General features: G+C 71.7%; 50 protein-coding genes, 2 tRNA genes and 1 pseudogene. 24 read left to right on the forward strand and 29 right to left on the reverse strand.

The window, feature by feature from the left end; all coding sequences use genetic code 11:
• Window positions 1–102: 102 nt before the first annotated feature.
• From L2C96_RS36940 to tig, 5 genes are all read right to left on the reverse strand, one after another.
• The gene (locus L2C96_RS36940; protein WP_237339494.1) at window positions 103–507 is read right to left on the reverse strand and encodes a hypothetical protein; all 405 of its coding nucleotides are present in this window, start codon (window positions 505–507) and stop codon (window positions 103–105) included.
• 42 nt (window positions 508–549) lie between these two features.
• On the reverse strand, window positions 550–1,845 hold the full coding sequence (gene clpX, locus L2C96_RS36945) for an ATP-dependent Clp protease ATP-binding subunit ClpX (protein WP_020420755.1): 1,296 nt from the start codon (window positions 1,843–1,845) through the stop codon (window positions 550–552).
• Window positions 1,846–2,071: 226 nt separating this feature from the next.
• Window positions 2,072–2,701 (reverse strand): ATP-dependent Clp protease proteolytic subunit, encoded by a 630-nt coding sequence (locus L2C96_RS36950; protein ID WP_020420754.1) that lies wholly within the window; start codon window positions 2,699–2,701, stop codon window positions 2,072–2,074.
• 26 nt (window positions 2,702–2,727) lie between these two features.
• Window positions 2,728–3,342 carry a ClpP family protease gene (locus tag L2C96_RS36955; protein WP_020420753.1) on the reverse strand — a complete coding sequence of 205 codons (615 nt, stop codon included), beginning with the start codon at window positions 3,340–3,342 and terminating at the stop codon, window positions 2,728–2,730.
• A gap of 140 nt (window positions 3,343–3,482) precedes the next feature.
• On the reverse strand, window positions 3,483–4,874 hold the full coding sequence (tig, locus tag L2C96_RS36960) for a trigger factor (RefSeq protein ID WP_020420752.1): 1,392 nt from the start codon (window positions 4,872–4,874) through the stop codon (window positions 3,483–3,485).
• 219 nt (window positions 4,875–5,093) lie between these two features.
• Here tig and L2C96_RS36965 point away from each other — a divergent pair, with 219 nt between their 5' ends.
• Window positions 5,094–6,638: an FAD-binding oxidoreductase gene (locus L2C96_RS36965; RefSeq protein WP_237339495.1), complete on the forward strand. Its 1,545-nt coding sequence runs from the start codon at window positions 5,094–5,096 to the stop codon at window positions 6,636–6,638.
• Window positions 6,639–6,642: 4 nt separating this feature from the next.
• Here the strand turns inward: L2C96_RS36965 and L2C96_RS36970 are convergent, their stop codons facing one another.
• Window positions 6,643–6,972 carry an SRPBCC family protein gene (locus L2C96_RS36970; RefSeq protein ID WP_020420750.1) on the reverse strand — a complete coding sequence of 110 codons (330 nt, stop codon included), beginning with the start codon at window positions 6,970–6,972 and terminating at the stop codon, window positions 6,643–6,645.
• A gap of 51 nt (window positions 6,973–7,023) precedes the next feature.
• Between L2C96_RS36970 and L2C96_RS36975 the strand changes: the two genes are divergently transcribed.
• Window positions 7,024–7,431: a MarR family winged helix-turn-helix transcriptional regulator gene (locus L2C96_RS36975; protein ID WP_237339496.1), complete on the forward strand. Its 408-nt coding sequence runs from the start codon at window positions 7,024–7,026 to the stop codon at window positions 7,429–7,431.
• Here L2C96_RS36975 and L2C96_RS36980 read toward each other — a convergent pair.
• A complete protein-coding gene (locus tag L2C96_RS36980) occupies window positions 7,428–8,582 on the reverse strand; it encodes an MFS transporter (protein ID WP_237339497.1) in 1,155 nt (384 codons plus the stop codon). The two genes, L2C96_RS36975 and L2C96_RS36980, sit on opposite strands and share 4 nt — an antisense overlap.
• Before the next feature lie 90 nt (window positions 8,583–8,672).
• On the opposite strand from L2C96_RS36980, the gene L2C96_RS36985 reads away from it, so the two are divergent.
• Window positions 8,673–9,254: a helix-turn-helix domain-containing protein gene (locus L2C96_RS36985; RefSeq protein ID WP_237339498.1), complete on the forward strand. Its 582-nt coding sequence runs from the start codon at window positions 8,673–8,675 to the stop codon at window positions 9,252–9,254.
• Between the two features lie 728 nt (window positions 9,255–9,982).
• Here the strand turns inward: L2C96_RS36985 and L2C96_RS36990 are convergent.
• A complete protein-coding gene (locus L2C96_RS36990) occupies window positions 9,983–10,555 on the reverse strand; it encodes a hypothetical protein (RefSeq protein WP_237339499.1) in 573 nt (190 codons plus the stop codon).
• A 156-nt stretch (window positions 10,556–10,711) separates the two neighbouring features.
• Between L2C96_RS36990 and L2C96_RS36995 the strand changes: the two genes are divergently transcribed.
• The 6 genes and pseudogenes from L2C96_RS36995 to L2C96_RS37020 all read left to right on the forward strand — a co-directional run bounded on the left by L2C96_RS36995 (window position 10,712) and on the right by L2C96_RS37020 (window position 18,565).
• A complete protein-coding gene (locus tag L2C96_RS36995) occupies window positions 10,712–12,226 on the forward strand; it encodes a sensor histidine kinase (RefSeq protein ID WP_237339500.1) in 1,515 nt (504 codons plus the stop codon).
• Window positions 12,223–14,109 carry an ArnT family glycosyltransferase gene (locus L2C96_RS37000; RefSeq protein ID WP_237339501.1) on the forward strand — a complete coding sequence of 629 codons (1,887 nt, stop codon included), beginning with the start codon at window positions 12,223–12,225 and terminating at the stop codon, window positions 14,107–14,109. The genes L2C96_RS36995 and L2C96_RS37000 overlap by 4 nt, the downstream gene beginning before the upstream one ends.
• Window positions 14,110–14,164: 55 nt before the next feature.
• Window positions 14,165–15,402: pseudogene (locus tag L2C96_RS37005) on the forward strand (bifunctional glycosyltransferase family 2/GtrA family protein).
• A 121-nt stretch (window positions 15,403–15,523) separates the two neighbouring features.
• Window positions 15,524–17,314, forward strand: coding sequence for an ArnT family glycosyltransferase (locus tag L2C96_RS37010; protein WP_237339502.1), 1,791 nt, complete (start codon window positions 15,524–15,526; stop codon window positions 17,312–17,314).
• Window positions 17,315–17,392: 78 nt separating this feature from the next.
• Window positions 17,393–18,112: a PP2C family protein-serine/threonine phosphatase gene (locus L2C96_RS37015; protein WP_237339503.1), complete on the forward strand. Its 720-nt coding sequence runs from the start codon at window positions 17,393–17,395 to the stop codon at window positions 18,110–18,112.
• Window positions 18,113–18,124: 12 nt separating this feature from the next.
• Window positions 18,125–18,565, forward strand: a complete 441-nt coding sequence (locus L2C96_RS37020; RefSeq protein WP_020423305.1) for a type III secretion system chaperone family protein — start codon at window positions 18,125–18,127, stop codon at window positions 18,563–18,565.
• 6 nt (window positions 18,566–18,571) lie between these two features.
• Here the strand turns inward: L2C96_RS37020 and L2C96_RS37025 are convergent, their stop codons facing one another.
• Genes L2C96_RS37025 through L2C96_RS37040 form a run of 4 tightly spaced genes read right to left on the reverse strand, consistent with a single transcriptional unit; the run spans window position 18,572 to window position 23,115 of the window.
• Entirely contained in the window at window positions 18,572–19,984 is a 1,413-nt protein-coding gene (locus L2C96_RS37025) for a GH1 family beta-glucosidase (protein ID WP_237339504.1), read from the reverse strand.
• A gap of 2 nt (window positions 19,985–19,986) precedes the next feature.
• Complete coding sequence (locus L2C96_RS37030; RefSeq protein ID WP_237339505.1) at window positions 19,987–20,829, reverse strand: carbohydrate ABC transporter permease; 843 nt, start codon at window positions 20,827–20,829, stop codon at window positions 19,987–19,989.
• Complete coding sequence (locus L2C96_RS37035) at window positions 20,826–21,806, reverse strand: carbohydrate ABC transporter permease (protein ID WP_020423302.1); 981 nt, start codon at window positions 21,804–21,806, stop codon at window positions 20,826–20,828. Before L2C96_RS37035 ends, L2C96_RS37030 begins: the two co-directional genes overlap by 4 nt.
• A gap of 19 nt (window positions 21,807–21,825) precedes the next feature.
• Window positions 21,826–23,115, reverse strand: a complete 1,290-nt coding sequence (locus L2C96_RS37040; protein ID WP_237339506.1) for an ABC transporter substrate-binding protein — start codon at window positions 23,113–23,115, stop codon at window positions 21,826–21,828.
• A gap of 124 nt (window positions 23,116–23,239) precedes the next feature.
• Between L2C96_RS37040 and L2C96_RS37045 the strand changes: the two genes are divergently transcribed.
• Window positions 23,240–24,289 (forward strand): LacI family DNA-binding transcriptional regulator, encoded by a 1,050-nt coding sequence (locus tag L2C96_RS37045; RefSeq protein ID WP_237339507.1) that lies wholly within the window; start codon window positions 23,240–23,242, stop codon window positions 24,287–24,289.
• A 12-nt stretch (window positions 24,290–24,301) separates the two neighbouring features.
• On the opposite strand, the gene L2C96_RS37050 is transcribed toward L2C96_RS37045, so the two are convergent.
• A complete protein-coding gene (locus L2C96_RS37050; RefSeq protein ID WP_237339508.1) occupies window positions 24,302–24,847 on the reverse strand; it encodes a CGNR zinc finger domain-containing protein in 546 nt (181 codons plus the stop codon).
• 101 nt (window positions 24,848–24,948) lie between these two features.
• On the opposite strand from L2C96_RS37050, the gene L2C96_RS37055 reads away from it, so the two are divergent.
• Genes L2C96_RS37055 through L2C96_RS37070 form a run of 4 tightly spaced genes read left to right on the forward strand, consistent with a single transcriptional unit; the run spans window position 24,949 to window position 27,773 of the window.
• Complete coding sequence (locus L2C96_RS37055) at window positions 24,949–25,410, forward strand: VOC family protein (protein ID WP_237339509.1); 462 nt, start codon at window positions 24,949–24,951, stop codon at window positions 25,408–25,410.
• A 35-nt stretch (window positions 25,411–25,445) separates the two neighbouring features.
• Window positions 25,446–26,357: a pyridoxamine 5'-phosphate oxidase family protein gene (locus tag L2C96_RS45265; protein WP_237339510.1), complete on the forward strand. Its 912-nt coding sequence runs from the start codon at window positions 25,446–25,448 to the stop codon at window positions 26,355–26,357.
• Window positions 26,358–26,367: 10 nt separating this feature from the next.
• On the forward strand, window positions 26,368–26,580 hold the full coding sequence (locus tag L2C96_RS37065) for a ferredoxin (RefSeq protein ID WP_020423296.1): 213 nt from the start codon (window positions 26,368–26,370) through the stop codon (window positions 26,578–26,580).
• Window positions 26,577–27,773 (forward strand): NAD(P)/FAD-dependent oxidoreductase, encoded by a 1,197-nt coding sequence (locus L2C96_RS37070; protein WP_237339511.1) that lies wholly within the window; start codon window positions 26,577–26,579, stop codon window positions 27,771–27,773. Before L2C96_RS37065 ends, L2C96_RS37070 begins: the two co-directional genes overlap by 4 nt.
• A 122-nt stretch (window positions 27,774–27,895) precedes the next feature.
• Here L2C96_RS37070 and L2C96_RS37075 read toward each other — a convergent pair whose 3' ends face one another.
• Window positions 27,896–28,564, reverse strand: coding sequence for a QsdR family transcriptional regulator (locus L2C96_RS37075; protein WP_308191220.1), 669 nt, complete (start codon window positions 28,562–28,564; stop codon window positions 27,896–27,898).
• 124 nt (window positions 28,565–28,688) lie between these two features.
• On the opposite strand from L2C96_RS37075, the gene L2C96_RS37080 reads away from it, so the two are divergent.
• Window positions 28,689–29,705 (forward strand): esterase/lipase family protein, encoded by a 1,017-nt coding sequence (locus tag L2C96_RS37080; protein ID WP_237339512.1) that lies wholly within the window; start codon window positions 28,689–28,691, stop codon window positions 29,703–29,705.
• Between the two features lie 45 nt (window positions 29,706–29,750).
• Here the strand turns inward: L2C96_RS37080 and L2C96_RS37085 are convergent, their stop codons facing one another.
• Both L2C96_RS37085 and L2C96_RS37090 read right to left on the reverse strand, forming a co-directional pair.
• A complete protein-coding gene (locus L2C96_RS37085; protein WP_237339513.1) occupies window positions 29,751–31,139 on the reverse strand; it encodes an aldehyde dehydrogenase family protein in 1,389 nt (462 codons plus the stop codon).
• Between the two features lie 58 nt (window positions 31,140–31,197).
• Entirely contained in the window at window positions 31,198–31,731 is a 534-nt protein-coding gene (locus tag L2C96_RS37090; RefSeq protein ID WP_237339514.1) for a DUF1360 domain-containing protein, read from the reverse strand.
• An 85-nt stretch (window positions 31,732–31,816) separates the two neighbouring features.
• Between L2C96_RS37090 and L2C96_RS37095 the strand changes: the two genes are divergently transcribed.
• Complete coding sequence (locus tag L2C96_RS37095; RefSeq protein WP_237339515.1) at window positions 31,817–32,272, forward strand: GNAT family N-acetyltransferase; 456 nt, start codon at window positions 31,817–31,819, stop codon at window positions 32,270–32,272.
• A 4-nt stretch (window positions 32,273–32,276) separates the two neighbouring features.
• Here L2C96_RS37095 and L2C96_RS37100 read toward each other — a convergent pair whose 3' ends face one another.
• Entirely contained in the window at window positions 32,277–33,371 is a 1,095-nt protein-coding gene (locus L2C96_RS37100) for a serine/threonine-protein kinase (protein ID WP_237339531.1), read from the reverse strand.
• An 87-nt stretch (window positions 33,372–33,458) separates the two neighbouring features.
• Between L2C96_RS37100 and L2C96_RS37105 the strand changes: the two genes are divergently transcribed.
• Window positions 33,459–34,418: a DNA polymerase domain-containing protein gene (locus tag L2C96_RS37105; RefSeq protein ID WP_020423288.1), complete on the forward strand. Its 960-nt coding sequence runs from the start codon at window positions 33,459–33,461 to the stop codon at window positions 34,416–34,418.
• Between the two features lie 481 nt (window positions 34,419–34,899).
• Here L2C96_RS37105 and L2C96_RS37115 read toward each other — a convergent pair whose 3' ends face one another.
• The 7 genes from L2C96_RS37115 to L2C96_RS37145 form a co-directional block, all read right to left on the reverse strand.
• Complete coding sequence (locus L2C96_RS37115; RefSeq protein WP_237339516.1) at window positions 34,900–35,517, reverse strand: flavin reductase family protein; 618 nt, start codon at window positions 35,515–35,517, stop codon at window positions 34,900–34,902.
• A gap of 41 nt (window positions 35,518–35,558) precedes the next feature.
• Window positions 35,559–36,146, reverse strand: coding sequence for a GTP-binding protein (locus L2C96_RS37120; protein ID WP_237339517.1), 588 nt, complete (start codon window positions 36,144–36,146; stop codon window positions 35,559–35,561).
• Complete coding sequence (locus L2C96_RS37125; protein WP_237339518.1) at window positions 36,127–36,489, reverse strand: DUF742 domain-containing protein; 363 nt, start codon at window positions 36,487–36,489, stop codon at window positions 36,127–36,129. Before L2C96_RS37125 ends, L2C96_RS37120 begins: the two co-directional genes overlap by 20 nt.
• Window positions 36,486–36,896 carry a roadblock/LC7 domain-containing protein gene (locus L2C96_RS37130; RefSeq protein ID WP_237339519.1) on the reverse strand — a complete coding sequence of 137 codons (411 nt, stop codon included), beginning with the start codon at window positions 36,894–36,896 and terminating at the stop codon, window positions 36,486–36,488. The genes L2C96_RS37125 and L2C96_RS37130 overlap by 4 nt, the downstream gene beginning before the upstream one ends.
• 17 nt (window positions 36,897–36,913) lie before the next feature.
• Window positions 36,914–39,160, reverse strand: coding sequence for a sensor histidine kinase (locus tag L2C96_RS37135; RefSeq protein ID WP_237339520.1), 2,247 nt, complete (start codon window positions 39,158–39,160; stop codon window positions 36,914–36,916).
• A 34-nt stretch (window positions 39,161–39,194) separates the two neighbouring features.
• Window positions 39,195–39,923 (reverse strand): MHYT domain-containing protein, encoded by a 729-nt coding sequence (locus tag L2C96_RS37140; RefSeq protein WP_202961422.1) that lies wholly within the window; start codon window positions 39,921–39,923, stop codon window positions 39,195–39,197.
• A 281-nt stretch (window positions 39,924–40,204) separates the two neighbouring features.
• Window positions 40,205–40,281: transfer RNA gene (locus tag L2C96_RS37145), tRNA-Pro, on the reverse strand.
• Window positions 40,282–40,363: 82 nt separating this feature from the next.
• Between L2C96_RS37145 and L2C96_RS37150 the strand changes: the two genes are divergently transcribed.
• Window positions 40,364–40,434 (forward strand) — tRNA-Gly (locus tag L2C96_RS37150).
• 24 nt (window positions 40,435–40,458) lie between these two features.
• Window positions 40,459–41,145, forward strand: a complete 687-nt coding sequence (locus L2C96_RS37155) for a YdcF family protein (protein ID WP_237339521.1) — start codon at window positions 40,459–40,461, stop codon at window positions 41,143–41,145.
• Window positions 41,146–41,460: 315 nt separating this feature from the next.
• Here L2C96_RS37155 and L2C96_RS37160 read toward each other — a convergent pair whose 3' ends face one another.
• Both L2C96_RS37160 and L2C96_RS37165 read right to left on the reverse strand, forming a co-directional pair.
• Window positions 41,461–41,907 carry a nuclear transport factor 2 family protein gene (locus L2C96_RS37160; RefSeq protein WP_237339522.1) on the reverse strand — a complete coding sequence of 149 codons (447 nt, stop codon included), beginning with the start codon at window positions 41,905–41,907 and terminating at the stop codon, window positions 41,461–41,463.
• 11 nt (window positions 41,908–41,918) lie between these two features.
• Window positions 41,919–42,788, reverse strand: coding sequence for an LLM class F420-dependent oxidoreductase (locus L2C96_RS37165; RefSeq protein ID WP_237339523.1), 870 nt, complete (start codon window positions 42,786–42,788; stop codon window positions 41,919–41,921).
• Window positions 42,789–42,873: 85 nt separating this feature from the next.
• Here L2C96_RS37165 and L2C96_RS37170 point away from each other — a divergent pair, with 85 nt between their 5' ends.
• Together L2C96_RS37170 and L2C96_RS37175 are read left to right on the forward strand one after the other, a co-directional pair.
• Window positions 42,874–43,659, forward strand: a complete 786-nt coding sequence (locus L2C96_RS37170; RefSeq protein ID WP_237339524.1) for a class I SAM-dependent methyltransferase — start codon at window positions 42,874–42,876, stop codon at window positions 43,657–43,659.
• 45 nt (window positions 43,660–43,704) lie between these two features.
• Window positions 43,705–44,478 (forward strand): hypothetical protein, encoded by a 774-nt coding sequence (locus tag L2C96_RS37175; protein WP_237339525.1) that lies wholly within the window; start codon window positions 43,705–43,707, stop codon window positions 44,476–44,478.
• Between the two features lie 45 nt (window positions 44,479–44,523).
• Here the strand turns inward: L2C96_RS37175 and L2C96_RS37180 are convergent, their stop codons facing one another.
• Window positions 44,524–45,333 (reverse strand): Fpg/Nei family DNA glycosylase, encoded by an 810-nt coding sequence (locus tag L2C96_RS37180; RefSeq protein ID WP_237339526.1) that lies wholly within the window; start codon window positions 45,331–45,333, stop codon window positions 44,524–44,526.
• A complete protein-coding gene (locus L2C96_RS37185) occupies window positions 45,333–45,803 on the reverse strand; it encodes a ribose-5-phosphate isomerase (RefSeq protein ID WP_017987650.1) in 471 nt (156 codons plus the stop codon). The genes L2C96_RS37180 and L2C96_RS37185 overlap by 1 nt, the downstream gene beginning before the upstream one ends.
• Window positions 45,804–45,847: 44 nt before the next feature.
• Here L2C96_RS37185 and L2C96_RS37190 point away from each other — a divergent pair, with 44 nt between their 5' ends.
• Both L2C96_RS37190 and L2C96_RS37195 read left to right on the forward strand, forming a co-directional pair.
• The gene (locus L2C96_RS37190) at window positions 45,848–46,294 is read left to right on the forward strand and encodes a hypothetical protein (protein WP_372491308.1); all 447 of its coding nucleotides are present in this window, start codon (window positions 45,848–45,850) and stop codon (window positions 46,292–46,294) included.
• Complete coding sequence (locus L2C96_RS37195) at window positions 46,291–46,968, forward strand: MBL fold metallo-hydrolase (protein ID WP_237339527.1); 678 nt, start codon at window positions 46,291–46,293, stop codon at window positions 46,966–46,968. Before L2C96_RS37190 ends, L2C96_RS37195 begins: the two co-directional genes overlap by 4 nt.
• Here L2C96_RS37195 and L2C96_RS37200 read toward each other — a convergent pair.
• A complete protein-coding gene (locus L2C96_RS37200; protein WP_237339528.1) occupies window positions 46,955–47,566 on the reverse strand; it encodes a mycothiol-dependent nitroreductase Rv2466c family protein in 612 nt (203 codons plus the stop codon). The genes L2C96_RS37195 and L2C96_RS37200 overlap by 14 nt on opposite strands.
• 131 nt (window positions 47,567–47,697) lie before the next feature.
• Here L2C96_RS37200 and pepN point away from each other — a divergent pair, with 131 nt between their 5' ends.
• The gene (gene pepN / locus L2C96_RS37205; RefSeq protein ID WP_237339529.1) at window positions 47,698–50,259 is read left to right on the forward strand and encodes an aminopeptidase N; all 2,562 of its coding nucleotides are present in this window, start codon (window positions 47,698–47,700) and stop codon (window positions 50,257–50,259) included.
• Window positions 50,260–50,371 lie beyond the last annotated feature (112 nt).

Below are 50,371 nucleotides of genomic sequence, written 5' to 3' on the forward strand. Positions count from 1 at the left end.
GCGACTAAAGATCGGCTGTGGATCGGGGGCGGGGGAGGTCTGGTTGGGGTAGTCGCTTGCCTTTCGTTGCCGGCTTGCGTTGCGTTTCCCGGTGGTGCTGGGTCAGCTGACCCAGCGGCCCACTACCGACAGCAGCCACAGGCCGATGAGCGTCGCCGAGAAGAGGAGGCTTGACCAGCGCAACAGGGGGCGGTAGTCGCCGTCCGCGGTGCGTACCCGGCGTAGCGCGTAGAACCCGATGCCGAGCACCGGGAGCGGGATCAGGGGCAGCGCCGACAGCCGCACGGGCGCGGCTACCACACACGCCAGCGTCATCAGCCCGAGCAGCACCAGCATGACCTTGTACAGGATCGGATTGCTCAGGTACGGCGCGACCACCCGGAAGGTCAGGTCGCTGATGCCGCGCACATCGTCCCGCCCCTCCGGGACGACGGTGTCCCCGGCCGCCTCGGCCGGAGCGGTGCCCTCGCCGGCACCCGAACGGGGACCAGCCCCCTCCACGCTCATCCGGCTAGCTTAGCGAGCGTGGAGGAGCCGCCTTCACGCAGATCAGGCCGTTTTCTCGCCACGTTCGCTGCTGCGCCGCCGGGACGGCTGACGCGACACGATCGTGGGATTGACGTTCTCGCGGACCGTCTGCTCCGTGATGACGACCTTGGCGACGTCGGTGCGGCTCGGGATGTCGTACATCACCGGCTGCAGCACCTCCTCCATGATCGCGCGCAGGCCACGGGCGCCGGTGCCGCGCAGCACCGCCTGGTCGGCGATGGCTTCGAGCGCCGTCTTGGTGAACTCCAGCTCGACGTTGTCCATCTCGAAGAGCTTCTTGTACTGCTTCACCAGGGCGTTGCGCGGCTCGGTGAGGATCCGGACCAGCGAGTGCTTGTCCAGGTGCGTCACGTTCGCCACGACCGGGAGACGTCCGATGAACTCCGGGATCAGCCCGAACTTGATCAGGTCCTCGGGCATCGTGTCGGAGAAGACGTCGCTCTCCTCGATCTCGGCCTTCGTGCGGATCTCGGCGCCGAAGCCGAGGCCGCGCTTGCCGACCCGCTCGTTGATGATCTTCTCGAGGCCCGCGAACGCGCCCGCCACGATGAACAACACGTTCGTGGTGTCGATCTGGATGAACTCCTGGTGCGGGTGCTTGCGCCCACCCTGGGGCGGCACCGACGCCGTCGTGCCCTCCAGGATCTTCAGCAGCGCCTGCTGCACACCCTCACCGGACACGTCCCGCGTGATCGACGGGTTCTCCGACTTGCGGGCGATCTTGTCGACCTCGTCGATGTAGATGATGCCCGTCTCGGCGCGCTTGACGTCGTAGTCCGCGGCCTGGATCAGCTTCAGCAGGATGTTCTCGACGTCCTCGCCGACGTACCCGGCCTCGGTGAGCGCCGTGGCGTCCGCGATCGCGAACGGCACGTTCAGCATCTTGGCCAGGGTCTGCGCGAGGTAGGTCTTGCCGCAGCCGGTGGGCCCGAGCAGCAGGATGTTCGACTTCGCCAGCTCGACCGGCTCGTCCTTGGCGTCCTTCGGACCGGTCTTGTCCTCGGACTGGATGCGCTTGTAGTGGTTGTACACCGCCACGGCGAGCGTCCGCTTCGCGTCGCTCTGGCCGATGATGTACTGGTCGAGGAACTCGTGGATGTCGAGCGGCTTGGGCAGCTCGTCGAGCTTGACGTCGCCGGCCTCGGCCAGCTCCTCCTCGATGATCTCGTTGCACAGGTCGATGCACTCATCGCAGATGTAGACGCCAGGTCCGGCGATGAGCTTCTTCACCTGTTTCTGGCTCTTCCCGCAGAAAGAACACTTCAGCAGGTCCCCGCCGTCGCCGATCCGTGCCATGACCGTTGACCTGTTCCCCTCCGGTGCGCCTGCCGGCACACCTGATCGTGTTCCTGCCCTCGCCGCCGAGCCAGCGGGAAAAATGGCCGCTGCCCCTAGACGGTACCCGCCCGGAGCGCCGCGCGGGAGGACCAGCGGGCGCCGGGCGCCCCGAGACCCTAAACCGGGGGCCGGGGCGCGCCGGGTAGGACACGCACCGGCCGGGTCAGAGTCCCGGGGCCGGGCCTCAGCCGATCTGCGTCGCCTTGCGGTACGGCAGCACCTCGTCGATGATGCCGTACTCCTTGGCCTGCTCGGCGGTCAGGATCTTGTCGCGCTCGATGTCCGCGCGGACCTCGTCGGCGGTCTTGTTCGTGTGCTTGGACAGCGTGGTCTCCATCAGGCGGCGCACCCGCTGGATCTCGTTGGCCTGGATCTCCAGGTCCGAGACCTGCCCGTAGGTGCCCTCGGTGGCCGGCTGGTGGATCAGCACGCGGGCGTTCGGCAGCGCGAGCCGCTTGCCCTTGGTGCCCGCCGCCAGCAGGACCGCGGCCGCGGAGGCGGCCTGGCCGAGCGCGACGGTCTGGATGTCCGGGCGCACGAACTGCATGGTGTCGTAGATCGCCATCAGCGAGGTGAACGAGCCACCCGGCGAGTTGATGTAGATCGTGATGTCGCGGTCCGGGTCCTCGTGCTCGAGGTGCAGCAGCTGGGCCATCACGTCGTTGGCCGACGCGTCGTCCACCTGCACACCCAGGAAGATGACCCGCTCCTCGTACAGCTTGTTGTACGGGTTCGACTCCTTCATGCCGTAGCTCGTGCGCTCGACGTACGACGGCAGGATGTACCGGGACTGCGGAAGCTGGAAGTTGTTCATGAGAGCTTTCTCCTCATCAGGCCCGGTCAGCGGCTGCCGTTGCTGGACGGGAGCTGGTTCTCCCGGGTGAGGACGTGGTCGACGAAGCCGTACTCCCGCGCCTCCTCGGCGGTGAACCAGCGGTCCCGGTCGCCGTCGGCGATGATCTGCTCGACCGACTGACCGGTCTGCTCGGCGGTGATCCGGGCCAGCTCCTGCTTCCACTTGCCGAAGACCTCGGCCTGGATCGCGATGTCGGACGCGGTGCCACCGACACCGGCCGACGGCTGGTGCATCAGGATGCGCGCGTGCGGGAGCGAGTAGCGCTTCCCGGGGGCGCCCGAGGACAGCAGGAACTGCCCCATCGAGGCGGCCAGGCCCATCGCGTAGGTCGCCACGTCCGGCTCGATGAGCTGCATCGTGTCGTAGATGGCGAACCCGGCGGTCACCGAGCCGCCCGGCGAGTTGATGTAGAAGCGGATGTCCGACTCGGAGTCCTCCGCGGACAGCAGCAGGAGCTGCGCGGTGATCCGGTTCGCCACCTCGTCGTTGACCTCGGAGCCGAGGACGACGATGCGCTCCTGGAGCAGCCGCTCGTACACCGAGTCGGTCAGATTGAGGCCCGCGGTCGAGCTGCGAGCCTCTGCCTTGTGCTGCGTCACGTCTGCCTGCCTTTTCACCGCTGTGGCCCTCCCGGAGGGAGATCCACTGTGCACTGTCGAAGATGCTGAGATCTTGTAACCGACCCTAACGAACTCGGGCGGCCCGGCATGCCCGGTACCGCCCAAGTTCGCTGACAGCTTTATTTCTCGGAAGCGGCCGCGGGTTCCTCGGTGACCTCGGTCTCAGTGGCGGCCGCGGGGGCCTCGTCCTCGTCGCCGCCGAAGAGGTCGCTCAGGTCGATCTCGGCGCCGGAGGCGTCGGTGACCGTCGCCTTGCGCACGATCGACGCCAGCGCCTTGCCGCGGCGCACGTCGGCGAAGATCGCGGACAGCTGGCCCGACTGCTGGGCCCGCTGCACGTACTCGTCCGGGCTGATGCCGAAGCGCTGGGCCTGGTAGATGATCCGCTCGGTCAGCTCGGCGTCACCCACCTGGACCTCCTCCGCGTCGGCGACGCTGTCCAGCAGCAGCTGGGTGCGCACCGCCTTCTCGGCCTCGGTCTGCAGCTCGGCGTGGAACTCCTCCAGGGTCTTGCCCTGGGTCTCCAGCACCTTCGCGAGGTTCTCCTCGCTGTGGTCCAGGTCGTGGATCGCGTCGTGCTTGCGGTTCTCGACCTCGGCCTCGACGACCTTCTCCGGCAGCGGGACGTCGACGGACTCCAGCAGCTCGTCCAGGATCTTGTCGCGCGCCTGCACGCCCTGCTGGACCTTCTTCATCTTGGCCAGGCGCTCGCGCAGGTCGGCCTTGAGCTCGTCGATGGTGTCGAACTCGCTCGCCAGCTGGGCGAACTCGTCGTCGGCCTCGGGGAGCTCGCGCTCCTTGACGCTCTGCACGGTCACCGACACCTCGGCGTCGCGGCCGGCGTACTCACCCGCCACCAGCTTCGTGGTGAAGGTCTTGGTCTCGCCCTCGTTCGCGCCGATGATGGCCTCGTCGATGCCGTCGACCAGCTGGCCGGAGCCGATCTCGTAGGACAGCCCGCTGGTGGCCGCCTCCTCGACCTCCTGGCCGTCGACCGTCGCCGACAGGTCGATCGACACGAAGTCGCCGTCCTGGGCGGGGCGCTCGACGCCCTTCAGGGTGCCGAAGCGGGCGCGGAGGTTGTCCAGCTCGGCGTCGACCTCCTCGTCGGTGACCTCGACGTCGTCGACGCTGACCGACAGGCCGCTGAAGTCGGGGAGGGTGATCTCCGGGCGGATGTCCACCTCGGCGGTGAACTCCAGCACCTCACGGTCCTCGAGCTTGGTGACCTCGAAGTCCGGCTGGCCGAGGGTGCGCACCTCGCCGGCCCGCACCGCCTCCAGGTACTTCGCCGGGATGGCCTCGTTGACGACCTCATCGAGCACCGGCGCGCGGCCGATCCGGCTCTCCAGGACGCGAGCGGGCACCTTGCCGGGGCGGAAGCCCGGGATGCGGACCTGCTGGGCGATCTTGGAGTAGGCGCGGTCGAAGTTCGGTTTGAGTTCGTCGAACGGCACCTCGACATTGATCTTGACTCGCGTCGGGCTGAGCTGCTCGACGGTGCTCTTCAACGTGTTCTCCTCGAGCCGTGAAAACCTGGTTTTCGGGTGGTAGCCGACAAGCGGGCACGGCTGTGCCCAAAGGCCGAGTCTAGGCCAGTGACCCGACAGCACCGGCCCGGCCCTGCCTGCCAGGCGGTGCGGTACGGGCGCGTGCGCTCCGTTTACATTTACGCACGCTTTGTCTACCGTCTTGGTCCTGCCGTCCCGCCGTCCCCAGGAGCCCGGTCCGTGACAGCCGATGCCCAGGTCCAGGGCGTTCCGCAGGTCGTGGCGGAACCCCCGACGCGCCTGCCGATGGTGGTGGCGCCGACCGTCGCGCTGGCCGCCTGCGGGCTGGGCCTGTGGAGCTGGGCGACCCTGCTCGCCCTGGTCTGGCACTCACCGGCCTGGGTGACCGTGCCGCTGCACACGCTCGCCGTGGTCGCCCTGTTCACCGTGCTGCACGAGGCCGCGCACCACGCCGCGGGCAGCCTCACGTGGGTGAACGGGGCGCTCGGCCGCCTGACGGTGCCGTTCGTGTCGCCGTTCGGCGGTTTCCCCGCGGCCAGGTACGTGCACCTCACCCAGCACCGGTCCGGTTCGCCGGAGCACCTCACGCCGTGGAACACGCGCGGACCGGCGTGGACGCTGCCGCTGCGATGGGCCACCGTCGACCTCTGGTACGCGTGGCGCTACCTGTCCACGCCGGGGCGGCCGACCGCCGAGAGCGCTGAGATGCTCGGGATGCTCGTGTTCCTGCCGTGCGCGCTCGCGGCCGTGGTCGGCACCGGGCACGGATGGGAGCTGGCGGTGGTCTACGTGGTGCCGCAGCGGCTCGCGCTCGCGCTGGTGTCGTGGTGCCACGACTGGCACCCGCGGCGGCGGCCGACCGGCTACCACCGGATGCACGCCGAGCGGCCCGGCCGTCCGTTCTACCGCTACACCGCGATCCCCCGGCCGCGGTCGCCGGAGCCGGTGGCGCCCGCCGCCGAGGCGCCGTCGGAGTTCCACCCGCTGACCGTCACCGGCGTGCGCTCGCTGACCGGCGAGGCCGTCGTGGTCACCCTCGCCGTGCCGGACGATCTGCGCGAGGTCTTCCGGTTCACGCCGGGACAGCACCTCGTGCTGCGGGCCGAGATCGACGGCGAGCCGGTGGAGCGCAGCTACGCGATCTGCGCGTGCCCGGACGAACCGGAGCTGCGGGTGGCGATCAAGCGGGTGCCCGGCGGGCGGTTCTCCGGGTACGCCATGGGGTTGCGGCTCGGCGACCGGGTCCTGGCGCGGCCGCCGTCCGGGACGTTCACACTGCGCTCGGAACCGCGGCACGTGGTGGCCGTCGCGGCGGGGTCGGGGATCGCGCCGGTGCTGCCGGTCGTGGTGCACCTGCTCGAGAAGTCACCGCGCAGCCGGGTGACGCTGCTGTACGTGAACCGGTCCGGGGACGACACGCTGTTCGCCGACGAGCTGTCGGAGTACACGCGCCGCTTCGAAGGGCGGCTGCGGGTGACGCACTACCGGACCGACGAGCGCGACCCGAGCCTGCGGTACGCGCGGGGGACGCGGCCGTTCGACAGCATCGGCCAGGCGCTGGCGATCTCGTACGAGCGGTACCTGCCGGGCGGGCTGGACCCCGGCCGCATCCGGGGGCTGCTGGAGGCGCGCCTGCACCCGTCGAAGGTGGACGAGTGGCTGCTGTGCGCGCCGGCCGAGGTCGCCGGGCCGGTGCGGTCGGCGCTGGCCGAGCACGCCGTGCCGGACGAGGCCGTGCACGTGGAGCACTTCCACCGGCCCTGACCGGTCATTCGCAGAGCGTGCGGACGGACTCCAGTTCACCGCGCACGACCGACGCCTGCTCCGCGACGACCGTCTCCGGTGTGCCGTCCGGGAAGAACATCGTGAACTGGTACTCGGCGCCCTCGCCGTTGGGGAGCACGCGGGTGTAGACGCCGGCGGCCGGGTTGTCGGCGGCGAAGAAGTCGACGGTGCCGTGTTCCCGTGACGCGCGGACGCGCACGCGTGTGCCGTCCACGCCGGGCGCCCACTTCGGCAGCTGGCTGGGGTCGGACACGAGGTCGAAGACGGTCTGGGGCGTGGCGGCGATCGAGACGGACTCGGTAATCGTAGGCATGAGCAGATCGTACGCTCTTGCTTATCGTCTTGTCACTCTACGATTCGGTGCGTGGCAGAACTCGGCGCCTCGCTGGCGCGCATCGTGCGGCGGTTGATGAAGGCGGAGGAGCCCGTGCTGCGCGCGCACGGGCTGTCGATGTGGGCGTACGCGGCGTTGTCGAGCCTCGCCGCGCAGCCGGCGACCTCGCAGCTGGCGCTGGCGAAGGCCATCGGCTACGACAAGACCCGGCTGATCGGCCTGCTCGACGAACTCGCCCAGGAGGGCCTGGTGGTGCGCGAGCGCGACCCGGCGGACCGCCGCTCGCACACGGTGCGGCTCACCCCGGACGGCGAGGCCCGCCACGCCGCGGCGCGGGCCGCCATCCGCGTCGTGGAGGACGAGCTGCTGGGCCCGCTGAGCGCCGCCGAGCAGCGTTCGTTCCGCGCGATGCTGGCCCGCGTCGCGGAGGGGTCCTAACGCCGGTCCAGCAGGATCAGCGGCACGGCGGCCGCGGCGAGCGCGGCGCCGATCAGGCAGACCGAGGTGAGCGGGGCGCCTCGCGTGAGCGCGGCCGCGGCCAGCGCCGGGGTGATGCTGATCCCCAGCTGGAACGCCGAGACGGTGGTGGCGCCGGCGAGGGTCGGCGCGCCGGCCGCGACGGTGAAGACGCGTCCGTAGATGGCCGGGTTCAGCACGAACGCCGCCACGCCGAGCAGGAAGACCAGCGGCACCACCGCCCAGCCGTGCCCGACCGCGGCGGCCATCGCCACCGAGAGCACCACGATCGCGCCGGCGCCGGTCAGCAGAGCCAGGTGCGGGCGGCGGTCGGACACCCGACCGCCGATCGACAGCCCGGCGAACGCCCCGATGCCGAACAGCGCGAGGATCGCCGGGACCCACACCTCGGGCACGGTGAGCATGGCCGCCAGGTAGTTGAACGTGATCATGTAGGCGGCCGTGGTCAGGATCGTGATCGCGAACAGGCCCCACAGCGCCGGTTTCCGCATGGTGGCGAGTTCACCCGGGACGCTGGGCCTGCTCGCGTGGTTCGGCGTGGCGGGGATGCCGAGCAGGCACCCGGCGATCCCGGCCACCGTCAGGGCCACCACCGCCCAGAACCCGCCGCGCCAGTCGGTGAAGTGGCTGAGCAGCGTGCCCGCGGGCCCGCCGGCGACCATCGCCACGCTGAGCCCGCTCACCACGACGCCGGAGGCCCTGGCTTTCCGGTCGGGGGTCACGAGGCTGATCGCGGTCACCGACGCGACCGCGAAGAAGCCGGCGTAGGCGATGCCGGCGACCACGCGCGTGACCACCAGGACGGGGTAGTCGCCGAGCAGCCCGGCGGCGATGCTCGCGGCGAAGACACCCTGCGCCACCACCAGCGTCGTGCGGCGCGGCCAGCGCAGGCTGAGCACCGCGAACGGCGGCCCGCCGAGCACCACACCGAGCGCGAACGCGGTGATCAGGAACCCGGCCGAGGACAACGTGACGTCCAGGTCCGCGGCGACCGCCGGCAGCACCCCGGCCAGCAGGAACTCCGCCGTGCCCATCGCGAACAGGCTGAAGCCGAGCAGGTACACCCCTGCGGGCAGGCGGTTCCGGGTCCGCCTGCCGACCAACATCTCCATTCGGATCACCTCCACCGCGAGGATCCGGAGATCCGCCCGGCTCCGACAACAGACGTTGCCGAAACCGGGACGCACTGGTTCACTGCGCCCGTGGAGTCGCAACCGACCGTCGGCGCCGTCATCGAGCAGATCGCTCCCCGGCTGCGGCGCGCCCGTGAGCGGAAGAACGTCAGCCTGACCGCGCTGGCGCGCGCCACCGGCATCTCGACGAGCACGTTGTCGCGGCTGGAGTCGGGTCAGCGCAAACCGAGCCTGGAGTTGCTCCTGCCGGTCACCGCCGCGCTGGGGGTGCCGCTCGACGAGATCGTCGCCGCGCCCCGGATCGTCGACCCGCGGGTGCCCCAAGAGCCGACGCGGAAGGACGGCAGGGTGCTGATCCCGCTGTCCCGGCAGCAGACCGAACCGCGGGCGTACAAGATGATCATCCCGGCGCACGACGAGGAGCCGCACCTGCGCACCCACGCGGGCCACGAGTGGCTGTACGTGCTGCGTGGACGGCTCCGCGTGCAACTGGGCGGCCAGGACTTCGTGATGGACGCCGGGGAGGCCGCCGAGTTCGACTGCCAGATCCCGCACTGGTTCGGCGCGGCCGGCCGGGGTGCCGTGGAGGTGCTGAGCCTGTTCGGCAAGCAGGGTGAGCGCATCCACCTGCGCACGCGGGCGCGCGGCTGACGGTTAGCGGCGGGGTGTCCCGGTCGACCCACACCGTGACGGTGCGCGGAGGGCGCGATGGCGCGCCAGGCGCGCCGCTGGCGGTCAGGCCGGCGTGTCCCGCTCGAGCCAGACCGTCACCGTGGGCGGACGGCGCGGCGTGCGGGTCCTGGCGAGCGATGCGTCCGGCGACCGGCGGTGCGCCGGTCACCCCGTCGGTCAGCACCACGCCGGTTTCATCGGCCAGCGCGCGAGCCTGCGGGACCGACAGCCCCACGAACTCCGGGACCGGCCACTCGGGCTGGTAGTTCAGGTTCCGCGACGCCCCGCCCATCCGGCGATGCTAACGGCGCAGCCGCAAAGCCAGCGTCGGGCAGAGGCGGGCCGCTCGTTCGGCGTGTGGGACCAGTCCGGGCGGCACCTCGGGCTCCCGGGTGGGCGGCACCGGGTAGCCCCACGGGTCCCGGTCCAGCGCGCCAGCGCCGTGCGCGAGGTCCGCGTCCCGGTCGGCCAGCGCGGGAAACCCCGTTGCGGCGCGCGCTCGCCCCGCCAGGTAGGCCCTATCCGCGCCGCCGTCCGTGGGACGACAAGTCCCCGCCGCGGAGCGCGGGCACCGTAGCGCTGTCCGAAGTGGACTCCGCCGTCGCCGACGCCTCGTGCACCGTGCCCGCGACCGCGGTCACCCGGCGGCGGCAAGGCCGAGCGTCAGCCAGCCGGCCCGCCGCGCGCCGCTCTCCCTCGCGCCCACGTCAGTTCGAGCCCGACGTGCTGTCGTCGCGGCGCGGCAGCACGCCCTGCTGACCGCCCGGGCCGCCCGGGCCTGCCATAGCAGTGCCCTCGGTCAGCGTGTCGGCGGTCGCGGCGTCGCCGGACACCGATGCGACGACCGTGACCGTGTCGCCGGTGGCGATGCTGCTCAGGTCGGCGTTGTCGCCGACCGCGGTGTCGCTGTCGATCGTGTAGGTCTTGGTGTAGCCGTCGTCGCTTCTGGCGGTCAGCGACGTCGCGCTGACCTCGGTCACGGTGCCGATCTGCATCAGCTCGGTGGTGTACCCGCCGTTGCCGTCGGAGACGACGTACTCGCCGTGCAGCGCGTTCACCATCGCGCTCGGCGAAGCGCCGCCGGGCACCCCCATGCCGCCCTGGCCCATCGCCGACGAATCGGTCGAACCGCTCGCCGCGTAGATCGCCACGCCACCCGCGCCCGCGACGCCGACCGCGATGGCGACCGCGGCCACGGTCTTGCGCGCGGACCACTTCCGCGGCGGCTGCTGCGCGCCCCATTCCTGGGACTGCGGGGCGGTCTGCTGTTCCGTGGTCATCGTGGGTTCCTCTCGCCGGTGCGTCGAGGACCAGCTTCGGCGGCTCCGCTGTGGACCGACTGTGGGACGGGTGAAGGATTCCTGTGCCCGGACGGACACAGCCGCCTCACAGGGACGGCACAAGCACCACACACGAACCCGACGGATCGTCGTGGCATGCACCTGCCCCACCGGCGGGCCGGGACGCGACCGCGGCGCGTCCGCCCGCTGCGGACCAAGCTGATCGCGGCGCTCGTCGCGCTGCTCGCCGTGGTGTGCCTGGTGGTGGGCGTGATCAGCGAGTTCGCGCTGAGCAGGTTCCTCACCCAGCAGGTCGACACGCAGGTGCGGGACGCGGTCGAGCGGACCCGGCACTTCGACGGGCCCGCCGGGAACGATCCGCTGCACATCCCGGGCACCGCGGAAGGCACGCTGTACGCGCAGCTCTCCGGCGGCCGGGTGCTCGAAGCGGCCACGCTCGCCCCCATCCCGGGCTCGCCGGAGAACGAGGCGCAGGCGCTGCCCGCCGCCGACGCCGCGGCCCTGCCGGCGATCCCGGTCGACGGCCACGCCCACACGATCTCGCTGTCCAGCGGCGACTACCGGGTCATCGCGACCATCGACGACGGGGTCGTGCTGGTCCTCGGCCTGCCGATGAACCAGGCGGAGGACACGCTGCTCACCGTCGGGATCATCCTCGCCGCGGTCGCCGCGATCGCCGTGCTGGGCGCGGGGTTCGTCGGGGCGTTCGTCGTGCGCCGGACCCTGCGCCCGCTGGACCGCGTGGCCGCGGCGGCGTCCAAGGTGACCGAGCTGCCGCTGGACCGCCGCGACGTCGCGTTGTCGGTGCGCGTCCCGGTCACCGACACCGACCCCTCCACCGAGGTCGGTCAGGTCGGCTACGCGCTGAACCGGATGCTCGTGCACATCGACAACGCCCTCGACGCCCGCGCGAACAGCGAGATGCGGGTGCGCCAGTTCGTCGCGGACGCCAGCCACGAGCTGCGCACGCCGCTCGCCGCGATCCGCGGGTACGCCGAGCTGGCCCGGCGCAGCGGCGGCCGCGTGCCGCCGGAAATCGCGCACGCGATGAGCCGCGTCGAATCCGAGGCCGACCGCATGACGACGCTGGTCGACGACCTGCTGCTGCTCGCCCGGTTGGACGCGGGACGCCCGCTCGACGCCGGCGAGGTCGACCTGACCCGCCTGGTCGCCGACGCCGTCGGCGACGCGCACATCACCGGGCCGGGGCACCGGTGGCGGCTCGAACTGCCGCCCGACCCGGTCGTGGTGACCGGCGACGCGCAGCGCCTGCACCAGGTGCTCGGCAACCTGCTCGCCAACGGCCGCACGCACACCCCGCCCGGCACGACGGTGACCACGCGGCTGACCGTGTCGGCGGACGGCAGCGCGGTCCTGACCGTCACCGACGACGGCCCCGGCATCGCGCCGGACCTGCTGCCACACGTGTTCGAACGCTTCGCACGCGGCGACTCGTCACGCTCCCGCGCGGCAGGCAGCACCGGTCTCGGCATGGCCATCGTCGCCGCGGTGGTGCACGCGCACCACGGCACGGTCGGCGTGCACAGCAGACCCGGCCGCACCGAGTTCGAGGTGCGGCTGCCGCGCACAGGTTCCGCACAGGAACGCCACAAGACCGGCCAAGCTCGCGCGGTCACAGTGAACTCATGACGGCCCTCGCCGAGCGCGGCTCCGCGCCCTCGACCCCCGAACCCGCCGATCCGCACCCGTCCCGTCCGGGGTGGGTGCGCCCGGCGTTGGGCGGGCTGCTGATCGCCACCGCCGTGCTCTACCTGTGGGGGCTGAGCGCGTCCGGCTGGGCCAACGCGTTCTACTCGGCCGCCGCGCAGGCCGGCGGGGAGAGCTGGAAGGCGTGGTTCTTCGGCTCCAGCGACGCCGCGAACGCGATCACCGTCGACAAGACACCCGCCGCTCTGTGGGTGATGGGCCTGTCGGTGCGGCTGTTCGGGCTCAGTTCGTGGAGCATCCTCGTGCCGCAGGCGCTGATGGGCGTCGGCTCGGCATGGGCGCTGTTCGCGACCGTGCGCCGCGTCTCCGGGCCGACGGCGGGCCTGCTGGCCGGCGCGGTGCTCGCGCTGACCCCGGTGGCGGCGCTGATGTTCCGCTTCAACAACCCGGACGCGTTGCTGGTCCTGCTGCTCGTGCTCGGCGCGTACTGCGTGACGCGGGCGCTGGAGAAGGCGTCCCCGAAGTGGCTCGCGCTGGCCGGGGTCGCGGTCGGGTTCGGTTTCCTGGCGAAGATGCTGCAGGCGTTCCTGGTGCTCCCGGCGTTCGCGATCGCCTACCTCGTCGCCGCGCCCGCCCCGCTGGGCAAGCGGCTGCTGCACCTGCTCGGCGCGCTGGGCGCGGTGGTCGTCTCGGCGGGCTGGTACCTCGCGGTCGTCGAGCTGTGGCCGGCGGACTCGCGGCCGTTCATCGGCGGGTCGCAGAGCAACAGCATCCTCGAACTGACCCTCGGCTACAACGGCGTCGGCCGGATCACCGGCGACGAGGTCGGCAGCCTCGGCGGCGCGCAGAGCAGCGGCAGCTGGGCGCGGCTGTTCGGCAGCGAGATGGCGGGCGGGATCGCCTGGCTGCTGCCCGCCGCCGCGATCGCCGTCGGCGCGCTCGCGTGGCTGACCTGGCGCGCGCCGCGCACCGACCGGACCCGCGCCGCGACGATCCTGTGGGGCGGCTGGCTGGTCGTCACCGGCGGCGTGTTCAGCTTCATGAGCGGGATCATCCACCCCTACTACACGGTCGCGCTGGCCCCGGCGGTCGCCGCGCTCGTCGGCACCGGCGCCGTGCGGCTGTGGCGGGCGCGGACGCACCCGATCGCGTCCGGGTTGCTGTCCAGCGGGGTCGTGCTCACCGCGCTGACCGCGTACCTGTTGCTGACGCGGGAATCCACCTGGCTGCCCTGGCTGAAGTACGTGGTGCTGCTGCTCGGGCTGGCCGCCGCGGTGCTGGTGCTGGTGTCCGACCGGCTGCCGCGCGCCGGTGCCCGCGGGGTCGCGGTGCTGGCCCTGATCGCCTCGCTCCTCGGGTCCGGCGCGTACACGGTGGCGACCGCCGCCACGCCGCACTCCGGCGCGATCCCCTCGGCCGGGCCGAGCAGCGGCGGGTTCGGCGGCTTCGGCGGCCAGGGCGGCCCGCCCGGTGGTGGTCTGCGCGGCGGGATGCGCGGCGGCGTCGGCAGCCTGCTCACCACCACGGCACCGAGCGCGGAGATGACCGCGCTGCTGCAGGCCGACGCGGAGAACTACACGTGGGTCGCGGCCACCGTCGGCTCCAACCCGGCCGCGAGCTACCAGCTGGCGTCCGGCTTCCCGGTGATGGCGCTGGGCGGGTTCAACGGCACCGACCCGTCCCCGACGCTGGCGCAGTTCCAGCAGTACGTGGCGGACGGGCGGATCCACTACTTCATCGGCGAGCCGACCGAGATCAACAGCACCGGCGGCAGCGACTCGGCCGAGGAGATCGCCGAGTGGGTCGCCGCGAACCACAGCGCGACCACTGTGGACGGTGTAACCGTGTACGACCTGACTTCCTAGGCGCCACAAGAACTTTTCACAGACGGGGCACAGCGGGCCGGCCGATCGTGGAGTCATGACAGTCACGACTCCCGCGGCCGGCCCCGGCACCACCCGCATCGACACCCGGACAGCCAACCCGGTTCTCGATGTCGTCATCCCGGTCTACAACGAGGAAACCGACCTGGAGCCGTGCATCCGCCGGCTGCACGCCCACTTGACCGCCACCCTTCCCTACCGCTTCCGCATCACCGTCGCCGACAACGCGAGCACCGACACCACACTGCAGGTGGCCGAGCGCCTCGCCCGCGAGTTCGCCGAGGTCGAGGTGCACCACCTGGACCTCAAGGGCCGCGGGCGGGCACTGAACGCCGTCTGGTCCACTTCGGACGCTCCGGTCGTCGCCTACATGGACGTCGACCTGTCGACCGACCTGGCCGCGCTGGCGCCGCTGGTCGCCCCGCTGATCTCCGGGCACTCGGACGTCGCGATCGGCTCGCGGCTGGCCCGCGGCGCCCGCGTCGTGCGCGGCCCCAAGCGCGAGTTCATCTCCCGCTGCTACAACCTCGTCCTGCGCGGCGCGCTCGCCGCCAAGTTCTCCGACGCGCAGTGCGGTTTCAAGGCGATCCGCTCCGACGTGGCCAGGCAGCTGCTGCCGCTGGTCGAGGACACCGGCTGGTTCTTCGACACCGAACTGCTGGTGCTCGCCGAGCGCGCCGGGCTGCGCATTCACGAGGTGCCGGTGGACTGGGTGGACGATCCGAACTCCTCGGTCGACATCATCGCGACAGCGACCGCCGACCTCAAGGGCGTGGCCCGGATGCTGCGCGCGTTCACCAAGGGCACGCTGCCGATCAGCGACCTGCGCGCGCAGCTGGGCCGCCACCCGATCGGCGTGTCGGCGCCCGGGGTGCCGCCGCGGCTGGCCACGCAGCTGGTCCGCTTCGCCGCGATCGGTGTCGGCAGCACGCTCGCCTACCTGGTGCTGTTCCTGCTGCTGCGCCTCGGCATGGGCGCCCAGCTCGCCAACTTCCTGGCGCTGGGCCTCACCGCCGTCGCCAACACCGCCGCCAACCGCCGGTTCACCTTCGGCGTGCGCGGCGCGAAGGGCGCGGGGCGGCACCAGTTCGAAGGCCTGATCGTGTTCGGCCTCGGGCTCGTCCTGACCAGCGGCTCGCTCGCCTGCTGACCGGGCTCACCGCGCCCGGGCTCGCACTCGAACTGACCGTCCTGGTGCTGGCGAACCTCGCCGCCACCGTCCTCCGATTCGTCCTGCTGCGCGGCTGGGTGTTCCACCCGAGCCGCCAGAGCTGACTCCACCGAGAGAAAAGAGAGCCGAGATGACCAGCGTCCTGACCGAGCCGGCCCGCACCGGGCCGCGGCACCGGGCCGGGATCCCGACGGGTCCCCGCCCGGCGGCCGGATACGCCGGCTCTTGCGGGGGCCGTCGAACCAGCCCGCCTGGGTGCGGCCCGCGGTGCTCGCGCTGCTGGCCGCGACCGCGGTGCTCTACCTGTGGAATCTGACCGCCTCCGGCTACGGCAACAGCTTCTACGCCGCCGCGGTCCAGGCCGGCAGCCAGGACCTGAAGGCCTGGCTGTTCGGCTCGCTGGACTCCGGCAACTCGATCACCGTCGACAAACCACCCGCCGCGCTGTGGGTCGCGGTGGCCTTCGCGCGGATCTTCGGCTTCTCCAGCTTCACCGTGCTGGCGCCACAGGCGCTGATGGGTGTCGCCTCGGTCGGACTGCTGTACACGACCGTGAAGCGGATGTCCGGACCCGTCGTCGGGTTGTTCGCGGGCGCCGCGTTCGCGCTGACCCCGGTGGCCGTGCTGATGTTCCGGTTCGACAACCCGGACGCGCTGCTGGTGCTACTGCTCGTGGCGGGCGCGTACTGCACGGTGCGCGCCACCGAGAAGGCGAGTGGGAAGTGGCTGGCGCTGGCCGGTGTCGCGATCGGGTTCGCGTTCCTGACCAAGATGATGCAGGCGTTCCTGGTGCTGCCGGCGTTCGCACTGGTGTACCTGGTGGCCGCGCCGGCCTCGCTGCGGCGTCGCCTGCTGCACCTGCTCGGCGCGCTCGTCGCCGTCGTCGTGTCGGCCGGGTGGTACGTCGCGCTGGTGGAGATCTGGCCCGCGTCTTCGCGTCCCTACATCGGCGGTTCGACGACCAACAGCCTGCTGGAGCTGGCGCTCGGCTACAACGGCCTGGGCCGGATCTTCGGCGGCGACGGCAACACGGGCGGAGGCGGCGGCGCCGGATTCGGCGGCAGCACCGGCCTGTTCCGGATGTTCAACTCCGCCTTCGGCACCGAGATCTCCTGGCTGCTCCCCGCCGCGGCGCTCGGCCTGGTCGCCGGGCTGTGGTTCACCCGCCGCGCGCCGCGCACCGACAAGACCCGGCTGTCGCTGCTGCTGTGGGGCGGCTGGCTGGTCATCACCGCGGGCGTGTTCAGCTTCATGAGCGGCACCGTCCACCCGTACTACTCGGTGGCGCTGGCCCCGGCGATCGCCGCGCTGGTCGCGATCGCGGGCAAGGCGCTGTGGCAGGGCCGGGCGAACTCCTCCGCCCGGGCGGTGCTGGCCGGCATGGTCGCGGTGACCGCGGTGTGGGACTACATCCTGCTCGCCCGCACCCCGGACTACCTGCCGTGGCTGAAGTTCGTGGTCGTCGCGCTCGGGCTGGTCGTGTCGACCGGGCTGCTGGCCGGGGCCACTCAGTTCCGGCGGATCGGCGCGGTGCTGATCACCGCCGCGGTGCTGGTGTTCGGGCTCGGCGGCGCGGCCTACGCGGTGACCACCGCGAGCGTCGCGCACAACGGCTCGACCCCGGCGTCCGGCCCGGGCAGCAGCGCGATGGCCGGCAGCGTGATGGGCGCCGGCCCGGGCAGGGAGACGTCCTCGGCGGAACTGACGACGCTGCTGTCGCAGACCACGACCAGGTGGGCGGCGGCGGTCAGCGGGTCACAGCAGGCCGCGAGCCTGGAGCTGGCGACCGGCAAGGCCGTCATCGCGATCGGCGGCTGGGACGGCAGCGACGACTCGCCGACGCTGGAGCAGTTCCAGGCCTACGTCGCCGCCGGCGAGATCAAGTACTACATCGCCGACGGGCAGGGCATGCGCGGCTCCGGTGAGACGTCGTCCAGCGAGATCCAGGCGTGGGTCGCCGCGAACTTCACCGCCACGACCGTCGGCGGCACCACGGTGTACCTGCTGAGCTCATAACTGGGCTTCACGCTGATCTCAGCCTGAGCACAGGCGGGCGGTCGACAGTGGAGGTATAACAGCACGAAGGAGGCCACCATGCACCGCCTCACCACCAGCCCCGTGTGGGCCACCGCGACCACCCGCGGCCCGCGTTCGGTGAACGCCGACGCCACCGCGGCCTACACCGACCCGAGCACCGGGGAGGTCGTGTTCGCCCTCGCCGACGGCGTGGGCGACGAGCCGAGCGCCGCGCGGGCCGCCCAGGTCGCCGTCGCCACCGCCGTCCAGGTGCCCGCGTCGCAGGGGCCTGCCGCCGCGCTGGCCGCGGCGCAGCGGGCGGTCCGCGCCGAGCCGGCGGGCGACTGCGTGCTGGTGGTCGCGACGCCCGTCGACGGCGGTTACCGCGTCGGGTGGGTCGGCGACGTGCGGGCCTACGCCTGGAACGGCGACTCGCTGCGGCAGCTGACCAGGGACCACACGCTGGCGCAGTACTTCCGCGATCGTGGCCAGGTGCCCACCCCCAGGATGGAGCACCTGGTCACGACCAGCGTGCGGACGGCGCGCCCGGACGAGTTCGGCCACGCCGACGCGAGGGGTCCCGCGGGGCTGCTGCTGACCAGCGACGGCGTCCACAAGGTCCTGACCCGCGCCGCGATGGCCGAGCTGCTGCGCGTGCCGTCGAACAGCGCGCAGGCGCTGGTGGACGCGGCGCTGGCGGCGGGCGGCCACGACAACGCGACCGCCCTGATGGCCGACCTGGCGCCCGCCCTGCCCGACCTGACCACCACCCCGCTGCCCACGGTCACCCCCGCCTGACAGGATCTCCGGATGACCACCGAGATCGTCGTTCCCGACCAGGCCTTCGTCGAGCGGCTGCTGGAGGAGATGGGGCTGGAGTACGGCCTCGACGAGGACGGCGATCTCGGCGCCCCGTGGGAGCACTTCCGGATGTACTTCGTGTTCCGCGGCGCGGACGAGGGACGGACCTTCGCCGTGCGCACCTTCTACGACCGCCGCCACGCGATCGAGGCCAAGCCGCACCTCCTGGAACTCCTCGACGACTGGAACCGCCGCACGCTGTGGCCGAAGGTGTACAGCCACACCGGCGACGACGGTGCGGTCACGCTGGTCGGTGAGGCGATGATGCTGATCGGCGCCGGCGTCACGGTGGAGCACTTCGTGACCACCACCGCCACCTGGATCCACGCGTCCGTCGAGTTCGACACGTGGCTCGTGGAGCAGCACCGCCTGCTCACCGACGAGACGTAGCACCCGTCACCCGCGGACCGGCGGCACCGCGTTGTCGCGGATCACGTCGGCGTAGAAGTGGGCGCTGCGCTTCATCGTGCGGACCTGCGTCCGGTAGTCCACGTGCACCAGCCCGAAGCGCTTCGAGTACCCCTCCGCCCACTCGAAGTTGTCCAGCAGCGACCAGTACGAGAACCCCCGCAGGTCGACCCCCTGCGCGAGCGCCGCGTGCGCCGCCCGCAGGTGGGCGGCCAGGAACTCGACCCGCTCGACGTCGTCGATCCAGCCGTCCGGCCGCACGGAGTCGTCGTAGGCCGCGCCGTTTTCCGTGACGTACAACGGCACCGCCGGGTACTCGCGGTGCACCCGCACCAGCGTCTCGGTCAGCCCCTCCGGCTGCACGAACCACCCCGAGTGCGTCACCGACGCCGCCGTGTCGGGCACGAACCCGATCCCGTCCGCGCCAACCCACTCCAGCCCGCCCGGCTCGACCCCTGGCCGCAGCGTGCCGGTGACCTCGTAGCCGCGGTAGTAGTTGATCCCCATCTGGTCGATCGGCGCCCCGATCAGCGCCAGGTCCCCGTCCCGCACGCAGGCGCCGAGGCCGAACGGCTCCAGGTCCGCCAGCAGGTCCTCCGGGTACCGCCCACGCAGCACCGGGTCGAGGAACAGTCGGTTCTGCAACCCGTCCACCCGCCGCGCCGCGTCGCGGTCCGCCGCCGACGACGGGTCCTCCGCCCGCACCGGGTACAGGTTCAGCGTGATGCCCGCCTGCGCCCGCGGCGCGCGCCGCCGGATCTCGGCGAGGCCGAGGCCGTGCGCGAGCAGCAGGTGGTGCGCCGCCGCGACCGCCGCGCGCGGCTCCTGCCTGCCCGGCGCGTGGATCCCCTTGGCGTAGCCCAGAAACGCCGAGCACCACGGTTCGTTCAGCGTGGACCAGAACGGCACCCGGTCGCCCAGCCGCTCGGCGGCCGACGCGGCGAACTCGGCGAACCGGTGGGCGGTGTCGCGTGCGGCCCATCCGCCGCGCTCCTCCAGCGCCTGCGGCAGGTCGAAGTGGTAGAGCGTCGCCCACGGGGTGATCCCCCGCTCCAGCAACGAGTCCACCAGCCGCTCGTAGAAGTCCAGCCCCGCCGGGTTGACCGCGCCGCCGTCCGGGCGCACCCGGGACCAGGCCAGCGAGAACCGGTACACCCCGAGCCCGAGTTCGGCCATCAGCGCGACGTCGTCCCGGAAGCGGTGGTAGTGGTCGGCGGCAGGCTCTCCGGTGTCACCGCCCGCGACCGCGCCCGGACGACGGCAGAACGCGTCCCAGATCGAGTCGGTGCGACCGTCCACAGTGGTCGCCCCCTCGATCTGGAAGGCCGCCGTGCTGACCCCCCACGCGAACCCGGGCGGGAACTCCAGCCCGGCGGTGACCTCTTCACCCAGAACCGACATGCTCACCCTTTCACCGCGCCCTGCATGATCCCGGACACGATCTGGCGCCCGAGCAGCAGGAAGACGATCAGAACCGGAATGGTCGCCAGCGTGGTCCCGGCCAGCACCAGCGAATAGTCGACGTAGTGGCCGCTCTGCAGCTTTTCCAGCGCCACCTGCACGGTGGGGTTGCCCGCGTCGAGCACGATCAGCGGCCACAGGAAGTCGTTCCACGACATCATGAACGTGAACATCGCGAGCACCGCGGCCGCCGGGCGGATCGCGGGCAGGCAGACGTGCACGAAGGTCCCGAACACGCTGCACCCGTCCACCCGCGCGGCCTCGATCAGCTCGTACGGCACGGCGTCCACGATGTACTGGCGCATCCAGAACACCCCGAACGCGGTGACCAGGTTCGGCACGATCACCGCCTGCAGGTGCCCGGCCCAGCCGAGCTCGGACATCATGATGAACAGCGGGATCACGCCCAGCTGCGTGGGCACCGCGAGCGTCACCACGATGAACACGAACAGCCCGTTCGAGCCGCGGAACCGCATCTTGGCGAAGGCGAACCCGGCGAGCGCGGAGAACAGCACGGTCGTCAGCGTCACCGTGCCTGCCACGATCACGCTGTTGCCCAGCGCCTTCCAGAACGGCACCGCGTCGAACACGCGGACGGCGTTGGCCCAGAAGTTCCCGCCCGGCAGCAGCGACGGCAGGTGGTCCGACAGCATGCCGGTGTCGCGGCTGGCCACCAGGAACGACCAGTAGAACGGGAACAGCGAACCCGCGACGAACGCGATCAGCGTGGCGTAGACGAAGAAGCGCGAACCGCCGCGCCCGCGCGGGAATCTCAGTGTGGTCATCGTTTCAGTCCCGTCGTCGCGGCGACCCGCCGGGTGATCAGGAAGTTGACCAGCGCGATGAGGACGATCAGCAGGAACAGCAGCCACGCGATCGCCGAGGCGTAGCCGAGGTCGAAGCCCTCGAACGCCGACTGGTACAGGTACAGCGTCAGGGTCTGGAACTGGTGCTGCGAACCGCCGTTGTTCGACCCGGGCATCGCGTCGAACAACTTGGGCTCGGTGAAGATCTGCAGCCCGCCGATCGTCGAGGTGACCACCACGAAGATCAGCGTGGGCTTCAGCATCGGCAGCGTGATGGAGAAGAACCGGCGGACCGCGCCGGCCCCGTCGACCACCGCCGCCTCGTACACGTCCCGCGGCAGCGCCTGCATCGCCGCCAGCACGATCAGCGCGTTGTAGCCGGTCCAGCGCCAGTTGACCATCGTCGCGATCGCCAGGTGGCTGGCGAACCGGTTGGCCTGCCACTCCACCCGGTCCAGCCCCACCGCCTCCAGCATCGCGTTGACCAGCCCGTACCGCGGGCCGAACAGGTTCGCGAAGATGATGCCGAGCGCGACGAGGCTGGCCGAGTAGGGCAGCAGGATCCCGACCCGCCAGCTCGCCGGGAAGCGCAGCCGCAGCGACAGCAGCGCCGCGAGCAGGATCGCGATCACCAGCTGCGGCCCGCTGGAGAGCACGAAGATCGAGATCGTGTTCACGACCGCGTTCCAGAACTGCGCGTCGCCGAGCAGCGTCACGAAGTTCTCCAACCCGACGAACTTCGGGTCGTCGTCGCCGATCTCCCAGTCGAACAGCGACACGTAACCCGTGTAGAGCAGGGGGAACAGGCCGGTCAGGCCGAACACCACGAAGAACGGCGCGATGTAGAGGTACGGCGAAAACCTGACGTCCCAGCGCGACAACCGTTGCCGCAGCGTCGGTCTCACCGGTTCCGGCGGCACGTCCTGCCGCGGTGGTTTTTCGGCCACAGTGGTCATCGGCCCGTTCCCCCTGCGCTCACTTCACGATCTTCTTGGCTTCGTCGACCACCTGCCGCCAGGCCTGGCCGGGTGGTGTCCCCTGCTCGACGGCCTGCAGCGCCGGGCTGGTGACGTTCTCCTGGATCTGGCCGTCGCCGGGACCCTTGTACTGCGCGCGGGTCACCTTCTTGGCCTGCTCGGAGTAGAGCTCGCCGACCTTGGTGTCGCCGAAGTACGGCTCGGTCTGCTGCAGCAGCTGCGGCGAGGTGAGCGCCTGCGTCTGGCTCGGGAAGTTGCCGCGCGCCTGGAACGCCTTGAGCTGCTGCTCCGGCGCGGTCAGCCACGCCGCGAACTCCGCGGCCTCCTTCGGGTGCTGGCTCTGCTTGGGCACCGTCAGGTACGAGCCGCCCCAGTTGCCGCCGCCGTTGGGGAACGCGTCGGTGACCGCCCACTTGCCCGCGTTGCCGGGACCGGCGTTCTCCTCGACCACGCCGAGCATCCACGACGGGCACACCGTGGTGGCGAAGGATCCCTGCTGGAACCCGGTCTTCCACTCGTTGCCGAACGCGATGAGCTTCGCGGACTGGCCGCGCTGGATGGCGCCGGTGATGCGGTCCCAGGCCGCCTTGATGCCCGGGTTCGTCTCGATGGTGAGGTTGTCGTTGCGGTCCAGGTAACCGGTTTCGAGCTGGTTGACCATCGAGTTGTACAGCTGCGAGGACGCGTCGAACCACGCCTTGCCACCGGTGCGCTGCACGTACTGGTCGCCGGCCGCGAAGTAGGACTCCCAGGTCGCGAAGAGCGACTTGACGCCCTCGGGATCGGACGGCAGGCCGGCGGCCTGCAGCAGGTCCTTGCGGTAGCACAGGGCCAGCGGGCCGATGTCGGTGCCGTAGCCGATCAGGCGGCCGTCGGAGTCCTTGCCCGCCTCGTACTTCCAGTTCAGCCACCGGTCCGGGGTCACGTCCTTGGGACCGATCTCGGTGAGGTCGTTGAACTTGGACGACTTGTCGATGATGTCGGAGAAGTGGCCCTCCTCGACCGCGACCACGTCCTCCAGCCCGTTGCCCGCGGCCAGCTTCGTGATCAGGTTCTGGTGGTAGGGGCCGCCCTCGCCGGTCTTGTGGTGGGTGATCTTGATGTTGGGGTGCAGGCGTTCGTACTCGGTGATCAGGTCTTCGTAGCCGAATTCGGTGAAGGTGCCGATGGACAGCTCGATCCGCCCGTCGCCGGACGTCCCGGACGAGCCGCCGCCACAGGCGGCCAGGCTCGCGCCCAGCACCGCCAGTCCGATCGCGAAGCTCACGCCCTTGTGAAGATGTCGCACGTCGATTCCCTAACTCGTGGGGTTCCAGGGAGGGAGATTATGGGAGCGCTCCCAGAACGGGCTTGAGTGTGTCCCTAGTCACGAGCCGTGTCAAGATGCGCTATTCTTGGAAGCGCTCCCATCGATGGCGGAAGGTGACCCGGTGACCGCACACGGCAACCACGACGGCCGACCGACGCTGGAGGACGTGGCCGCCTTCGCCGGGGTCTCGCGCTCGACAGCCTCCCGGGCGCTCAACGACGACCCCAACGTCAGCGCGCGCGCCCGGGAAGCGGTGCGCGCGGCGGCGGCCGATCTGGGCTATTCGCCGAACCAGGCGGCGCGGTCGCTGGTGACGCGGCGGACGGGCGCGGTGGCGGTGGTGCTGTCCGAGCCGGAGGAGGTCGTGCTCGGCGATCCGTACCGGACCGCGGTGATGCGCGCCGGGTACCGGGAGCTGGCGGCGTCCGGGGCGCAGATGGTGTTGATGTTCTGCGACGGCCGGGACGACTTGGCGCGGACGTTGCGCTTCCTGGAGGGCGGGCACGTCGACGGGGCGCTGGTGTTCGCGCCGCACCAGGCGGACCCGTTGCCGCGGGCGCTGCGGCTGCTGCGGCTGCCGGTCGTGTTCGGCGGCCCGGCGGGCGGGGTGGCGCGTGGCGTGCACGTGATCGACTTCGACAACGAGTCCGGCGCGCGGCTCGCGGTGGAGCACCTGGTTTCGCTGGGCCGCCGCCGCATCGCGACGGTCGCCGGCCCGCAGGACCAGACCGCGGCGGTCCACCGGTTGTCCGGATGGCGCAAAACGCTGGCCGACGCGGGGCTGGAGTCGGCGGGCCTGGCGGAGGAGGCGGACTTCACGCTGGACGGCGGCCGCGACGCGATGGACCGGCTGCTCGCACGGAAACCAGACCTGGACGCGGTCTTCGTGGCGAGCGACGTGATGGCCGCGGGCGTCTTGCAGTCACTGGGCGCCGCGAGCCGCCGCGTGCCCGCCGACGTGGCGGTCGTGGGTTTCGACGACCACCCGGCGCTGGCCACCGCGATGAACCCCCCGCTGACGACGGTGCACCAGGACCCGGCCGCCCAGGTGCGCCAGATGGTCGCCACGCTGACCGCCCTGCTGGCCGGCGAAACGATCCGCCCGCGGCGGCAGGTGCTACCGGTGTCGCTGAAACTGCGCGAATCGGCGTGAGCCGCCCCGGCCTCAGCCGGACCCGGCTCGCTCCCGTTCGTAGTGCCGGGCGGCTTTCGCCCGGTTGCCACACCCCGCCATCGAGCACCACCGGCGCGTGCCGTTCTTGGTCGTGTCGTAGAAGTGCAGCACGCACTTCGGGTGCGCCGCGCACCGCTTGATCCGCTCCGGCTTGCCGTCGACGAGTCCCAGATAGTCCGTCGCGGCGAGCCAAGCAGGCAGCCAGGCCGGATCATCGGTCGTGCCACGCGCCTCCGGCCCCGCTGCCCCGAGCCGGTAGCGCAGCGCCCCGCGCTCGAGGATCAGGTTGAGTTCGCGAGCGGCGTCCCGCCCGGCTTCGCCGTCGACCAGTGCCCGGAGAACTTCCCGCGTCTCACGCAGGGCTCCGCGCGTCGCCTCGTTCGCGACCGCCCGGTCCGCCAGGCCGGCCGAGTGCAGCCAGACGCCCACACCGTCGGTGGAGTCGAGCAGGTCCTCGGGGCCGTTCTCGCCGATCCAGTACGTGTTCAGCAGATCGAGGCACAGCGGCTCGCCGGTCAGCGGACGGGGATCTGACATGAGCCCATTCTATCCGGTCATCGACGAATAGGTGGTTGACACTGGATCGTATAACCGTCTAACTTCATTAAGACGGTTAGACCCCATCGAGGAGGAATCTCATGACCACTGCCACGATCAGCGCCGTTCAGACCGGCCACGTCGGTCTGAACGTGACCGATCTGGAGCGAGCGGTGCCGTTCTACACCCGGGTTTTCGGGTTCCAGGTGCAGGCGGAAAGCGGGAACGACGAGCGGCGCTGGGCTTTCCTGGGGCGCGACGGGCGGCTGGTGCTGACCCTGTGGCAGCAGAGCGAGACGCCGTTCCCGGCGTCCTCGGCCGGGCTGCACCACCTGTCCTTCCAGGTCGACTCGATCGACGAGGTGCGAGCGGCCGAGTCGGTGCTGCGCGAACTCGGTGCCGAGTTCCGCTACGACGGAGTGGTGCCGCACGGGGAAGGCATGAGCTCCGGCGGCATCTTCTTCACCGACCCGGACGGCATCCGCCTGGAGATCTACGCGCCGAGCGGCGCCGAGACCGCGGCCGCCCCCAGCGGCGAGGCGCCCACCTGCGGCTTCTTCTGATCCGCACCCTGATTCCGCGCTGAAAGGAGGCCGCTGTGGCGGTCGACGTCTACCACGAGGGTGAACGGGCCGCCCAGCGGCGCTCCGGCCTCCTCGACCAGGGCGGGTTCTCCGCCCGCGCGATCCAGCACGCGATCCCGGCGGTGGCCCGGGATTTCCTCGCCCGGCAGGTCATGCTCGTGCTCGGCGCCACCGACGCCGAGGGCCGGGTCTGGGCCACACTCCTGTCCGGACCGCCGGGGTTCCTGCGGGCCGAGGACGACACCACGCTCGCCGTCGCGGCGCTCCCGGCGCCCGGCGACCCGTTGCGCTCCCGGCTCGGCGAACCCGCACCGGTGGGCATGCTCGCGATCGAGGCGTCCTCCCGGCGCCGCATGCGGATGAACGGCCGCAGCACACCGGTCGCCGGCGGCTTGCGGGTCGCGCTCGAGCAGGTCTACGCGAACTGCCCGAAGTACATCCAGAAGCGGGAACCGCACCCGGAGCAGGCCGCGCCCGGCGAACCGGTCACCTCGTCCGCCCTGTCGCCGGACCAGCGGGAACTCCTCAGCCGCGCCGACACGTTCTTCGTCGCCACCGCCGACCGGGACGGCGACGCCGACGCTTCGCACCGCGGCGGCAACCCGGGCTTCGTCCAGGTGCTGTCCGACACCACGCTGCGCTGGCCGGACTACGTCGGCAATGCCATGTTCAACACGCTGGGCAACCTGGAGGTCAACCCGGCCGCCGGACTGTTGTTCCAGGACTGGGCCACGGGCACGACCCTGCAGCTCACCGGAACGGCGCGGACCGACTGGGGGCCGGCCGCGGCCGGCTCCCTGCCGGGGGCGCAACGGGTCGTCGACTTCACCGTCAGCGCCGTGGTCGAGATTCCCAGCGCCAGTCGCCTCCGCTGGAGCGCACCTGCCTTCTCCCGCTTCAACCCTCCCCTCCCCACTGCCTCATAGGACGGTCACGGTGCAAGTACACGTCGACCTCGCGGTGTGCCAGAGCCACGGCCAATGTGTCTTCGGCGCGCCGGACGTCTTCTCCTTCGACGACGACGACCAGCTCCGCTATTCGCCCTCCCCGCCGGAAGAACGGCGTGCGGACGTGATCCGGGCGGCGTCCGCCTGCCCGGTGCGCGCCATCACCGTCGGCCCGTCCGGCAGCGGAAGACCGGCGGCATGACCGCCGGTGACGCGGGCATCGTGGTGGTGGGCGCGTCCCTGGCGGGCCAGCGCGCGTGCGCCGCACTCCGCCGCCACGGCTACCGGGGGCGCCTGACCGTCGTCGGCGCCGAGCCGCATCTCCCCTACGACCGGCCACCGCTGTCCAAGGAGCTCCTCGCCGCGACCGCGGACGAGGCCGCGGCGGCACTGCCGGCCGCCGGGCTCGGGATCGATTGGGTGCTCGGACGGCGAGCCCGCCGGCTGGACGTGCCGAGCCGCACCGTCGAACTGGACGGCGGCGACGTCCTGCCCTACACCGGTCTGATCGTCGCCACCGGCGCCGCGCCGAACCCCTGGCCGGGAACGCATCCGCCGGAGGTCGGGGTGTTCCGCACGCTGGACGACGCACGGGCCCTGCGGCACCGGCTCGGCGGCGGCGATCGCCTGCTGGTCGTCGGGGCCGGTTTCCTCGGTGGTGAACTGGCCGCCGCCGCCCGGGGCCGGGGGACGTCCGTCGAGCTGGTCGAAGCGCAGCCGCAGCCGCTGCGCTCCGCACTGGGGCCGGTCGCCGGCGAGTTCGTCGCAGCACTGCACCGCGCGGCCGGGGTGTCCCTGCGGACGGGCACGCGGGTCGGCTCGTTCACCGGCGGCCACCGGCTGACCGGCGCGATCCTGTCGGACGGCACACGGGTGGCGGCCGACCTCGCGGTGGTGGCACTGGGCGCGTCGCCGCGCACCGGATGGCTCGCCGGCGCGGGCCTGCGCATCGACCGCGGTCTCGTCTGCGACCACCACGCACGAGCGCTCGGCATCGACGGGACGCCGGTGCCGGGCATCGTGGTGGCGGGAGACGTGGCCCGGTGGCCACACCCGTGGGCGGGGCCGGACGGCGCCGTGCTCGGCCACTGGACACACGCGGTCGAACAGGCCGAGGTGGCCGCCCGGACCCTGCTCGACCCGGCCCATCCCGCCACCTACCGCCCGGTGCCGTCGTTCTGGTCGGACCTCTACGGCGTCCGGCTCCGCGCCGTGGGTTTCCCCGCGTTCGCCGACACCGTCGAGGTCCACGAAAACGCCCCGGACGCCGGCAGACTCGACATCGCCTACCGGCGGGACGGCGAGCTGGTGGGCGCGCTGACCGGCAACCGCCCCGGCCGGCTGGCCGCCTACCGCGCCCAGCTGGCCGAGGCTCTCGGACGCGTGCCTGTCTGACCGACCCGACCGGGGGACCGTCCGATGTGGACGGCCTCCGTGACGGTCATCCCGTCGACCGGCGAGGCACGCGACGGCCGGTGTCGCTGAAGCTGCGCGAATCAGCGTAGGCCGTTGTCCACTCAGGACTGGGCCGGGCCGAGCAGAGCCGCGACGGCGGCGGCCGCCTTGGCCGCGTCGGGTTCCTCACCGACGATCAGATCGGCGTAGATGAACGACTCCGCGATGCGGGTCATCACGTACGCCGTGTCGTGCGCGGGCAGCGGCAGCCGCAGACCGGAATGGGCCTCTTCGGCGTGGAGCAGCCCTTCGAACAGCGCGATCACGCGGGTCTGGTGCACACCGGCCCGGGTGGTGAGCAGCCGCAGCGCGCGGTCACGCTCCCGGCGGAGGTAGGCCCGGAAGAACCCGGCGTCGATGATGGCACCGCTGAAGGCGTGGAACACCGACACGACCCGGGCCACCCCGGTCCCCTCGGCGCCGCGGACGGCGCCCTGCCAGGTCGGCAGGCACAGCGACCAGATCACCTCGGACAGCAACTCGTCGCGGTTGCCCACCCAGCGGAACAGGGTCGCCCGGTCGACCCCGAGTTCCGCGGCCAGCGCCCCCATGTCGACCCGCTCACCGGCGAGGAAGGTGCGGCGCGCCGCCCGCAGAGCCTGGCGCGGCCCGGCGTGGCGGCTCTCCTGTCCCGCGTAGAGCTCGCGGGACAGCCTGGTGAACGGCTCCCGGCGCGCGGACTCCAGCGCCGCGTCCGACGCCAGCCTGCTCCAGGACACGTCTGTGCTCACACCGGCACTCTACGTCGAGGGGACGCGGGCTGCAACATTTCTCAATGTGTTGCACCGACGCCGGCGCACGGTTATCGTTCCCGGCACCCCAAGTGGATCCGATGTGGACAGAAAGGCAGCAACGATGCGCCTTCACCGTGTTCTCGCGGCGGCAGCCCTGATCGCCGCAGCCATCGCCGTGCCGGCGCCCGCGGCCGCCGCACCGTCCTTCGCCCCGGTGGACCGCCCCGGACCGGAGCTCACCGTGCCCGCCGCGGAGCTCGCGAAGAGCATCACCTGCACGGCGAACGCCGCCGTGGCGACCGAAGACGTGGTGCTCTTCGTGCCCGGCACGACCCTGACCCCCCAGCAGGACTTCGGCTGGAACTGGTTCCGGGCGCTGGACCGGCTCGGCAGGCCCTACTGCGCGGTGACCCTGCCGGACCAGGCGATGTCCGACGCCCAGGTCTCCGCCGAGTACGTGGTCAACGCGATCCGGCACGTGCACCGGATCAGCGGACGCCAGGTCGACGTCGTCGGCCACAGCCAGGGCGGCACCGAACCCCGCTTCGCGCTGCGGTTCTGGCCCGACCTGCGGCCGATGGTCGACGACTACGTCGGACTCGGGGCGACCAACCACGGCAGCCTCGTGATCAACGCGATGTGCCCGCCGGTCCTCGGGTGCGCACCCGCGCTGTGGCAGCAGACGCTGAACTCGGCCTACACCAGGGCGATGAACTCCGGCCAGGAAACCTTCCCGGGCATCTCGTACACGGCGGTCTACACCCGCACCGACGAGTTCGTCCAGCCCAACCTCGACGACAGCGGCACCACCAGCCTCCGCGGCGGGGGCGGGCGGATCACCAACGTGGCCGTCCAGGACGTGTGCCCGGCGAATGTGGCCGGGGAGCACCTCGCCGTCGGCACCTACGACCCGACGGCGTACGCGATCGCGATGGACGCCCTGACGCATCCCGGTCCGGCCGACCCCGCACGCGTGCCCCGCGAAACGTGCGGACAGCTGTTCATGCCCGGAGTCGATCCAGTGCGGTTCGCGACCGACTACGCGGCGCTGACCGGTGTGATCGCCGAGCAGCTCGCCCTGCACGGCCGGGTGCCGGCGGAGCCGCCGCTCAAGCCGTACGTCTTCACCACCCGCTGACACGCGTTCCGGTCCCGCCCCCGGGGAGAGGGCGGGACCGGACGCTCACGCCCGGCCGCCGGACGGTCCGATGTGGACGACCTTCGTCACGGTCATCTCGTCGAGCAGCTCGGGCCCGTAGCCGAACCCCTCGCCGCTGGCCTTGCGCGGGTGGGCCGCCCCGGCGGGCGCGCCGCCGAAGACGTTGTTCACCTTCACCGTCCCGACGGGCAGTTCCCGCCACGCCCGCTGCGCGTGCGCCATTGACTCGGTCAGCACCGTCGCGGTGAGGCCGTACCGGTCGTCGGCCGCCTCTTCCAGCGCCTGGTCGAAGCTGTCCACCACGCGCACCGGCGCGACCGGCCCGAACGTCTCCTCGCTCAGCACCCGCATCGACGGCGTGCACCCGGCCAGCACGGTCGCCGGGTAGTGCGCACCCGGCCCGTCCGGCAACGTCCCGCCCGCCAGCAGCGACGCGCCCTGCGCCACCGCGTCCTCGACGTGCGAGTGCACGTGCTCGCGCTGCCGTTCGTCCACCAGCGGCGCCATCGGCACCTCGGTCGGGCGCTTGCGCGCCTCCGCCACCAGCGCGTCCAGGAACTCGTCGGCCACCGACCGGTGCACGTAGATCCGCTCCACCGACACGCAGATCTGCCCGGCGTTCGCGAACGCCCCCAGCGCGGCCTGCTCGGCCGCCCACTTCGGATCCACACCGGCGTCGACGATCAGCGCGTCGTTGCCGCCGTTCTCCAGCAGCACCTTCGCCCCGGTCCGCGCCGCGGCCACCGCCACCGAACGGCCGGTCGCCGTGCTGCCGACGTGCGCGATCACGTCGACGTCGGCGGACTCCGCGAGCTGCGCGCCCACCCGGCCGTCGCCGTCCACGCAGACCAGCACGTCCGCGGGCAGGTGCCGCGCGATCAGCTCGGTCAGCATCCGCCCCACGTGCGGGCACCGCTCGCTCGGCTTGTGCACGACGACGTTGCCCGTCGCCAGCGCCGCGCCGATCAGCCCGCACGCGACCGCGACCGGGTCGTTCCACGGCGTCAGCGCCACCACGAGGCCCCGCGGCCCGGGCACCATCAGGTCCGTCGCGTCCCAGCCGCCCTGCAGGCTGCGCCCGCGGTGGGCGGGCCCCAGCTCCGCGTACTGCTCCAGGGTCCCCGCGCCGGCGAGGACACCTTCGCGTGCCTCGTCCGGCAGCTTGCCGGTCTCGCGGTTGTTCATCGCGGCCAGCTCGTCGGCCCGCTCACGCAGCTCGGCCGCCGCGGCCTTCAACGCGGCAGCCCGCTCCCCCGCCGCGGTCCGCGCCCAGCCCGCGAACGCCGCCCGCGCCGCGCGCACCGCCTCGGCGACCTCTTCCGCGGTCGCGCTCGGCACGCGTCCCACCAGCTCACCGCTCGCGGGGTCGCGGACCTCGATGGCCGCGTCTTCCCGGGTCATCAGCTCAGTCATCGCACCTCCTGTCCGCGGTGCGAGTACCCCTGCTCCTCCTCCGCGACACCCGGCGGGCTCAGCCCTCGGCGATCTGCTGCGCCTTCGCGTAGGCCAGCTGCAGGAAATCGGCGCCGGTCAGAGCGGCCATCGCCGCCACGACCAGGCGCGTGACCCGGGGCGCGAAGACGTGGCCGACGGTGAACCCGGTCACCACCCACATGTCGAGGCAGAACGGGCAGCTGAGCAGCTCGCCGAGGCTGTGCCGCAGCCCGGAGGGCTTGCGCACCTCCTCCATCACCTCGGCAGGCCCGCCGGTGTCAGCGTATCGGGTGAACGGGGCGCGCAGGGGGCTGGTGACGGCGTCCTTGCTGATCGTGCGCGCCAGTTTGTGGGTACCCATCGCCATCAGGGCGATGTCGGACACCCGCAGGTCACGGGGCAACTTCCGGCCGGTGAGCAGAGCCGCGAGCACCGCCGTCGCCACGAGCGAGGTGTACACGAGCATGACGACGAGGTAGCCGCCCAGCGGACGGTCGTGGTTCCCCCGGTAGGCGTCGGCCTCCGCGCGACCCGCGGCGGCGAGGTCCCGGAGTCCGGCGTGCTGCGCCATACGCTCTCCTGATACTCGGCTGTTCGTGCGGCCACCGGGTACCCCCGAGGCCCACGGGCAACCGCCCGGCCGCGAAGGAGGAGAAATGCCGCACAAGTACCTCTTCCGACGCGCGACGCCCGACGACGCCGACGCGATCCGGGAACTCGTCCACGCCGCGTACGCGAAGTGGGTGGACCTCATCCGGCGCGAACCCCTGCCGATGCGCACGGACTACCGGCAGGCCGTCACCGCCCACCACATCGACCTGCTCTACGACGACGACCAGCTGGTCGCGTTGATCGAGATGATCCCGGCGGTGGACCACCTGCTGATCGAGAACGTCGCCGTGCGGCCGTCCGCGCAGGGCGCCGGTTACGGGCGACTGCTGATGCGGCACGCCGACCTGCTGGCCCAGTCGATGGGCCTGCCCGGCGTGCGGCTCTACACGAACGCCCTGTTCACCGAGAACATCCGCTTCTACCGGCGGCTGGGTTACCGGGTGGACCGCGAGGAGCCGTTCCTCGACGGCGCGCTGGTGCACATGAGCAAGGCGGTCTGACGCCTCACTTGTCCTTGCCGGGCTTCTTGTCCGGCCCCTTGCCCTTGTCCTGGCCCTTGCCCTTGTCGTCCTTCCGGCCCTTCGCGGGCGCGGGAGCCTCCTCGCTCTGGCTCGCCGGAGCGGTTTTCGCCACCGGGGCGGGTGTTTCGCTCGTCACCGGCGGCGGTGCGGCCACCGGCGCGGGGGCCGGTGCGGTGGGTGCGGGCACCGAGGCCGGAGCCTCCGTGGTGGAGCCGTTCAGCAGGGTGAACGCCATCGCGGCCGCGGCCGCCAGGCCGGTGATCCCGGCGGCGACACCGAGGCGCCGCTTCGGCTTCAGCGGCACCAGCGGCCGGGTGACCCCGCCGAGCACGGCCGCCACCTCGCGCGCCGTCGGCCGCCCCTGCGGGTCCCGGTTCCCCATGCGCCGCAACAAGTCCGCGAAGTGCGGTGGCAGGCCCTCCGGCACCGCGGGCGGGCGCAGCAGGCGCGCCACCGCGGACTCGGTCAGCGACCCGGGGTACTCGCGCCGCCCGGACAGGCATTCCAGCAGCACCAGCCCGAGCGAGTAGACGTCCGCGGCCGGCCCGACCGGTTCTCCGCGCACCTGCTCGGGCGCCATGTACGCGGCGGTGCCCACGACGGTGCCGGTGGTGGTGAAGCGGGTGCTGTCGTGGCCCTGCGCGATGCCGAAGTCACCGAGCACCGCCCCGTCCGGCCCGAGCAGGATGTTCGCGGGCTTGACGTCCCGGTGCGTGATCCCCGCGTGGTGCACGTAGGCCAGCGCGTCCGCCAGCCGCGCGCCCAGCTCGATCGTCTCGTCCACCGCCAGCGGCCCCTCGGCGATGCGGTCCGCGAGCGTCGGGCCGTGCACCAGCCGCATCACGAAGAACGCGCGCCCGTCGCACACGCCGGAGTCGTACAGCGGCACCAGAGCCGGGTGCCGCAACCGGTCCAGGATGCGGAACTCCTGCGCCTGCCGCCGCTGCTGGGCGGGTGTCGAGCCGGCGTGGAAGAGCTTGATCGCGACTTCGCGTTCGGCGACGCGGTCCCACGCGCGGTGCACGTCGGCACTGCCACCGCCACCGATCCGCTCCTCGAGCCGGTACCGCTCACCCATGTCCACGGGGAATCGCTACCCCTGCGCGGGTGGCGGCAAACCCGGCCAGGGGTGGCCTGGACGACACGGATCGGCAAGAGTGGGGCCATGAGCAGCGCAGAGGTGCGGGACGGCGTGTCGTTGACGAACCTCGACCAGTCACTGTTCGCCGATGCCGGCGCCACGAAGCGCGATCTGGTCGACTACCTGGACGCGGTCGCCGACCGGATGATCGCGGCGCTGCGGGACCGGCCGCTGTCGGTCGTGCGGGTGCTGCGCGGCCAGGACGCGTTCATGCAGAAGAACCTGCCGAAGTACACGCCGGAGTGGGTGCCGCGGGTGAGCATGTGGGCCGAAAGCTCGCACCGGCAGGTGACCTACGCCCTGTGCGACGACCGCCGCACCCTCCTGTGGTTCGGCAACCAGCGGGCGATCGAGTACCACCCGACGCTGGGCCTCGCCGGGCACCTGGACCAGCCGACGCACCTGGTGCTGGACCTGGATCCGCCGGAGGGCTCGGCGGCCTTCGACCTGGCGGTGCGCGCGGCCCACCTGGTGCGCCGCGCGCTGGACGACTGCGGTCTGGCCGGCGCGGTGAAGACCAGCGGTTCCAAGGGGGTGCACATCTTCGTGCCGGTGCGCGGCGCCGACGCGGAGCAGGCCGCCGCGGCCACCCGGGCGCTGGCCGCGCGGGCCGAGGCGCTCGACCCGGAACTGGCGACGACGGCGTTCATCCGCGAGGACCGCGAGGGCAAGGTCTTCCTCGACTCGACCCGCGCGGGTGGCGCCACGGTCGTGTCGGTCTACAGCCCGCGGGTGCGGCCAGGTCTGCCGGTGTCGTTCCCGGTGCCGTGGAGCGACCTGGACAACGTGCACCCCGGCGACTTCACCCTGCGGGAGGCCCTGCGGCTGCTGGACTCGGGCGACCCGTGGACCGAGTCGCTGCCGGACCCGCAGGAGCTGCCGGAGGAGCTGGTCGAGCACGGCCGCACCATCCCGATCGCCCGCGTGCAGGCGATGCACGAGGGCAAACGCCGGGCCCGCGCCCGCCGCGAGCAGGGCTCCTGACTGTGGTGACTCGGGCGCGCTGATCCCCGCCGCTCACCTGCCGCGGCTGCTCCCGCCGCCCGGGCGCTGGCTGCCACGCTGTCCCTGCCCCGAGCGGCGGCCCGGCCACCCAGCGTCAGCCACCACTGCTGCCCGTCCCCCGAACGGCAGCCCGGCCACCCAGTCACAAGCCGCCACGCTGCCGCCCCTCCCCCGAGCAGCAGCCCGGCCACCCAGTCGCAGGCCCCGCCCTCCCCCGCGCAGCAGCCCGGCCACCAGTCACAAGCCCCCACACAGCCGCCCTCCCCGGAACGGCAGCCCCACCACCCAGCCGCAGTCCGCCACGCAGCCGCCGCTCCCCCGAACGGCAGCGCCACCACCCAGCCGCAGGCCCCCGCGCAGCCACAAACCCCCCATACAGCCGCCCCTCCCCCAAGCAACAGCCCCATACAGCCGCCCCTCCCCCAAGCAGCAACCCCACCACCCAGGCCGCCCCAGCCACCTAGCGCGGCGTCTCCGAGCGGAAGCTGTGCCCCAGCTCCGGCCCGAGGCCGAAGTAGTGCCGGAAGTTGTAGATCAGCGGGCTCCACGCGCCGGGGTCCACGTGCTGCGTCCCCGGCACCACCAGCCGCGGATCGCAGTGCACGCGCAGCACCTCCGCCTGCACCACGACGAACCCGCCGCCCCAGCCCTCCCCCACCTCGGCCACCCGCGCCTCCAGCGCGATCGGGCAGTCCGCCACCCGCGGCGGCCGGACCAGGTCCGAGTCCACGGGCCGCAGCCTGGCCGCCGCGAACTTGTCCGGCTCGTGCCGGAACGCGCCGCGTTTGTGCGCGGGCACCGGGTCCGCGCCGGTGAGCGGGGCCAGCCGCTCCACCGCCCGCCACTGCTCCGGACCGGGCAGGTTGACCACCACGTCCCGGCGCGCGCGGAGGTTGGCCGCCGTGTGCGAGGCGGCGGACAGCCCCAGCACGACGACGTGGCCCAGCGCCCAAGCCGAGGACATCGGCGCGAGGTTGGCGCTGCCGTCGGCGTTCTCGGTCGACAGCAGCACCACGGGGGTGCCGAAGTACAGGATCTTCGGGTCGATCACGACGTGCTCGTCCGTTGCGGTGTTCACGCCGCCACGCTAGGGACCGGTCGTGTCGGTCCCGGCCGAACTCAGCGGTGCCTGCCCCGCCGCACCTGCTCCACCAGCGCGATCAGCACTTCCTTGGCCGACTCCCGGTTCCGCGCGTCGCACAGCACCACCGGGATGCCGGGGTCGAGGTCGAGCGCCGCCGCGACCTGGTTCGCGTGGTACTGGCGGGATCCGGCGAAGCAGTTCACCGCCACCACGAACGGTGTCTCCCGCCGCTCGAAGTAGTCGACGGCCGGGAAGCAGTCTTCGAGGCGGCGCGTGTCGGCGATGACGACCGCGCCGAGCGCGCCCTGCGCGATGTCGTCCCAGAAGAACCAGAACCGGTCCTGCCCCGGCGTGCCGAACAGGTACAGCGCGAGGTGCTCGTCGAACGTGATCCGGCCGAAGTCGATGGCGACCGTGGTGGTCGTCTTCTGCTCCACGCCCTCGGCGTCGTCGATCCCGGCACCGGCCTCGGTCAGGTACTCCTCCGTGCGCAACGGCTGAATTTCGCTGACGGCCCCGACCATCGTGGTCTTGCCCGCGCCGAACCCACCCGCGATGAGGATCTTCAACGCGGTGAAGGGTTTCGCAGGCGCGGGCAGTGGTTCAGAGCGCACGGAGTCCATTCAGCACTTCCCTCAGGATGCGATCGGTCGGCCCGGTGGCGGCCGGCGCCGGGCGGGTCACCTCGATGTGCCCGCCGTTCAGCAGGTCCGCCAGCAGCACCCGCGTGACGTTGAGCGGCAGGTTCGCGCGGGCCGCGATCTCCGCGACCGACAGTATGTGCGCCTGGCACAGCTGGAGGATCACCGCCTGCTCGGGGCTCAGGGTGAGGTCGTGCTCGGGCCGCGTGCGGGCGGAGACGAGCGCGATGATGTCCAGGAAGTCGGCGGACGGCCGGGCCCGGCCCCTGGTCAGCGCGTACAGGCGGACCATGGGGCCGGACTCGTCGCCGTACCAGTCGCTCACGTGCCTGTCCGGTCCAGCCGCGGTGCGGTGTACATGTGCTCACCCACCTGCGAAACGAGCCGCGCCATCTCGTAGGCGACCAGTCCGATGTCCGTGCCTGCCTCGGCGAACACCGACAGGCAGGTCCCGCCGCCCGCCGCGATGACGAACAGGAACCCGCCGTCGAGCTCGACCATCGTCTGCCGGACCGCGCCGGCGTCGAACTGCCTGCCCGCGCCCTTCGCGAGGCTGTTCAGGGCCGACGACACCGCGGCGAGGTGCTCGCTCTCCTCGCGGGTCATCCCCGTCGAAGTGGCCATCGCCAGGCCGTCGTTGGACAGCAGCAGCGCGTTCCGGACCCGTGGCGCGTTGCCCACCAGCTCGTCCAGCAGCCAGGCGAGCTCCCTGCTGTTATCGGTGGTGTCCACCGCTACCCCTCTCGTCGTCATCCGTTGCGTCCGCGGGTGAATCCCTGCTGCAGGGCGGACATGGTGGCGCGGGCCTCGTCGGGCGACGTCCGCGGCGCCGCGGCTTCGTCCTGCGCGGATTCACGCAACCCGGGAGCGAGGTGCGCCTGTCGTTTGCGGCGCGGCAGACCGCCGGTTTCGTCGTCCTCGGCGACCACCGGTTCTGGCCGCGGCGGAGCCGGCGGGCGCGGCGGCGGACGGTGCCGTCCGTTGTCCCGTTCCCGGGCCGGCTCGGGGCGCCGCGCCGGGCGCGACCGGGCCGTGGGGACCTCGGCGTCGGCGGGCGTGGCCTCGGCGCGGGTGAGCAGCGCGGTCGGCAGCAGCACGACCGCGGTCGTGCCGCCGTAGGCCGAGCGCCGCAGCGTGACGGTGATGCCCTGGCGCCGGGCCAGGCGGCTGATCACGTAGAACCCGAGTTGCTCACCGTCGAACAGGTCGAGCTGGTGCGCCTCGGCGATCCGCCGGTTGGCCTCGGCCAGCCGCTCCGGGCCCATGCCGAGGCCGCGGTCCTCGATCTCCACGACGAACCCGGCGCCGACGGCCTCGCCGTGCACCAGGACCGTGGTGTTCGGCGGGGAGAACGAGGTGGCGTTCTCGACCAGCTCGGCGATCATGTGGGTGAGGTCGGCGACGGCGGCGCCCTGGACGCCGACGTCGGCCATCCGGTGCACCTCGACGCGCTGGAACTCCTCGACCTCGGCGACGGCCGCGCGGACGACGGTCATCAGCGGGACGGGTTTGCTCCACACCCGGCCGGGGGCGGCACCGGACATGATGATCAGGCCTTCGGCGTGGCGGCGCATGCGCGCGGCGAGGTGGTCGAGGCGGAAGAGGTCCTCCAGCTCGGCGGGTTCCTCGGTGCGCCGTTCCATCGTGTCGAGCAGGCTGAGCTGGCGGTGCACGAGCGACTGGCTGCGCCGGGCGAGCGTCACGAACACACCGGACACGCCGGTGAGCAGCTCCGCGCGTTCCGCGGCGGCGGTCAGGGCGGCGCGCTGCACGGCGTTGAGCGCGGCGCCGACCTGGCCGATCTCGCCGTCACTCGGCGGCACCACCGGCACGTCGGCGTCCGGGTCGATCTTCTCGCCGGCCCGCAGCCTGCGCATCGCGCGCGGGAGCCGCCGGTTGGCCAGTTCGAGGGCCGAGTCGCGCAGGCCGACCAGCTCGATCACCAGGCCGCGCCCGATCCGCACGGAGATCAGCAGGGCGAGCAGCACGGCGGCGAGTCCCAGCAGGACGGTCACCGCGCTTTCGGTGAGGGCCGAGCTGCCCGCGTCGTCCGCTTCGGCTGCGGCCTCGATGGCGGCCTCCGAGCGGACGGCGGCGAGGTCGCGCGTGACCGCGTCGAGCGAGGAGGCCCACTGGCCGGAGGTGACGGTCGCGGCGAGGGCGCGGCCCGCGGTGTCGGCCTGCACGGTGTTCTGCACGTCGGTGAGGGCGCGGTAGGAGTCGCTGGACGTGATGTCGCGGAGGGCTTCCCGCTGGGCGTCCGGCAGGTCGGAAAGCAGACCGGCGGTGAGGACGCGTTGCCCGCCGAGCGCGTCGACGAAGGCGCGGTAGGTCTCGGCGTTCGCGCGCCCGGCGGCCGCGGCGCGGGCCGCGGCGTCCTGCCGGGCGAGCATCTCCCCGACGCGGCCGAGGGCGGGCACGGCCAGGGCGACCGGGATGTCGTGGACGTCGGCGAGGGCGGCCTCGACCGCGAAGGCCGTGTCGATGGCGTCGGAGTAGGCGTCGAAGGTGGCGCGCCAGTCGGCCTGGCGGGCGGTCACCGCGCCTTGGGCGCTGCCCAGCCTGGTCACGTCGGCGACGAGGTCGCCGAGGCGGCGGTCCAGGTCGGGCGCGAGGCCGGCGAGGTCGGCGGCGACCAGGGTCACGCCGTCGCGCAGCGTCGTGAGCGCGGCGCGGGTCTGGGCGTACCGCTGCTCCAGCGCGGGCAGGTCACCGGAGCCGGCGAGGTGGGCGGCGACGACCGCGCGTTCGGCCTGCAGGCCGGTGACCAGGTCGGCGACCGGGGCGGTCAGGTGGGTGTCGAACTTCTCGACCTGACGCTGGTTCCAGGCGGTCTGCACGGCCGAGACCGTGGCGAGGCCCCACAGGACCATCAGCGAGACCACCGGCACCATCAGCAGCGCGACGATCTTCGCGCGGACGGACCGCGGCGTCCGGCGGTCGACGAGCCGGGGGGCCGGCGAAATGCGGGCATGCTTTTCTCGGCGCACGGCCATGGTTCTCCCATTGCGGAATTCGTTCGCGGTTCGCTCAGGTCGTCAGTTCTTTTTGCGGACCCGGGGAAAGCGCGACGAACGCGGAGGTCAGAAAGAGGTAGGAACCCAGCACGACGGTGAGCGGGAACACGAACTGCATGGGGGTGGCGCCACTGGTCACGGAATGCCCGGCGTGCACTTCGACGCTGACCGCCGCCATTCCGGTGTAGTGCATGGCGCTGACGGCGACGCCCATCACGAGTGACGCCCCCACCGCGGCGGCCTTGCCGTGGATGTTGAGGGTGGCCCAGAGCGCGGCGGTCGCGGCGGCGACCGCGATCGCGACGGACAGCGTGACGACGCCGGGGTCGTAGGAAACGTTGCCGGACAGCCGCATGGCGGCCATGCCGATGTAGTGCATCGCGGCGACGCCCAGGCCGGCGACGGCGCCGCCGACGAGCACGGCGAGGGTCTTGGAAGCGAGGTAGCCCACGGCGAACACGCCGATGCCGACGACCGCGATGGCGACCAGGAGGCTGAGCACCGTGAGCGGGACGTCGTACCGGATCTCGCTGCCCGTGACGCCGAACCCCATCATCGCGATGAAGTGCATGGTCCAGATCCCGGTGCCGATGGCCATGGCGCCGTTGACGAGCCAGTGGCGGCGGGAACGGCCGGTCGCGGAAAGCGCTCGCACCATGCAGCGGAGACCGAGTGCGCTTCCCACGCACGCCATGACGTACGACAGAACGGGCGTGATCCAGCCGAACGTCAATTCCGTCATCGAGCCCATTCTGTCCTTCGTTCACCGTTGGAAAAAAGCACCACCCCCAGGTCTGCTGGAGGACAGTAAGTGAAGGAGGAGGAAATCTCAACGGTACTGCGAAGTAGGTAACCGAGGTAAACACCTGACGCGGCGCACTGAGGTTCTGTTCATGCCTCACGAAATCGTGTTGAACACAATTCAGGATGGCGGTGACGAAAAATAAGCGCCTGCCGGACGCGGTGCCCGCCGCCGGACACGACTCCGGCCGGCCGCCACACGGGCGACCGGCCGGTCGATGGTGGTCGGGATGACAGGATTTGAACCTGCGACCCTCCGCTCCCAAAGCGGATGCGCTACCAAGCTGCGCCACATCCCGGTTCGCCCCAGGGCCGGGGCGGTGCGATCACTCTAGCGCGAGCCGCTAGACTCGCAGACGCGCCCGTACGATGCGGGTGCATGCGGGCGTAGCTCAATGGTAGAGCCCCAGTCTTCCAAACTGGTGGTGCGGGTTCGATTCCCGTCGCCCGCTCTCACTGTCTTCGCAGGTCAAAGCATGCAACGAGCGGCGCTTCGCGGCACTGGACCGGCCGGGTTTGATGGGACCGTGGACGACCACCTGCGCGCCGACGTCGAGACGCTCTGGCGCTACCACCACCTGGACCACGAGCCGCGGCGGACGGATGTCGGGGTGGGGCTCGGGAGTCATGACCTGGGGGTCGCCGACCACACCGCCGAGCTGTACCACGCCGGCCGGTTTCCGCTCGTCGTCTTCACCGGCGCCAACGCGCCCACCACGGTCGACCTGTTCCCGCGCGGTGAGGCCGTCCACTTCGGCGAGCACGCGAGAGCCCGCGGCGTGCCGGCGGCGGCCATCCGGCTCGAGACCCGCGCCACCAACACCGGCGAGAACATCACCTTCACCCGCCGGCTGCTCGCCGACCTCGACATCCGGTCCGTGACGCTCGTCTCGCGCCCCTACCAGCAGCGCCGCGCCTACGCGACCTGCCGCAAGCTGTGGCCCGACGTGGACGTCGTGTGCGCCGCCAAACCACAAACGCTCGACGAGCACCTGCACACCATCGGCGACGAAGACCGGGTGATCAACATGCTGGTCGGCGACACGCAACGGATCACCCTCTACGCCGAGCGGGGTTTCGCGATCCCCCAACCCTTCCCGGCGAACGTCCACAGTGCCCTGCAGCGCCTCATAGCCGCAGGGTTCACCAAACGCCTGGTCTAGCCCCGCGCCCGATCAGCAGCAGCCAGCGACGACACACATTCCCGGCACCGGGGCAGCTTGCGCCACGCGTGGGTTCTCTCGGACGGGATGCAGCGCCTCCCGCAGTTCGACCGCAGCCCGGTCCTCGGGTGGTAGTCGCGCGCCGGGGAGACCCAGTGGGTGGCTCCGGCGTCGCTGTCGGGGAGCCAGCCCCAGTAGACGCACAGTTCCAAAGGCGATCTGCCGTGCATGCGCGGCATCGTGGCGAACACCGGCACACGGCGAACACCAGCCACACCGCCGGTAACACACGGCTTACGAACGTGCGCCCACTGTTTACCCGCCCACCTGCCGCGCCGTCGCCATCGCCCGCTCGGTCTCCCAAAACGCCCGCATCGACCGGACCAGCCCGTCCTCACCCACCCGGTACACGAACACGCCCTCGGTGTCGACGCGGTACCCGCCGGGCAAGTACGTCGTGATGGTCCCGACGTTCGCCACTTCGTCGCCCGCCGCGAACGAATCCTTGATCACGAATTCGAACCGCTCGACCTTCGCGATCGCCAGGTCCCAGAACGCCGCGATCCCCTCGTGGCCGTGGTGCCCGCGACCCTCCTCGTCGAACATCGACTTGCCGACCGGGTCCTCGATCACCGCGTCCGGCGCGAACAACGCCAGCCACTCGTCCTTCGCGCCGCGGCAGGTCGCGTTCATCGACCGCCACGCGGCGACCCGGGCCGGCGGCTGCTCGGCCTCGACGTCCCAGCACACCTGAACACCCATGACACGCCCCCTCAGAACCGGGAAATGACCTCGTCGGCGAACTTGCGGATCGCGTCCTTCTTCGGGCCGACCGGATCGCCGAAGCCGATGCCGTCGAACACCCACGGCTGCGTGACGATGTCGGTCACGCCGATCTCCGCCTGCTCGCGGTAGCCGTCCAGGCCGAACCGGTCGATGCACACCGCCTGGATCTCGAACGGCACGTCGGCTCGCCCGTACTCGGCACGCAGCTCCGCGAGCCGCGAGATCGTGGAGCGCAGGTCGTCGAACTTCATCATCGCCGAGGACCAGCCGTCGCCGACCCGCGCGGCGCGCTTCAACGCCACCTCGGTGTGCCCGCCGATGTAGAACGGCACGTGCTCCGACGGCGCCGGGCTCATCTGCAGCTTGTCGAAGTCGAAGAACTCGCCGTGGTACTCGACCATCCCGCCGTCCAGGATCAGCCGCAGCACCTCGATCGCCTCGTCCACGCGCTTGCCGCGCTTCGCGTACGGCGCGCCGCACCACTCGAACTCCTCCGGCGACCAGCCGACGCCCAGCCCCAGCCCGAACCGGTTGCCGGACAGCACCGCGACCGACCCGACCTGCCGCGCGAGCAGCACCGGGTTCCGCGAGCCGAGCTTGAGCACCGACGTGTAGAACTCGATCCGCCCGGTCACCGCCGCCATCGTCGCGACCGCCACCAGCGGGTCGGCCCACGGCGTGTCCGCGGTCCAGAACCGGCTGCCGTCCGGCGTGTACGGGTACTCGGCGGACACGTGCTCGGAGTAGAACAGCGAGTCCGGCAACGCGATCGAGGAGAAGCCGCACTCCTCGGCGGTGCGCGCTAGCTCGGTGAACTGGTCCAGGGGGTTCATCGCGACCGAGAGGGTGAACTTCATGCGACCGAGACTATAACGTGTTCTAGTTTTCGTCGAGAGCGGAACCGCTTGCGGCCTCGTTCCGGCAGCTCACAGACTGGTCACCGTGATCCAGGAATTCGCCGGCGACGTCGCCTCGGACTACGCCCGCTTCCGCCGCGGGTACCGGGCGGAGGTCTTCGACCTGCTGGCGGCGGAGTTCCCGCTCGGCCGGGTGCTCGACCTGGGCTGCGGCACCGGCCAGCTGACCGTGCCGATGGCCGCCAGGGCGGGCGCGGTGATCGGCATGGACCCCTCCCCCGACATGCTCGCGCACGCCGGCGCCGCCGAGGTCGGAAACGTCGTGTGGGTCGTCGGCGCGGACAGCGACGTGCCCGCGCTGGAGCCCCTGCTCGGCGCGGGCGGTCTCGACCTCGTCACCATCGGCCAGGCGCTGCACTGGATGGACCCCGGCCCGCTGTTCGCGGCGCTGTCCCGCCTGCTCCGGCCGGGCGGCGGCGTCGCGGTGATCGCCAACGGCACCCCGGTCTGGACGCAGCGCACCCGGTGGGCGACGGCGATCCGGCAGGTGTCCACCCGCTGGCTGGGCGCGCTGGACTTCCCAACCTGCGGCAGCAGCGACGCCGAGCGCGCGCGGTACCGGGACCTGCTCGAACGGGCCGGGTTCACGCGGGTGCGGGAACATCGCCTTGATCACACCGAGCGGCTCGGTCTCGACGAGGTCGTCGGCGCCTTCTACTCCGCGGGCGCGCTGGAAAAGCTCGACGCCGCAGGCCGGCGCGGTTTCGACGCCGACCTGCGGGCCGCGCTCCGCGAAGCCGAACCCGGCGGCGTCTTCACCGAGGAGGTGCCCGTGCGCGTCCTGTGCGCGAGCTGGGAACCATCGGCGTAGCGCCCGCGTTGTCCGGTTCAAGACACCGAACTTCCGGGAGTAGCCATGGGCACCACGATCACCGTGATCGTGCTCCTCGTCCTCATCGTGGGCGGCATCGCCTACTTCGCGAAGGCGCAGGCCGCCACGCGGCGGCGCCAGCTCGACGACGCGAAGGCCGACGCCCGGCGCCTGGTCGAGCGCCTGGGTGGCCAGGTGCTGAACCTCGTGGGTTCGAACGAGCCGGCGAAGCAGGCACTGGCCGACGCGTCCGAGCGCTACAACGCGGCGGGCTCGCAGCTGGAGCAGGCGCAGACGGCCGAGCAGGCCAAGCTCGTCAAGGAGACCGCGCTCGAAGGCCTCTACTACGTGCGCGCGGCGCGCGAGGCGATGGGCATGGACCCCGGCCCCAAGCTGCCCGAGGAGGCCGAGCGCGAGCGCGCGGGCAAGGTCACCGAGCACCGCAGCGTGGACGTCGAGGGCAGGCACTACGAGGCGTCGCCGAACCCGGGCGACAACACGCCCTACTACTACCCGGGTGGCCGCGTGGCCGGGCGCCCGGTGCCGCAGGGCTGGTACAGCGAGCCGTGGTGGAAGCCGGCGCTCGTGGCGGGTGCGTGGGGCCTGGGCTCGATGTTCCTGTTCAGCGCGATGTTCAGCGGCATGGCAGGCATCGCGAGCGCCTCGGCGTGGGAGTCCGGCTACGACGCGGGCCAGGAGGACGCGGGAGCCGACGGCGGCGACATGGGTGACGCCGGCGGCGACGCGGGCGGGGACTTCGGCGGCGACATGGGCGGCGACTTCGGAGGCGACTTCGGCGGGGATTTCGGCGGCTTCTGACGCTTCACCACTCAGCGGGCCGGACACCACGTCCGGCCCGCTTTTTCACGCCGCCTGGCAGACCGGGCACCAGTAGAGGTTCCGCCCGGCCAGCTCGGTGTGAGCGATGGGCGTGCCGCAGATCAGGCACGGCTCGCCGGTGCGCCGGTAGACGTACACCTCGCCGCCGTGCCGGTCCTGCCGCGGCGCGCGGCCGGTGACCTCGGGCAGGTGCTCGTCGTCCACGGTGTCGATGCGGCCGATCCGCACGCCCTTGCGCATCAGCGCGACGAGGTCGGTCCACATCTCCTTCCACTGCACGTGGTCCAGCGCGCGGCCGGGCACCATCGGGTTGATGCGGTGCCGGAACAGCACCTCCGCGCGGTACACGTTGCCCACGCCGGAGATGACCGACTGGTCCATCAGCAGCGCGGCGATCGACGTGCGGGACGCCGAGATCCGCTGCCACGCCTCGTCCGGACGGGCGTCGCGGCGCAGCGGGTCGGGGCCGAGGCGCGCCTTGATCGCGTCGACCTCGGCCGGCGTCAGCAGCTCGCACCGGGTGGGGCCGCGCAGGTCCGTCCAGTGCGTCCGGCCGGTCAGCCGCAGCCGGACCTGGCCCACCGGCGGGGTTTCCGGCAGTTTCGCCTCGGTGAACGTCCCGTACAGTCCCAAGTGGACGTGCACCGATCCGAGCGGGCCGAAGTCGTGGAACAGGTGTTTGCCGTAGGCCTCGGCCTTCAGCATGACCTGACCGTCCAAAAGGGCCGCCTCGCTCGCGAAGCGGCCCTGCGGACTGGAAACGCCCACCGGCGCGCCCGCGTACCGCCGCTGGTGCAGGCGGGCGAGCCGGTGGAGGGTGTGCCCTTCGGGCATCAGGCAGGCAGCGGCGGCGGGGTGCCGGTGCGCTCGTAGTCGAGCATCTGCTGCACGCGGCGGCCGTGCCGCTCGTCCTCCGACGGCGGGGTCGACAGGAACGCGTCGACGATCGCGGTGGCTTCCTCGACGGTGTGCATGCGCGCACCGAGGCCGATGAGCTGCGCGTGGTTGTGCTGGCGGGCGAGCTCGGCGATCTCCGGCTTCCAGGCCAGCGCGGCCCGGGCGCCCTTCACCTTGTTCGCGGCGATCTGCTCGCCGTTGCCGGAACCGCCGATGACGATGCCCAGGCTGCCCTCGTCCGCCACCACTCGGCGGGCGGTCTCGATGCAGAAGGCCGGGTAGTCGTCGGCGGCGTCGTAGACGGCCGGGCCGATGTCGGTGACCTCGTGGCCCTGGCCCTTCAAGTACTCGACCAAGTGGTTCTTCAGCTCGAAGCCGGCGTGGTCTGATCCCAAGTAGACGCGCACGGGTGGAGTCTCGCATCCGGGTGGGACCCGGGCATGCTGGGGGTGTGGACGCGTTCGCCCAGGACGGGCATGACCTGCGGTTGGAGTGGGGTGCGGAAGGGGTCGCCGAGCTGGGGCGAGAGTGCGCGGTGCTGATCGTCGTGGACGTCCTGTCGTTCAGCACGACCGTGGACCTGGTGACGGGCCGCGGCGGCCGAGTCCGTCCCCTGCGCTGGCGTGGTGGCCGGGTGCCGCGGCCGGCCGCGGTCGGCCCGGATCCCGGGCTGCTCGACCTGCCGTCCCCGAACGGCGCGACCCTGCTCGTGGGCTACCTGCGCCACACCACCGCCGTAGCGTGTGCGACGATGCCCCGCTGCGGAGGACCCGGCCAGGGCCGGCGAACTCGCCATTGCCCTGACCACCGCTCCGCCGCACCCGGTGCTCGACTGACTGGCACCAGCGGCGACGAAGCGGTACGCACGGCAGCCCCCGTTCTCCTGGAGGCCGCGTGACCTGGCTCGAACTGGCCGACGGCGTGCACGCCCGCCGCTATGAGCACCTGGACCAGACGCTCGGTCTGGTGGTGGGCGCCGAGCGGTGCCTGGTGATCGACACCGGCGGCGACGAGGTCCACGGCGCGGCCTTCGCGGCGGAGATCCGCGAGATCACCGCGCTGCCGTGGACCGTGGTCATCACCCACGCCCACTTCGACCACCACTTCGGCACCGCCGCGTTCCTGCCCTGCCCGGTGTGGGCGCACGAACGCTGCCGGGACGCACTCGTCCGCGAAGGCGAGTCCGACCGGGCGGAGTGGGTGCGCCGGCTGGCGGGCAAGCCGGAAGCCGAGCGGCTCGCGGCGGCCCGGCTGGTGCTGCCGGACCACCTGCTCACCGAAAGCGTCCAGCTGGACCTCGGGGGGCGGACCGTCGAGCTGGTCCACCCCGGCGTGGCGCACACCGACCACGACGTGGCCGTGCACGTGCCGGACGCCGGGGTGCTGTTCGCCGGCGACCTCGTCGAGCAGGGTGCGCCGCCGTCGATCGGGCCGGACGCGCACCCCGCGCACTGGCCGTCGGCGCTGGACCGGTTGCTCGCCCTGCGCCCCGCCACGATCGTGCCGGGGCACGGCGATCCGGTCGGCCCGGACTTCGTGGCCGCCCAGCGCGACGAGCTCAGTCGAAGTTGAGCTCGCCGGTGCGGGTGCGCTTGAGCTCGTAGAAGTCGGGGTAGCTCGCCAGCAGCCGGGCGCCGTCGAACACCTTCACGGCGTCCTCGCCCCTCGGGATCGAGCTGAGCACCGGGCCGAAGAACGCGACGCCGTCGATGTGGATGGTGGGGGTGCCGACGTCCATTCCGACCGGGTCCATGCCCTCGTGGTGGCTCTTCTTCAGCGCGTCGTCGTACTCGGCGGAGTCGGCGGCGGACGCGAGGTCGGCGGGCGCGCCGATGGCCTCCAGGGCCTGGCGGGTGACCTCGGGGATGTCCTTGTTGCCCTGGTTGTGGTAGCGGGTGCCGAACTCGGTGTAGAAGTCCCGCAGGATCGCCTCGCCCTTCTCCTGGGCGAGCGCCGTGGCCACGCGCACCGGGCCCCACGCCTTCTCCAGCAGCTCCTTGTACTCCGCGGGCAGGTCGCGCCCGCTGTTGAGGACCGCGAGGCTCATGACGCGGAAGTTCAGGTCGAGGTCGCGCTGCTTCTCCACCTCCAGGATCCAGCGCGAGCTGATCCAGGCGAACGGGCAGACGGGGTCGAAGTAGAAGTCCACGCGTGTGCGCTCTGCGGTCATCAGTGTTCTCCCTGTGGGTGCTGGGCCGTCAAACGGGCCAACAGCACGCGGAGGGCACTTGTTCCCCGCCGGAACATGATTGGATAGCGGGATCACCGAGAATGACAACCGCGAGCGTTTCCGAGGTGCCTGTGCCCGCCCCTAACCTGACCCGTGACCAAGCCAAACAGCGTGCCGAGCTGCTCGAGGTCGAGTCCTACGACATCGCCCTCGACCTCACGGACGGTAACGGCGGCCCGGGCGAGAGAAGCTTCGACTCGAAGACAACGATCCGGTTCGCCGCCACGAAGCCGGGCGCGAGCACGTTCGTCGACATCGTCGCCGGCTCCGTCCGCTCCGCGACGCTGAACGGCACGGCGCTGGACGTCTCCGGCTACACCGAGGAGAACGGCGTCGAGCTGCCGGACCTCGCCGCGACCAACGAGCTGGTCGTCGAGGCCGACTGCCGCTACATGAACACCGGCGAGGGCCTGCACCGGTTCGTCGACCCGGTCGACGACGCCGTGTATCTGTACACGCAGTTCGAGACGGCCGACGCGAAGCGCATGTTCGCCTGCTTCGACCAGCCCGACCTCAAGGCCACCTACCGGCTGACGGTCACCGCGCCGAGCGACTGGAAGGTCGTGTCCAACGCGCCGGTGGAGAGCACCGAGAAGACCGCCGAGGGCGCCACCCGCACGGTCTTCGCCACCTCCGAGCGCATCTCGACGTACCTGGTCGCGTTGATCGCCGGCCCGTACGCCGAGTGGCACGACCAGTACACCGACGAGCACGGCACGATCCCACTGGGCATCTACTGCCGCGCGTCGCTGGCCGAGCACATGGACGCCGAGCGGTTGTTCACCGAGACCAAGCAGGGTTTCGGCTTCTACCACAAGGCGTTCGCCACGCCGTACCCGTTCCGCAAGTACGACCAGCTGTTCGTGCCGGAGTTCAACGCGGGCGCGATGGAGAACGCGGGCGCGGTGACGTTCCTGGAGGACTACGTCTTCCGCAGCCGGGTCACCCGCTACGCCTACGAGCGGCGCGCCGAGACGCTGCTGCACGAGATGGCGCACATGTGGTTCGGCGACCTGGTCACCATGCGCTGGTGGGACGACCTGTGGCTGAACGAGTCGTTCGCGACGTTCGCGAGCGTGCTGGCGCAGGCCGAGGCCACCGAGTACGAGCACGCCTGGACGAGCTTCGCCAACATCGAGAAGTCGTGGGCCTACCGGCAGGACCAGCTGCCCTCGACGCACCCGATCGCGGCCGACATCGTGGACCTGCAGGCCGTCGAGGTGAACTTCGACGGCATCACCTACGCCAAGGGCGCCAGCGTGCTGAAGCAGCTGGTGGCCTACGTCGGGCTGGACCACTTCCTGGCCGGGCTGCGGGTGTACTTCGGCAAGCACGCGTGGGGCAACGCGACGCTGGCCGACCTGCTCAGCGCCCTGGAGGAGGCGTCGGGCCGCGACCTGTCCGGGTGGAGCGCGCAGTGGCTGGAGACGACCGGCCTGAACTCGCTGCGGCCGAAGTTCGAGACCGACGCCGATGGCCGGTTCACGTCGTTCGCGGTGCTGCAGACCGGCGCGAAGCCGGGCGCCGGTGAGCTGCGCACGCACCGCATCGCGGTCGGCATCTACGACGAGGAGAACGGCAAGCTGGTCCGCAAGCAGCGGGTGGAGCTGGACGTCGAGGGCGAGCGCACCGAGGTGCCGGACCTGGTCGGGCAGCCCGCGGGCAAGCTGGTGCTGGTCAACGACGACGACCTGACCTACTGCACGATGCGCCTGGACGCCGGTTCCCTGACTACGCTGGTCGACCGGATCGCCGACATCACCGAGCCGCTGCCGCGGACGCTGTGCTGGTCGGCGGCGTGGGAGATGACCCGCGAGGCCGAGCTGAAGGCCAGGGACTTCCTGCAGATCGTGCTGCACGGGATCCACGCGGAGACCGAGGTCGGTGTCGTGCAGCGGCTGCTGCTGCAGGCGCAGACCGCGCTGAACTCGTACGCGCAGCCGTCCTGGGCGGCGGCCGAGGGGTGGCCGCAGTTCACCCGGAAGCTGCTGGAGATGGCCCGCGCCGCCGAGCCGGGCTCGGACCACCAGCTGGCGTTCGTCAACTCGCTGACCGGTTCGGTCCTGGACGACGCGACGGTCGACGTGCTGGCAGGCTGGCTCGACGGGTCGAGCCCGCTGGAGGGCCTCGTGGTCGACGCGGACCTGCGCTGGCGCCTGCTGAACGCGCTGGTGGCGCACGGCCGGGCGGCGGACGAGGAGATCGACGCGGAACTGGCCCGGGACGACACCGCGACGGGCCGCCGCCACGCCGAGCACGCCCGCGCCCTGCGCCCCACCCCGGAGGCCAAGGCGGAGGCGTGGCAGCGCGCGGTCTACGACGACGACCTCCCGAACGCGATGAGCAACGCCATCATCGGCGGCTTCTCCCACCCCGGGCAGAAGGACCTGCTGACGGGCTACGTCAGCACCTACTTCGCCGCCATCGACGAGGTCTGGTCCCGCCGGTCGAGCGAACGCGCCCAGCCCACGGTCGTCGGCCTGTTCCCCGCCTGGGCGGTCGAACACGCCACGGTGCAGGCCGCGGACGAGTGGCTGGCCGGCGACCACCCGGCTGCCCTGCGGCGGCTGGTGTCGGAAGGCCGAGCCGGCATCGTGCGCGCACTGGCAGCACGGGAATTCGACGAGGGCTGATCAACGGAAGAGCAAAGGGGCGCCGGGCGAAGCTCGGCGCCCCCTTCTCTTGAGCAACCGCAAGCCGGCAACGCAAAGCAAGCGACTACCCCAACCAGACCTCCCCCGCCCC

The sequence above is a fragment of the Amycolatopsis tucumanensis genome (genome assembly GCF_021654135.1).
GTDB lineage: Bacteria > Actinomycetota > Actinomycetes > Mycobacteriales > Pseudonocardiaceae > Amycolatopsis_E > Amycolatopsis_E tucumanensis.

Coding starts and splice junctions, on each gene's coding strand:
- L2C96_RS36940 (WP_237339494.1), bottom strand. CDS start 507: ATGAGCGTGGAGGGGGCTGGTCCCCGTTCGGGTGCCGGCGAGGGCACC.
- clpX (WP_020420755.1), bottom strand. CDS start 1,845: ATGGCACGGATCGGCGACGGCGGGGACCTGCTGAAGTGTTCTTTCTGC.
- L2C96_RS36950 (WP_020420754.1), bottom strand. CDS start 2,701: ATGAACAACTTCCAGCTTCCGCAGTCCCGGTACATCCTGCCGTCGTAC.
- L2C96_RS36970 (WP_020420750.1), bottom strand. CDS start 6,972: ATGCCTACGATTACCGAGTCCGTCTCGATCGCCGCCACGCCCCAGACC.
- L2C96_RS36980 (WP_237339497.1), bottom strand. CDS start 8,582: ATGGAGATGTTGGTCGGCAGGCGGACCCGGAACCGCCTGCCCGCAGGG.
- L2C96_RS36990 (WP_237339499.1), bottom strand. CDS start 10,555: ATGACCACGGAACAGCAGACCGCCCCGCAGTCCCAGGAATGGGGCGCG.
- L2C96_RS36995 (WP_237339500.1), top strand. CDS start 10,712: ATGCACCTGCCCCACCGGCGGGCCGGGACGCGACCGCGGCGCGTCCGC.
- L2C96_RS37000 (WP_237339501.1), top strand. CDS start 12,223: ATGACGGCCCTCGCCGAGCGCGGCTCCGCGCCCTCGACCCCCGAACCC.
- L2C96_RS37015 (WP_237339503.1), top strand. CDS start 17,393: ATGCACCGCCTCACCACCAGCCCCGTGTGGGCCACCGCGACCACCCGC.
- L2C96_RS37020 (WP_020423305.1), top strand. CDS start 18,125: ATGACCACCGAGATCGTCGTTCCCGACCAGGCCTTCGTCGAGCGGCTG.
- L2C96_RS37025 (WP_237339504.1), bottom strand. CDS start 19,984: ATGTCGGTTCTGGGTGAAGAGGTCACCGCCGGGCTGGAGTTCCCGCCC.
- L2C96_RS37030 (WP_237339505.1), bottom strand. CDS start 20,829: ATGACCACACTGAGATTCCCGCGCGGGCGCGGCGGTTCGCGCTTCTTC.
- L2C96_RS37035 (WP_020423302.1), bottom strand. CDS start 21,806: ATGACCACTGTGGCCGAAAAACCACCGCGGCAGGACGTGCCGCCGGAA.
- L2C96_RS37045 (WP_237339507.1), top strand. CDS start 23,240: ATGGCGGAAGGTGACCCGGTGACCGCACACGGCAACCACGACGGCCGA.
- L2C96_RS37050 (WP_237339508.1), bottom strand. CDS start 24,847: ATGTCAGATCCCCGTCCGCTGACCGGCGAGCCGCTGTGCCTCGATCTG.
- L2C96_RS37055 (WP_237339509.1), top strand. CDS start 24,949: ATGACCACTGCCACGATCAGCGCCGTTCAGACCGGCCACGTCGGTCTG.
- L2C96_RS37070 (WP_237339511.1), top strand. CDS start 26,577: ATGACCGCCGGTGACGCGGGCATCGTGGTGGTGGGCGCGTCCCTGGCG.
- L2C96_RS37080 (WP_237339512.1), top strand. CDS start 28,689: ATGCGCCTTCACCGTGTTCTCGCGGCGGCAGCCCTGATCGCCGCAGCC.
- L2C96_RS37085 (WP_237339513.1), bottom strand. CDS start 31,139: ATGACTGAGCTGATGACCCGGGAAGACGCGGCCATCGAGGTCCGCGAC.
- L2C96_RS37090 (WP_237339514.1), bottom strand. CDS start 31,731: ATGGCGCAGCACGCCGGACTCCGGGACCTCGCCGCCGCGGGTCGCGCG.
- L2C96_RS37095 (WP_237339515.1), top strand. CDS start 31,817: ATGCCGCACAAGTACCTCTTCCGACGCGCGACGCCCGACGACGCCGAC.
- L2C96_RS37100 (WP_237339531.1), bottom strand. CDS start 33,371: ATGGGTGAGCGGTACCGGCTCGAGGAGCGGATCGGTGGCGGTGGCAGT.
- L2C96_RS37105 (WP_020423288.1), top strand. CDS start 33,459: ATGAGCAGCGCAGAGGTGCGGGACGGCGTGTCGTTGACGAACCTCGAC.
- L2C96_RS37120 (WP_237339517.1), bottom strand. CDS start 36,146: ATGGACTCCGTGCGCTCTGAACCACTGCCCGCGCCTGCGAAACCCTTC.
- L2C96_RS37135 (WP_237339520.1), bottom strand. CDS start 39,160: ATGGCCGTGCGCCGAGAAAAGCATGCCCGCATTTCGCCGGCCCCCCGG.
- L2C96_RS37140 (WP_202961422.1), bottom strand. CDS start 39,923: ATGACGGAATTGACGTTCGGCTGGATCACGCCCGTTCTGTCGTACGTC.
- L2C96_RS37155 (WP_237339521.1), top strand. CDS start 40,459: ATGCAACGAGCGGCGCTTCGCGGCACTGGACCGGCCGGGTTTGATGGG.
- L2C96_RS37160 (WP_237339522.1), bottom strand. CDS start 41,907: ATGGGTGTTCAGGTGTGCTGGGACGTCGAGGCCGAGCAGCCGCCGGCC.
- L2C96_RS37165 (WP_237339523.1), bottom strand. CDS start 42,788: ATGAAGTTCACCCTCTCGGTCGCGATGAACCCCCTGGACCAGTTCACC.
- L2C96_RS37175 (WP_237339525.1), top strand. CDS start 43,705: ATGGGCACCACGATCACCGTGATCGTGCTCCTCGTCCTCATCGTGGGC.
- L2C96_RS37180 (WP_237339526.1), bottom strand. CDS start 45,333: ATGCCCGAAGGGCACACCCTCCACCGGCTCGCCCGCCTGCACCAGCGG.
- L2C96_RS37200 (WP_237339528.1), bottom strand. CDS start 47,566: ATGACCGCAGAGCGCACACGCGTGGACTTCTACTTCGACCCCGTCTGC.